Genomic DNA, 56,518 nt, shown 5'->3' with positions numbered 1-56,518 from the left:
TGGCGATTGGCGATCGCGTCAACAAGGTCAGCGAGAACGAATTTCTCCTGGTCCAGTCAGGTATCACCCTGACTCGCGAACCCGAGCCAACCGTAGCTTCATAACTGGCCGTTATGAGCAGAAGTCATATGCGCAGACTTGGGGTAGGATTCAGCCACTGACCCCACCTGCTGAACATGGACTTCACGCATGCGTTTACGTCATATCGAAGTGATTCAGGCGCTCTTGCAGACCGGTCACCTGGGCACCGCCGCCGAATGGCTGCAGTTGCCGGTGGCCGAGGTCGAAGAGCGTTTGCGCGATGCCGAGAGTCAGTTGGGGTTCATGCTGTTCGCCAGCGTGCGCGGACGCCTGCAATCGACGCCCGAAGCACGGGCGTTGCAGGTCGAAATCGCGCATGTCTATGAAGCGCTAGAGCCAGTGCAACGCCTGGCCAGCAGCCTCAAGCAATACCTCGCCCCGCCCTTGCGCATCATCGGCACCCCGCCGCTGGCGCAACAATTACTGCCACAAAGCCTCGCCGCCCTGCGCCGACGTCTGCCGGATGCGCCGTGCAGCCTGCTCAGCGCACCGACCCGCGAGATCGTCCGCAGCCTGTTGCTGCGCGAAAGTGATCTCGGTCTAAGCCTGCACGACCCCGAACATCCCGATATTGATTGCCAGCCACTGGCCCAGGGCAAGCTGCAATTGCTCGCGCCCCACGGCTGGCTGCAACCCAAACAGAAATACATTTCCCTGCAGGATCTCGCAGGTCAGGCCATGGTCGGCCTCGAAGGCCAGGACCCACTGAGCCCGGCGCTGGAAAACAAGCTCCAGGCCCTGCGCCCGGCACCGAGCATCCAGACCCGGGTGCAAACCCATCAGATGATGCGCAGCATGGTCGAGGCCGGCGAAGGCCTGGCCATCGTCGACCCGTTCACTGCACTGGGCGCGCGCGCCGCCGGGCTGGATGTTTGCCCGCTGTCACCGGCCGTGCCGATCAGCCTCTACGCTCTGACTTTCAAGCACGCTGCACCGGCATCGGCGATTCAGACGCTACTGGCGATCGTCACGGAACAAGCCGAGGCGATGCTGGCGAGCTGAGCGGGTTTTCCAGCGGGTTATCGAACAATCGATACCAGAACAACGCCACTTCGGCGGTGTTCGGATCAATGCCGCGATAGCGCAACTGGTCCACGCCACCAATCACGTAGCCGCAGCGCTCATACAACCGACAGGCGCCGAGGTTGTTGTTCTGGGTTTCGAGCATGATCCCCGGCAGCTTTTTCTTGCGGCTCCAGAACTGCGCGACATCGAGCAACGCCTTGGCCACACCATGCCGACGCGCCGGCGCATGCACCGCCAGCTCATCAATGTGCGCGAAGCCATTCCAGTTGGTGCTGATCACCAGATGGCCGACCGGCTCATCGTCGAGATAGGCCATGAAAATCGCGCTGTCCGGCGCGTTGTGAAAGGCGCTGAACTCCTCCGGATCGATGCCGTAGCACTTGCGATAAGGCACGATCGGCGTCACCCGCCACTGCTCAACGGGCTGGCCAATCACGGCGGCACCATAGGCGGCGACTTCGAAGCTGAAGTCGCTGCCCCAGATATACGGCGCAAAGCCTTCATCGGCGACACGCACCGACAGCCCTGGGTATTTCGGATTCATGACCGGTTGCATACTGGGAAAAGTCCTCATTCCTTGACGCAATCGACGGTGTATTGCCGTCCATTGCCTTCGTCTTCGTGCTGCAATCCATGCACATCCGCGACAAAACCGGGGAAGCTGCTATCGAACGTGCGAGCAAATTTCAGGTAATCGATGATCGAGCGGGTCGATTCGGCAAAGCGTTCGCCGGGCATGATCAGAGGAATGCCCGGCGGGTACGGCACCAACATCACCGCTGCAATGCGCCCTTCCAGCTCATCGATCGGCACCGCCTCGACTTCGCCGCGCACCAGATGATCGTAGGCGTGGGCCGGTTTCATGGCAATTTCCGGTAGCACGGTGTACATGCGCTTGAGGTGTTTGGCCGTGGCATTGCTGCGGTAGCAGGCGTGCAATTGATCGCACAAATCACGCAGGCCCATGCCGCGATAACGCGCGGTGTCTTGCTGGGCCACGCACGGCAGGCAGGTGTCGAGGCGCACGTTGGCATCGTAACTGCGCTTGAACTCCAGCAGTTCGGTGAGCAGCGTGCTCCACTTGCCTTTGGTGATGCCCATGGAGAACAGCACCAGGAACGAATACAGTCCGGTCTTCTCCACCACCAGGCCGCGCTCCCAGAGGAATTTGCTGACCACCGCCGCCGGGATGCCCTTCTCGCTGAGCGCGCCACCGGCATTGAGCCCCGGCATTACCAGCGTGACCTTGATCGGATCGAGCAAGACGTAATCGTCACTGACTTCACCAAAACCATGCCAGTCGGCATTCGGTTGCAGTAGCCAGTCCTCCGTCTGTACACGGTCAATGCCTTCGACACCCGGCGGCTGCCAAATCGAAAACCACCAGTCATCGGCGGCAATGTGCTGACGCAGATTGGCCAGCGCGCGACGAAAGCTCAGGGCTTCGTCGAAGGTTTCCTGCAACAGCGACCGCCCGGCCGGGCCTTCCATCATCGCCGAGGCCACGTCTAGCGAGGCGATGATGCTGTATTGCGGCGAGGTCGAGATGTGCATCATGAACGCTTCGTTGAAACGGTCACGATCGAGTTGCCGCGCGCCGCCGTCCTGCACATGAATCATCGACGCCTGACTGAACGCCGCGAGCAGCTTGTGCGTGGAATGCGTGGTGAACACCAGCGGACTGTCGTCACTGCGCGAAGTGGCCATGCCGTAGCGCCCGGCGAAAAATTCGTGAAACGCCGCATAGGCGTACCAGGCCTCATCGAAATGCAGCACTTCGACACTGTTGCCGAGGCTTTGCTTGATCAGCTCGGCGTTGTAGCAGAGGCCGTCGTAGGTCGAATTGGTGACCACAGCGAGTTTGACTTTCGGCGCACGGCCCTTGGTCAACGGACTGGCGTCGATCTTCGCTTGAATCGATTCGCGGCTGAATTCGCTCAGCGGAATCGGCCCGATGATCCCCAGCTCGTTACGCTCCGGGCACAGGTACAACGGGATCGCGCCGGTCATGATGATCGCGTGCAACACCGACTTGTGGCAGTTGCGATCGACCAGCACCAGATCGTCGCGCGCGACCATCGAATGCCAGACAATCTTGTTGGCGGTCGAGGTGCCATTGATCACGAAAAAGGTGTGATCGGCGCCGAAATTGCGCGCTGCACGCGCTTCCGCTTCAGCGAGCGGACCGGTGTGATCGAGCAGCGAGCCAAGCTCCGGCACGGACACCGACAAGTCCGAACGCAAGGTGTTTTCGCCAAAGAACTGGTGAAACGCCTGCCCCACCGGACTCTTGTGATAGGCCACGCCGCCGCCATGACCGGGGGTGTGCCAGGAATAATTGGAATCGGCGGTGTGCTGCACCAGTGCCTTGAAAAACGGCGGCAGCAAGCCATCCAGATACTTGCGCGCCACCCGCGCCACTTGCCGGGCGAGGAACGGCACGGTGTCTTCGAACAGATAGAGAATGCCGCGCAGTTGATTGAGCTCGGCCATGGCATCGGCCGGGGCATTTTCCAGGGTGACTTGCTCGCCGAGGGCGAAGATCGGCAGATCCGGCGCACGCACCCGCGCCAGCCCGATCAGTTCGGCCATGTTCTGCAACAGATGCGAGTTCGTACTGGCGTCCTCGGCGGCAATCAGCATGCACGCGAGGCCATGGTGGGTCGACGCGACCAACCGCCCTTCGGTGTAGTCGATGGCCGAAACGATATTGAACCCTTCCTGCTCCAACTCCCGGGCGATGCCACGGATACGATCACCGGCGACCGTGTCGGCCTTGATATCGCGATGGACGATCAACACCGGAAACTTCAAATCTTTGTACATGGGGCTCAGTGTCCTGAGGCGGCGGCGCAATGTCTGCCAATGCACTCAGGGTAGAGGGTTGCAGCGAAAGTGGCGAGGGTGGCCAGTTGGCTTCATGCCGCCAAAAGCAAAGATCGCAGCCTGGGCTGCGATCTTTTGGTCTCTCAAGCCTGTGCGTCGGCTTCGGCGATCTGTGTCCACAGCGCCGGGCCACCGGCAGACTTGGCAATAATTTCCAGCCGCACCAGATGCGCCGCCAGCTCCTCCTCCGTCGCACGAATGATCCGCGCTGGCTGACGATCCGCCAGCAAACGACGAATCTCGGTCGCCGAGTTGTCCGCACCATCGCCCGTGCCATTACCGTCAGACGCGTTGCCCGCCAGCGACAGACTGGTCTGGCCGCCGGTCATGGTCAGGTAGACGTCGGCAAGAATCTCCGAGTCGAGCAAGGCGCCGTGCAGTTCACGGCCGGAGTTGTCGACGCCATAACGTTTGCACAACGCATCGAGGCTGTTGCGCTGCCCCGGGTGACGTTCCCGGGCCATCATCAGGGTGTCGAGGATCGAGCAGTGCTGGGTGATGTCAGCGCGATCCTGCTGGCCCATCAAGGCGAATTCGTTGTTGATGAAGCCAACGTCGAACGCCGCGTTGTGGATGATCAGCTGTGCGCCCTTGATGAATTCGAAGAACTCATCGGCCACTTCGGCAAAGCGCGGCTTGCCGACCAGGAACTCGTTGGTGATGCCGTGAACGCCGATGGCGCCTTCATCACTCTCGCGATCCGGTTGCAGGTAAACGTGAAAATGCCGGCCCGTGAGGCGTCGGCCGATCAGTTCAACACAACCGATTTCAATGATCCGGTGACCATCGGTCACCGGCATGCCGGTGGTTTCGGTATCGAGTACAACGGATCTGGTGGCCATCAGTGTTCAGCTCTCAACGGGTCGATCTTGCAAAAAACGCGGATGTTAGCACGCTCGGCGAGGTGTTTCAGGTGGACCGTGGCGTCCCATTCGCGAGCAGGCTCGCTCCCACATTGGAATGCATTCCAATTCAGGAAGGTACATCAGGTCTGGAATGCATTTCCCTGTGGGAGCGAGCCTGCTCGCGAATGGCCGCACCTCGGTGCATCAGAGAGAATCAGGTCTGCTTGTAACCGCGAACCTCATCCACCCCACGGTTAGCCAACTGGTCCGCCCGCTCGTTACCGTGATGGCCAATGTGCCCACGCACCCATTTCCAGGTGACCTTGTGGCGGTTGACCTGTTCATCCAGCTCTTTCCACAGATCAGCGTTTTTCACCGGCTCTTTGGCCGCGGTTTTCCAGCCACGCTTCTTCCAGTTGGCCATCCACTCATTGATGCCCTTCATCACGTATTGCGAGTCGGTCACCAGCAGCACTTCACACGGCCGCTTCAAGGCTTCGAGGCCACGAATCGCGCCGAGCAGTTCCATGCGGTTATTGGTGGTGTTGGCTTCGCCGCCCCACAGTTCCTTTTCAACGCCCTTGCACACCAGCAAGGCGCCCCAGCCGCCCGGGCCGGGGTTGCCCTTGCAGGCGCCGTCAGTGAACAGTTCTACGGTGTCGACGCTTTCAACGCTTTCGCTCATGCCACTCTATCCAGAAAAAATGCCTGCCTCGCCAATCACGGATCGACGATGGCCACGGCCGGAACAAGTCCGGCCGCAAATAAAAGAAGGTTTACGGTTCAATGCGACGGCGGTTGACCTTGGCCATCGGCAGCGGAATGAGCTTGCCCATCGGCTCGCGCCGTTCCTGACGCAAGGGTCGCAGCCCGACCACAATCTTGCGCGCAACCAGTAAATAGAAGCCGCCGCCCGACAGTTGCCAGTCACCGGCCTTGCGTTCCCAGCCGGCCAGGCGGGCCTGCCACTTGGGCGACGCGAGCGGCGGACGATAGCACCCGAAGCGACGTTTCTCCAGCGCGAAGCCGAGCAGATTGAGCCAGTCGCCAACCCGTGACGGCGAGATGCAGCGCGCCTGGCGCAAGGCGTCATGGGCGAATACATGGCGCAGGCCCCAGGTGCTCCAGGGGTTGATGCCGATGATCAGCAAATGCCCGCCGGGGCGCACACTGCTCGCCGCTTCACGCAGCAAACCATGGGGCGACAGGCAGAAATCCAGACCGTGCTGCATCACTACCACATCGGCGGCATGCTCGCTCAGCGGCCAGGCCTGCTCTTCGCAGACAATCTCGACGCCCGGCAACGGCGCGCCAAGACGCACATTGCGCTGCACTTGCGGCGCCGCCGGCGGGGTTTCGGCCGAAGGCCCGTAATGCACCAGATAACCGCCAAAGAATCGGCCCAACTCGTCTTCGAGCATGCGCCGCTCTTCATAAAGCAGAAATTGCCCGAGCGGGCCGGACAGCCATTCACGGGCTGCACCGATCAGGGCCAGCCAGTCAGGATCAGCCTGTGCGAACGCTTTATCACTCATCGCATTCTCCAAAGCGCCAGGAACTACTAAGATGCGCCAATGTTTTCCGCTTGGCGAATTCCGACGATGATACAGATCAGTGCCCTGCCCGCGTTCACCGACAACTACATCTGGTTGTTACAGGATCACCGTACCCAGCGCTGTGCGGTGGTCGATCCGGGCGATGCCGCGCCAGTGCAGGCATGGCTCGAAGCGCATCCAGGCTGGGTGTTGAGCGATATCCTGATCACCCACCACCATCATGATCACGTCGGCGGCGTCGAACGCCTGAAAGCCGCGAGCGGCGCGACCGTTTACGGCCCGGCCAGCGAAAACATCCCGGGGCGCGACGTGGCGCTCAAGGACAACGACACAGTCAGCGTGCTCGGCTGGGACTTCGACGTCTATGCGGTGCCCGGTCACACCCTGGGACACATTGCCTATTACCACCACGGCCTGCTGTTCTGCGGCGACACGCTGTTCGCTGCCGGTTGCGGCCGTTTGTTCGAAGGCACGCCGGAGCAAATGCACCACTCGCTCAGCCGCCTCGCCGCATTACCGGAAGATACGCTGGTCTACTGCACCCATGAATACACCCTGAGCAATCTGAAGTTTGCCGCTGCCGTCGAGCCGAGCAACCCGGACATTGCCGCCCGTCTGGAAAAAGTCACCCAACAACGGCAAAACGGCGTGATGACCCTGCCCTCGACCCTCGCCCTGGAAAAGCTCACAAACCCGTTTTTGCGCACCGCTGAAACATTGGTTACACAAAAAGTGGACGAACGGGCAGGCGCTCAAAACCGGGCGCCGAGTGAGGTATTTGCGGCTCTGCGGGCCTGGAAAGATAAGTTCTAAGTGCCCCGCCACTTGGTACAAAAATTCTGAATGGTTGACCGCAGGGGGTGCGCTTTCTAGAATCGCCCGACATTTTTGCCCGGAACTTACTTCCAGCCAATGTCGTCATCCATACGTAAGTCCGTCAATTCAGACGCATTGACCCGCCTGGCGCAAGCCATCGCGGTGGCTGTGTCCGCCACGCTGGCGGGCTGTTCCAGCCATGCTCCGCAGACTGAAGCGACCCATACGCCGAACATTGCTGCGCGAGCCAAGCAGAAGCCGATCTGGCTGACCGAAAAGCCCAGCCCACAGGTTCCCCAGGATATCTGGGAACGCATGCGCCAGGGCTTTCAGCTGCAGGAAGGCCTCGGCGTAAACCCGCGCATCGAGCAACAGCGCCTGTGGTTCGCCAGCAATCCCTCTTTCCTCGAGAACGCCGGCGAACGCGGCAGTCTCTATATTCACTACATCGTCGAACGCCTAGAAGAACGCAACATGCCGCTGGAACTGGCCCTGCTGCCAGTGATTGAAAGCGCCTACAACCCGATGGCCTACTCGCGGGCCGATGCAGTCGGTTTGTGGCAGTTCATTCCGTCCACCGGGCGTTACTTCAACCTGCGTCAGACCCGCTTCTATGATGGCCGCCGCGATATCACCGCCTCGACCACGGCAGCGATGGACTACCTGACCCGCCTGCACGACATGTTCAACGGCGACTGGTTGCTGGCCCTGGCGGCGTATAACGCCGGTGAAGGCACGGTCAGCCGCGCGATCGAACGCAACGAAAAGCTTGGCCTGCCAACCGACTACTGGAACCTGCCGCTGCCGGCGGAAACCCAGGCGTACGTGCCGAAGTTGCTGGCGCTGTCGCAAGTGGTGCTGGCGCCGGAAGCTTACGGGGTCAACCTCAACCCGATCGCCAACGAACCGTACTTCCAGGTCGTCGAAATCAACCAGCGCATGGACCTGTCGAAGGTTGCTGCGGTGGCCAACATCGACGAAGACGAACTGTTCCAGCTCAACCCGGCGTTCAAGCAACGCACCACCATCGATGGCCCTCAGCATTTGCTGGTGCCAACATCGAAGGCGCAACTGCTCACCGCCAGTTTGCAGACCATGCGACCTGACGAGCTGATCAGCCCGCGTTCGCTCAAGCCAGTATTCGAAGGCGCCGATCCGTCGGAAGTGGCGCAGCTCAAGCGTGCTTACCGCGTGAAGCGTGGCGATAACCTCGGTTCCATTGCCAAGGCCAACAAGGTCGAAGTCAAGGACCTGCAACGCTGGAACAAGCTGACCGGCAAGAACCTCAAGGTTGGTCAGACCCTGGTGATGCAAGACACCACCAAGCGTGCGCCGGCGCGCAAATCCGGCCGGGTCAACACGGTGATTGCGTCCAACAGCAAGACCAAGAGCAAGGACGACAGCGCGCAGCAGACCCAGTACAAGGTCAAGCGCGGCGACACGCTGTACGTGGTGGCCAAGCGCTTCAACGTTGAGATGCAGCATCTCAAGCGCTGGAATCCGGGTGCGGGCAAGGCTTTGAAGCCGGGGCAGATGCTCACGGTTTATCAGCCGCACTGATGAAGAGCCCCTGAGTTTTCAGGGGCTTTTTTTTGATCACGTTTTTGTGGTGTGCTTTAGATCCATCCCCCTCACCCCAGCCCTCTCCCCCACGGGGGGCGAGGGGGAAAGGGAGCCGATCTCCGTGCTGTTCAACATCCGAGTTCGGCTCGGTATTGCACGTCGGCGTAGCTCTCGCAAACACCACAGTCAGTCCCCTCTCCTTCCGGGAGAGGGTTAGGGTGAGGGGCTTCTCAAAACGTGAGTTCGGCTCGGTATCGCACGTCGGTGCAGCTCTCGCAAACACCACGGCCAGTCCCCTCTCCCTCCGGGAGAGGGCTAGGGTGAGGGGCTCTTCAAAACGTGAGTTCGGCTCGGTATTTTCAGGTCGGCGCAGCTCTCGCAAACACCACGGTCAGTCCCCTCTCCCTCCGGGAGAGGGTTAGGGTGAGGGGCTTCTCAAAACGTGAGTTCGGCTCGGTATCGCACGTCGGTGCAGCTCTCGCAAACACCACGGCCAGTCCCCTCTCCCCCTGGGAGAGGGTTAGGGTGAGGGGCTCTTCGCGCAAACGATTAACCGCGCATTAACCCGCATCTTTTTCCTGTCCAGACAAGCTGTTACTGTACGGCCCACAAAGCCCAAGCCGCCTGGATCGGATCTGACTTGAAGCGTCCCCTCCTCCTGCTCCTGATCAGCCTGGCCTTGAGCTCAACCGCAAGCGCGACGATTACCGAAAGTCACGGTTATGCGCAGTTCGGCACGCTCAAGTACCCGGCCAGATTTACCCACTTCGACTGGGTCAACCCGCAAGCGCCCAAGGGCGGTACGTTGCGGGTGATGGCGTTCGGCACCTTCGATACGGTCAACCCGTACACCTTCAAGGGCACGAGTCCCGTCACCACAGCGAATTTCCTCCAGTACGGCATCAACGAGCTGAACGAGCCGCTGATGGTCGGCACCGGCCAGTATTCGCCATCCGGCGACGAGCCGGCGTCGAGTTACGGCTTGATCGCGCAATCGGTGGAGTACAGCGAAGATCGCAGCTGGGTGGTGTTCAATCTGCGCCCGGAAGCGCGTTTTCAAGATGGCACACCGATCACCGCTTATGACGTAGCGTTCTCCTATAGAACGCTGCTCAAGGACGGTCATCCGCTGTACCGCACTGCCCTACAAGAAGTACTGCGGGTCGACATTCTCAACAAACAGCGCATCCGCTTCGTGCTCAAGCGCTCGGGCAATCCACTGCTGATCCTGCGCCTCGGCGAATTGCCGGTGCTGCCGCAGCATTACTGGAAAGACCGCGACTTCAAAGCCACCACTTTCGAACCGCCACTGGGCAGCGGCCCCTATCGCATCACTTCGGTGACGCCGGGTCGGCAGTTGATCTTCGAACGGGTCAAGGATTACTGGGGCAAGGACCTGGCGGTCAATCGCGGCAAGTACAATTTCGATCGCATGGAAGTCGAGTTCTACCGCGACAGCGATGTCGCCTTCGAAGCGTTCAAGGCTGGCGAGTTCGACATCTACATCGAGCATCAGGCGAAGAACTGGGCCAATGGCTACAACTTCCCCGCGATACGCCGTGGCGACGTGATCAAGGCGCAGATCCCGCATCAGATCCCGACCCAGAGTCAGGGTCTGTTCATGAACACCCGCCGCGCGACGTTCTCGGACGTAAAGACCCGCGAAGCGCTGGGCCTGATGTTCGACTTCGAGTGGACCAACCGCGCGCTGTTCAGCGACGCCTACAAACGCACCAGCAGTTACTACCCCAACAGTGAATTCACAACCTCCGGCCTGCCGGTCGGGGGGGAATGGCTGATGCTCAAGCCGTATAAGGAACAACTGCCGGCCAAGCTGTTCACCGAGCCGTTCACCCTGCCAAAAACCGACGGTCGCGGCATTCCCCGGGAAACCATGCGCAAGGCATTGGCGTTGCTCGCCGAGGCCGGCTGGAAACTCAACGGTCAGCGCCTGCAAAACGCTGACGGCCAACCGCTGCGCTTCGAGCTGTTGCTGGTCAATCCGAACCTCGAGCGCCTGTACCAGCCCTACATCGAGAACCTCAACAGCATCGGCATCGACGCGCGCCTGCGCACGGTCGATCGCGCCCAATACAAACAGCGCCTCGATCAATTTGATTTCGACATGATCTCGATGACGCTCAACCAGACCTTAAGCCCGGGCCTTGAGCAGTGGCAGTACTTCCACTCCAGTCAGGTGAACGTCAAGGGCAGCAAGAATTACGCGGGCATCGCCAATCCGGTGGTCGATCACCTGCTCGAACAATTGCTCGCCGCGCGCACCCGCGACGAACAGGTCGCCGCCGGCAAGGCGCTCGACCGCGTGCTGCTCTGGCAGCACTACAGCATTCCCAACTGGTACCTCAATTATCACCGTCTGGCCTACCGCAACCGGTTGGCCTTCGTCACCACGCCGCCCTACACCCTGGGCCTGAGCGCGTGGTGGCTGAAGTCTTCGGAGAAAGATCAATGAAACCGATCCGCGCCCTGCTCGTCCAGGCCAGCGGCTTGCTGTTCGCCGGGCTGGCTTTTGCCGCCCCGCAACACGCCGTGACCCTGTACAACGAGCCGCCGAAATACCCGGCCGATTTCAAGCAGTTCGATTACGTGAATCCCGATGCGCCCAAGGGCGGCGTGTTCCGTCAGGCCGGTTTCGGCGGCTTCGACAGCCTCAACCCGTTTATCAGCAAAGGCGTGCCGGCCGATGACATCGGGCAGATCTACGACACCCTGACCAAACACAGCCTCGACGAGCCGTTCACCGAATACGGCCTGATCGCCGGCAAAATCGAAAAAGCCCCGGACAACAGCTGGGTGCGTTTCTACCTGCGCCCCGAAGCACGTTTCCATGACGGCCACCCGGTGCGCGCCGACGACGTGGTGTTCAGCTTCAATACGCTGACCAAGGAAGGCTCGCCGCTGTTTCGCGGTTACTACAGCGACGTATCCGAAGTGATCGCCGAAGATCCGCTGAAAGTGCTGTTCAAGTTCAAGCACAGCAACAACCGCGAGTTGCCGCTGATCCTCGGCCAGTTGCCGGTGCTGCCAAAACACTGGTGGGCTGATCGCGACTTCAGCAAAGGCAATCTGGAAATCCCGCTCGGTAGCGGCCCGTACAAGGTCGCCGAAGTAAAGGCCGGGCGTTCGGTGCGCTACGAGCGGGTCAAGGATTACTGGGGCAAGGACCTGCCGGTCAATCGTGGCTTCTACAATTTCGACACCATGACCACCGATTACTACCGCGACAACACCGTCGCCCTCGAAGCACTGAAGGCCGGGCAGTTCGATTACTGGCTGGAAATGACCGCGAAGAACTGGGCCAACGCTTACAACATTCCGGCGGTCACCGAAGGTCGCTTGATCAAGGAACAGATCGCCAACAGCAACCCGACCGGCATGCAGGGTTTCGTCTTCAACTTGCGCCGCCCGCTGTTCCAGGACGCGCGCGTGCGTCAGGCGCTGGGTCTGCTGTTCGATTTCGAGTGGACCAACAAGCAGCTGTTCAACGGTGCCTACTTCCGCACTCGCAGCTATTTCGAAAACTCGGAAATGGCCGCCACTGGCCTCCCCGATGCCGATCAACGGGCGATCCTCGAGCCGTTCCGCAGCAAACTGCCGGCGCAGGTGTTCAGTGAAGCCTTCGAAAACCCGAAGACCGACGCCAGCGGCATGATCCGCGCCCAGCAGCGCGAGGCCTATCAACTGCTGCAGGAAGCCGGCTGGAAGATCGTCGACGACAAAATGGTCGACGCCACCGGCAAACCGGTAGTGATCGAGTTCCTGCTCGCACAGACCGAATTCGAACGCGTACTGCTGCCGTTCAAGCGCAACCTCAGCGACCTCGGTATTGATCTGGTAATCCGCCGCGTCGACGTTTCGCAGTACATCAACCGCGTGCGTTCGCGTGATTTCGACTTGATGGTCGGCAGCTTCCCGCAGTCCAACTCGCCGGGCAACGAACAGCGCGAATACTGGATGAGCGCCGCCGCCGACAAACCGAGCAGCCGCAACACCATGGGCTTGAAGGATCCGATCGTCGATCAACTGGTCGAGAACCTGATCAACGCCGACTCGCGCAAAAGCCTGGTGGCCCACGCCCGTGCGCTGGACCGCGTGCTGCAATGGGGTTACTACGTGATCCCCAACTGGCACATCAAGACCTGGCGCGTGGCGTACTGGAATCACATCGGTCACCCGAAAGTCTCGCCCAAGTACGACATCGGGATTAACACCTGGTGGGTCAAGCCGAACGCAAAACCGGCGATAGAAGTCGAAACCAAACTGCAAGCCGACCCTGCGGGCACGGAGTAATCAGATGCTGGCGTATATTTTTCGGCGACTGCTGCTGATCATCCCGACGCTGTTCGGCATTCTGCTGATCAACTTCGTGATCATCCAGGCCGCGCCCGGTGGCCCGGTGGAACAGATGATCGCCAAGCTCGAAGGCTTCGAGGGCGCTACCAGCCGGATTGCCGGCGGCGGTGCCGAGGTGTCGGTGGCCGGTTCGTCCTATCGCGGCGCGCAAGGGCTGGACCCGGCGCTGATCAAGGAAATCGAGCACATGTACGGGTTCGACAAATCGGCCCCGGAACGCCTGTGGATCATGGTCAAGAACTATGCGCAGCTGGATTTCGGCGACAGTTTTTTCCGCGACGCCAAGGTCATCGACCTGATCAAGGAAAAGATGCCAGTGTCGATCTCGCTGGGGCTGTGGAGCACGCTGATCATGTACCTGGTGTCGATCCCGCTGGGGATCGCCAAGGCTACGCGACACGGCAGCCACTTCGACGTGTGGACCAGTTCGGCGATCATCGTCGGCTATGCGATCCCGGCGTTCCTCTTTGCGATCCTGCTGATCGTGGTGTTTGCCGGCGGCAGTTATCTCGACTGGTTTCCGTTACGCGGGCTGACCTCGAACAACTTCGATGAACTGAGTTTTGGCGGCAAGATCCTCGATTACTTCTGGCACCTGGCATTGCCAGTGACGGCGCTGGTGATCGGCAACTTTGCGACCATGACCCTGTTGACCAAAAACAGCTTTCTCGACGAGATCAACAAACAGTACGTGGTCACCGCCAAGGCCAAAGGCCTGACCCGCCATCGCGTGCTCTACGGCCACGTGTTCCGCAACGCCATGCTGCTGGTGATTGCCGGGTTCCCGTCGGCGTTCATCGGCATCTTCTTCACCGGCTCGTTGCTGGTGGAAGTGATCTTCTCCCTCGACGGCCTCGGTCTGATGAGTTTCGAAGCGGCGATCAACCGCGACTACCCGGTGGTGTTCGGCACCCTGTTCATCTTCACCCTGCTGGGGCTGGTGGTGAAACTGATCGGCGACCTCACCTACACCCTGGTCGATCCGCGCATCGACTTCGAAAGCCGGGAGCATTGAGATGAACCTGTCCCCTCTCAACCGCCGCCGCTTCGAACTGTTCAAAGCCAACAAGCGTGGCTGGTGGTCGCTGTGGCTGTTTCTGATCCTGTTCGGCCTGAGCCTCGGCGCCGAGCTGATCGCCAACGACAAGCCGTTGGTGGTGCATTACGACAACAACTGGTACTTCCCGGCGATCAAGCGCTACCCGGAAACCGCCTTCGGCGGCGAATTCCCGCTGGAGGCCAACTACAAGAGTCCGTACATCCGCGAACTGCTCAAGGCCAAGGATGCGTGGGTGTTGTGGGCGCCGATTCCCTACAGCTACCAAAGCATCAATTACGACCTGAAAGTCCCGGCGCCAGCGCCACCCTCAGCGGACAATCTGCTCGGTACCGACGATCAGGGTCGCGATGTGCTGGCGCGGGTGATTTACGGTTTCCGCATCTCGGTGCTGTTTGCGCTGACGCTGACCGTATTGAGCTCGATCATCGGCGTGATTGCCGGTGCTTTGCAGGGCTTTTATGGCGGCTGGGTCGATCTGGCCGGGCAGCGTTTTCTGGAGATCTGGTCGGGGCTGCCGGTGCTGTATCTGCTGATCATTCTCGCCAGTTTCGTCCAGCCGAATTTCTGGTGGCTGCTGGGGATCATGCTGCTGTTCTCGTGGATGAGCCTGGTCGACGTGGTGCGCGCCGAGTTCCTCCGTGGCCGCAACCTCGAATACGTGCGCGCGGCGCGGGCGCTGGGTATGCAGAATGGCGCGATCATGTTCCGCCACATTCTGCCCAACGCAATGGTCTCGACCATGACGTTTATGCCGTTCATCCTCACCGGCGCCATCGGCACCCTCACCGCGCTGGACTTCCTCGGTTTCGGCTTGCCGGCCGGCAGTCCGTCGCTGGGTGAGCTGGTCGCCCAGGGTAAATCCAACCTGCAAGCGCCGTGGCTGGGCATGAGCGCGTTTGCCGTGCTGGCGCTGATGTTGAGTTTGCTGGTGTTTATCGGCGAGTCCGCTCGCGATGCCTTCGACCCGAGGAAGTGAAATGAATCAGGACAATCTGATCGAAGTGCGCGACCTCGCCGTCGAATTCGGTTTCGGTGAGCGCATACACCGCGTCGTCGAGGGCGTGAGTTTTGACATCAAGCGTGGCGAAACCCTCGCGCTGGTGGGCGAATCCGGCTCGGGCAAATCGGTGACCGCGCACTCGATCCTGCGCCTGCTGCCCTACCCGATGGCCCGACATCCGGCCGGCAGCATCAAATATGCCGGGCAAAACCTGCTGGGGCTCAGTGAGAAAACCATCCGGCACATTCGCGGCAACCGCATCGCGATGATCTTTCAGGAGCCGATGACCTCGCTGAACCCGCTGCACTCGATCGAGAAGCAGATCAACGAAGTGCTCGGCATCCACAAGGGCCTGACCGGCAAAGTTGCGACCAAGCGCACGCTGGAGCTGCTGGAGATGGTCGGCATCCCCGAGCCGCACAAGCGCCTCAAAGCCCTGCCCCACGAACTCTCTGGCGGTCAGCGCCAACGGGTGATGATCGCCATGGCCTTGGCCAACGAGCCGGAATTGTTGATTGCCGATGAGCCGACCACCGCTTTGGACGTGACCGTTCAGCTGAAAATCCTCGATTTGCTCAAGGAATTACAGACCAGATTGGGCATGTCGCTGTTACTGATCAGTCACGATTTGAACCTGGTGCGAAGAATTGCGCATCGCGTATGTGTCATGCAGCGCGGTTGCATCGTCGAACAGGCATCGTGCGCAGAGCTGTTCCGTTCGCCGCAGCATCCGTACACTCGGGAATTGCTCGGCGCGGAGCCCAGCGGAGGCCCGGCGAGCAATAAAATCGGCGCGCCGCTGCTTGAAGTCGAGGACCTGAAAGTCTGGTTCCCGATCAAGAAAGGCCTGCTCAAGCGCACGGTGGATCACGTCAAGGCAGTGGACGGCATCAATTTCAGCCTGCCTCAGGGTCAGACTCTGGGGATTGTCGGGGAAAGCGGTTCCGGTAAATCCACCCTGGGTCTGGCGATTTTGCGGCTGATCGGCAGCAAAGGCGCGATCCGTTTTCAAGGCAAGCAGCTAGACTGCCTGACGCAGAACGAGGTTCGCCCGTTGCGTCGGCAGATGCAGGTGGTGTTTCAGGACCCGTTTGGCAGCCTGAGCCCGCGCATGTGTGTCAGCGACATCGTTGGCGAAGGCCTGCGGATTCACAAGATGGGCACCGCCGAGGAACAAGAAGCGGCGATTATTGCGGCATTGAAGGAGGTAGGTCTGGATCCGGAAACCCGGCACCGCTACCCCCACGAATTTTCCGGTGGGCAACGGCAACGAATCGCCATTGCCCGGGCTTTGGTGCTGAAACCGGCGCTGATCCTGCTGGACGAGCCGACTTCGGCGCTCGACCGGACGGTGCAGCGGCAAGTGGTGGAGCTGTTGCGTTCACTGCAAGCCAAGTACAACCTGACGTATTTGTTTATCAGCCATGATTTGGCTGTCGTCAAAGCGCTGAGCCACCAGTTGATGGTGGTCAAGCATGGCCAAGTGGTCGAACAGGGAGACGCGCAAAGTATTTTTGCCGCCCCCCAACATCCGTATACACAGCAGTTGCTGGAAGCCGCTTTTTTGGCACCAGCCACTGCGCAATAACCTGAAAGAGGAGCAACACATGGGTTTTCTCGCCGGTAAGCGCGTACTGATCGTCGGTGTCGCCAGCAAGCTGTCCATCGCATCCGGCATCGCTGCCGCCATGCATCGCGAGGGCGCTGAGCTTGCCTTCACTTATCAGAACGACAAACTGAAAGGTCGTGTTGAAGAATTCGCCCAAGGCTGGGGTTCGAGTCCTGAGCTGTGCTTCCCGTGCGACGTGGCCAGCGATGAAGAAATCGCCAAGGTCTTCGAAGCACTGAGCAAGAAGTGGGACGGTCTGGACTGCATCGTTCACTCCGTTGGTTTCGCCCCGGGCGACCAACTGGACGGCGACTTCACCGAAGCCACCACCCGTGACGGTTTCCGCATCGCTCACGACATCAGCGCCTACAGCTTCGTGGCCCTGGCCAAAGCTGGCCGCGAAATGATGAAAGGCCGCAACGGCAGCCTGCTGACCCTGTCGTACCTGGGCGCCGAGCGCACCATGCCTAACTACAACGTAATGGGCATGGCCAAGGCTTCGCTGGAAGCTGGCGTACGTTACCTGGCCGGTTCCCTGGGCCCGGACGGCACCCGCGTCAACTGCGTATCGGCTGGCCCGATCCGTACCCTGGCAGCCTCGGGCATCAAGAACTTCCGCAAAATGCTGGCCGCCAACGAAGCGCAAACCCCGCTGCGTCGCAACGTCACGATCGACGAAGTCGGCAACGCCGGCGCCTTCCTGTGCTCCGACCTGGCGTCGGGCATCAGCGGCGAAATCATGTACGTCGACGGCGGCTTCAACACCACCGCCATGGGCAACATCGAAGAGTGATCTTCGCTTAGCCAATAAAAAACCCGCCGATCTGGCGGGTTTTTTTATGCCTGCAACACTGTCCCCTGTGGGAGCGAGCCTGCTCGCGAAGGCGTCCATTCAGTCACCTGTTCATTGCCTGACCCAGCGCCTTCGCGAGCAAGCTCGCTCCCACAGGGATTTGTGGTGAACCGGGATTTTGTGAACACAGAAGGATCTGTGGGAGTGAGCCTGCTCACGAAGAGACCGGCACCTTCAGCAGAGATGTTGCCTGACCGAACGCCTTCGCGAGCAGGCTCGCTCCCACATGGATTTGTGGTGAACCGGGATGTTGTGAACACCGAAGGACCAGTGGGAGTGAGCCTGCTCGCGAAGAGGCCGGCATATCAACAGAGATGTTGCCTGACCGAACGCCTTCGCGAGCAGGCTCGCTCCCACATGGATTTGTGGTGAACCGGGATTTTGAGATCACCCGACACCTCTGTAGGAGTGAGCCTGCTCGCGATAGCGGTAGGTCAGCCGATGAAGATGTTGAATGGCCGGACGCTATCGCGAGCAGGCTCGCTCCTACAGGGGATCTGCGGTGCATTCACTAACAACCCTTCAACGCCTGCTTATGCGCATACATCGCGCCATCGGCATCCGCCAGCAAGCGATCCACGGTTTCATGGCGTTTCGAATCATATTCAATCTGGCCCACGCTGAAGCGAATCGCATACCCGCGATGCAGTGTGGCGTTGCGCTCTTCAAGGATTTCCTTGAGCCGCGCCATGATCGCCGTGGTTTCGACATGGCTGGAGCCGGTCAGCAACGCGACAAACTCATCCCCACCCAAACGCCCGACCACATCGCTCTCGCGAAAGGCAATGCGCAGCACATCAGCAAAGGTCTTCAGCGCACTGTCACCCTCGGCATGCCCATACAGATCGTTGATCTGCTTGAAGTCATTGAGGTCGAAAAACAGCAAGGTCGCCGGGCGCTCCAGCCGTGCACAGGCGTCCAGCGCATGCTGGGCCAGTTGCTTGAAGCCGCGTCGGTTGGACAGCAGCGTCAGCTCGTCCATGCTCGCCATCTGCACGGCGGTCAGCTCTTGCTCGGCCATCTCGGCCAGATCACGCAACAACGCGCGCTCTTCGTCGTCGAGGTCACGGGGTTTGGTGTCGATCAGGCACAGCGTGCCCATTTTATTGCCGTTGGGCACGGTCAAGGGGTAACCGGCGTAGAAGCGGATATTTGGTGCGCCGGTGACCAGCGGGTTGTCATGGAAACGCACATCCTCACGGGCGTCGGGCACCAACAGCAGATCGTTCTGCAAAATCGCGTGTCCGCAGAATGAAACATCCCTCGGCGTTTCAGTGGCATCCAGGCCCACACAGGACTTGAACCACTGCCGATTGGTGTCGACCAGCGTCACCAGTGCAATCGGCACATTGAACAGGCGTTTCGCCAATCGTGTCAGTCGGTCGAAACGCTCTTCAGGGGCGGAATCGAGCAGTTCGAGACCGTGCAGCGCTTGAACTCGCGCCGTTTCATTCGCAGGTTTTCCTGGAACCAGCATTAGCACACTCCATTGGCAACAATGCTTTTAAGCGTAGCGCTAATTTGGCAATGGCTCACATTTGCGCCACCGGACAAGGCCCGCCCGCATCGGCCCACAGCTTGAATTGCGCGACAAAAATATCGTGCGGCACCGGCACCGGCGCGCGCCCTGCCCCGGGATTCCAGCCCCACAGCACCAATTTATCTTCGCTGACGTGTTTGATCAGCGCAGCGAAGTCGCGATCACCATTGCTCGAGCGATCCTTGATCATCGCGCAGAGCTTGTCCGGCGGCAGGCCGATCCAGGCCATTTTGTGCGCCGCCGGCGGCAGGCTCCAGTGCGGCGCGCCCGGCGGCGCATGCGGGCCGTAACTGGCCGGCGGATTGTTTTCCGCGTGACAGGTTGCACAGGGCAAACCGGCAGCGCCCTTGCCATCCATGCCGCGCACTACATTCATCGCATGGGGAATGCCGGCGTCAAACTGCAATGGCGAGTCACCGGGAATGTGACAGTTCTGACAGCGCGGGCTCTGAAAGACTTTCTGCACCGTGGTGAAGGCTTTCAGCGCTTCCTGATCATCGGCAAACAGGTCAGAGGCATAACCGCCCAGCCCCAGCAAAATCACCGTGCCCAACACTAGATGTCGTTTCATCTCACACCCCCGACAGTTGCAGCGGCAACTCGCGCAGGCGCTGCCCGGTCAGGGCAAACACCGCGTTGGCCACGGCTGGCGCGGTCGGCGGCACACCGGCCTCGCCGATGCCGCCGGGTTTGTCGCTGCTGGGCACGATGTGCACTTCCACCACCGGCATCTCGTTGAGCCGCAGCACCTGATAATCGTGATAGTTGGACTGCACGACCGCGCCATCCTTGAGTGTCAGTTTGCTGTGCAGCGCCATGCCCAGACCGAAAGTGATACACGATTCCATCTGCGCCGCGATGCTCTGCGGATTCACGGCAATCCCGCAGTCCACCGCACAAACCACGCGGTGCACGCGAATCGTCAGATTGTCTTGCGACACCTCGGCAACCTGCGCCACATAACTGCCGAACGACTCGTGCACCGCCACCCCCAGCGCATGACCGTCCGGCAACGGGGCTTTCCAGTTGGCTTTTTCCACCGCCAGATTGAGCACGCCCAAATGCCGAGGATGGTCCTTGAGCAAGGTTCGTCGGTACTCGACCGGATCCTTGCCCGCCGCCGTGGCCATTTCATCGATCAGCGATTCCATGACGAAACCGGTGTGGCTATGGCCCACCGAGCGCAGCCACAGCACATTGATGCCGGTTTGCGGCGAATGCAGATCGACCTGATGATTGGCCAGGCCTTTGACGTAAGGGCTGTCGGAAACGCCTTCGACCGAGGTCGGGTCGATGCCGTTTTTGACCATCGTCGCCTCCATCAGCGTGCCGGTCATGATCGACTGCCCGACCAACACATGTTGCCAACTCGACGGCAAACCATCGGCGCCCAAGCCGATCTTCGCCTGATGCAGGAACATCGAACGGTAATAACCGCCGCGAATATCGTCTTCACGTGACCACACGGTTTTCACCGGCATGGCGGCGGCTTTCGCCACTTGCACGGCTTCGGCGACAAAGTCTGACGTTGGGTTGGCCCGGCGCCCGAAACCGCCACCGAGGAACTCGGTGTGAATCTCGACCTGCTCCGGTTTCAGCCCGGTGATCTTGCCGGCGACCATTTGATCAAGCGTCTGAAATTGCGTGCCGGTCCAGATCTCGCATTTCTCGGCGCTGATCTTCACCGTGCAATTGAGCGGCTCCATCGGCGCGTGAGCCAGATAAGGCACGCTGTATTCGACGTCGATCTTCTTCGCCGCTTTACCAAAACTGTCCTTGGCATCCCCGGCCTGACTCGCCGACGTGCCTTGCGTTGCAGCAAGTTTGCGGAAGCTCGTCAGCAGTTTTTCGCTGCTCAGGTCCGCATTCGGCCCCAGGTCCCAATCGATCTTCAGCGCATCGCGACCCAGTTTCGCCGCCCAGTAATGATCAGCAATCACCGCAACACCGGTCGGCACTTGCAGCACTTTGTGCACGCCCGGCACCGCCAGCGCTTCAGCGCCTTCAAAGGATTTAACGCTGGCACCGAATACCGGAGCGCGCGCGACCATCGCCGTCATCAAACCTTCAAACTGCACATCCATGCCGAACTTGGCGCGACCAGTGATTTTCTCCGGCGTGTCGAGGCGCTTGGTCGGTTTGCCGATGACCTTCCAGTCCTTGGCCTCCTTGAAAGTGATCGACTTCGGATCCGGCACCGGCAGTTGCCCGGCGGCGTCCGCTAACTCACCATAAGTCGCACGTTTGTCGCCGGCGATCACCACGCCCGACTCGGTGCGAATCGCCGATGGCGCCACCTCAAAGCGTTTCGCCGCCGCCTCGACCAGCATCTGCCGTGCGGTCGCGCCTGCCAGCCGATAACGGTCGAACTCCATCCACGTCGACGTCGAGCCGCCGGTAATCTGCATGCCGCCAAACCCCGGCATGCCGTAATCCGCCGCCGACGCTGGCGAATGCTCGACGCGGATCTTCGACCAATCGGCGTCCAGCTCTTCGGCAATCAACATCGTCAGGCCGGTCCAGATGCCCTGGCCCATCTCTGAATGCCCGAGCAGCACGGTGACGCTGTTGTCCGCCGCAATACGCAAGAAGGCATTCGGCGCAAAGACCTTGCCTTCATTCTCGGCCGCATAGGCAAATTTGTGGCCGCCGGGAACGACAAACGCCACCACCAGCCCGCCGCCCAACACGGCACTGCCTTTGAGAAACCCCCGACGCGATACAGGACTGTTCATCGCCTATCTCCCACAAAAGCCATCAGCCGATTTCCGACGCACGTTTTACAGCCGCGCGGATTCTGGGATAGGTGCCGCAGCGGCAGATGTTGCCGGAGAGCGCCTGATCGATATCGCTGTCGGTAGGTTTGGGGATTTTCGCCAGCAAGGCTGCGGCAGACATGATCTGCCCCGACTGGCAGTAACCGCACTGCACCACGTCGAGTTCGGCCCAGGCTTGTTGCACCGGGTGTGAACCGTCGGTGGACAGACCTTCGATGGTGAGGATTTTCTGGCCGTGGGCCACCGCTGTTGCGGGGGTGATGCAGGCGCGCAATGGCGCGCCGTCAACGTGCACGGTGCAGGCTCCGCACTGGGCCATGCCGCAGCCGAATTTGGTACCGGTCAGGTGCGCGACATCGCGCAGGACCCAGAGCAACGGCATGTCCGCGGGGACATCGAGCTCCTGATCCTTGCCATTGATATTCAAGGTCAGCATCGGGGAAATTCCTCAGACTCACGGTGTTCTGAAGGGGCGTCGCTGTGGCCATCAATGCCTACGCACGCCTCGGCTTATCCCTTTCAGCAAAGCCTAATTTGCGCACGAAGCCAGACGTTGCGACCACCGGTCATGCAGATGTCGACATTAATCCTACAGTTGATAACGGCTCGCACTGAGCCATCGCAGTGGAAAACTCGTCATGAGCGAAACCGGTCCGCGCTGACCGCGCGGGTTATCCATCAGATTGGTCTGGAGTTGCGAACATGGGATTTGTCACCACGAAAGACGGCGTCGAGATTTTCTACAAGGACTGGGGTCCGAAAGACGCGCCGGTGATCCACTTCCACCACGGCTGGCCGCTCAGTTCCGACGATTGGGATGCGCAGATGCTGTTTTTCCTCGGCAAAGGCTTCCGGGTGGTTGCCCATGATCGCCGTGGGCATGGGCGTTCGAGTCAGGTCTGGGATGGCCACGATATGGATCATTACGCCGACGATACGCTGGCGGTGGTCAATCATCTGGGTCTGAAGAACGTCGTGCATGTTGGCCATTCGACCGGTGGCGGTGAGGTGATCCATTACATCGCCCGGCATGGTCAGGCCAACGTCGCCAAAGGTGTGCTGATCAGTGCGGTACCACCGTTGATGGTGCAGACCGAGAGCAATCCGGGTGGCTTGCCGAAGTCGGTGTTCGATGACTTTCAGGCGCAACTGGCGGCGAATCGCGCGCAGTTTTATCGCGACATTCCGACCGGGCCTTTTTATGGCTACAACCGGCCGGGCGCCACGCCATCGGAAGGGATTATTGCCAACTGGTGGCGGCAAGGGATGATTGGCGGGGCGAAGGCGCATTACGACGGGATCGTCGCGTTTTCGCAGACCGATTTCACCGAGGACTTGAAGAAGGTCACGGTGCCGGTGCTGGTGATGCATGGCGAGGATGATCAGATTGTGCCGTATGCGAACTCGGGGCCTTTGTCGGCGAAGTTGCTGCCCAATGGCACGCTGAAGTCGTATCCGGGGTTCCCGCACGGGATGCCGACGACGGAGGCCGAAACGATTAACGCGGATCTGCTGGCGTTTATTCGCGGCTGAGATCATTGGCAGCCATACACTTCCCCCCTGTGGGAGCGAGCCTGCTCGCGAAAGCAATCTGTCAGTTGAACTTGAGCTGAGTGACCCACCGCTTTCGCGAGCAGGCTCGCTCCCACAAGGGGGATGTGATGGGGCTCACGTCCATTATTCTTCTGTGCGACTTGTACTCTCGCGATCACGCTCGTAGTGGTGGGCCAGTGGAAGCGCCGGTAGCCACGACTCGCGGCGGATGGTCCAGAGTTCGTAGGTGGGTTTGAACTGATTAGGCTCATCGAGCGATCCGACGTTGACCTCTACTTCATCTGCCGAACGCGTGAACACCGGAGAGCTGCAGCGCGGGCAGAAAAAGCGCCCGTTGTAGTCGCGGGTTTCGCCGGTGACCTTCAACGCATCCTCGGGAAATATGGCCGAGGTGCCGAACAGCGCGCCATGGCGTTTGCGGCAGTCGAGGCAGTGGCAGATGCCGACGCGGTAAGGCTGCCCTGTCACTTCGAAACGGACATCGCCGCACAGGCAACCGCCAGTCAATCGATTCATGTCACACCTCCTCTGCTCGACTGCAAATTACAGATCGTCCAAATCGGGAAAGGCAATCCTGCCCAGCGTCCAAGGCTCAACAATCTGGCAATGCACATTGCGCAGAAATGAGCTCCACTCGCTTCGGTTATGGGCATCCGGGCCGGTGACCGTCAGTAACAGATATTCATCCCGAAACGCGTCATAGGCATAGATCAGCCAAAAGTCATTATCAGCGTCGTCAACCAATACAGTGCGGTAATACTGACGATTTATTTTTGCCCATCGAGCTTGCAGTGACGAAGTACTGGCAAGGTGGATATGGTGCATATCGGTCAGATCGAGTCGTTCGTCACGCCCGAAAATCCCGGGTAATTCACCGCACACCTTGTAGTTATAAAAATGTGCAGCGAAGTTTTGCCAGTTAGTGATTTTTTCAAAAAGCGCAGAAATCTTGATGGCTGGCATTCAGGCCTACTTTGTAATAGGTAACCTGCCAGTGATCACAAATTTATCGAACACTTTCTGCCCATCACGCGCGGCTTGCCGAACATCAAGGAATGTCAGCTCATCACGAACTTCCTTTTTGTTAGGTTTGTCGGTCTTTCTGGTGGTGGCCATCGGAGCCTCCGAAGGTTGTGTATTCATGCTGACCAGCTTAAGTGATTAAGTTTTGACCGGCAAACGATAGGATCTTGTTTCAAGGCAGACAAGTCGGCGGATTCTTGCAGATCTGTAGGTCATTACACCCAAAATTGTAGTCCGTAAAACTCCTGAATTTAGATCTCATTGCTCGGTAATGCCCATTGGTAAACGTCATCCGGTTATCGCGTTTAAAGCACACAAACCGTTACGCCATCCTCCCTACAACACCTTGCGTCGTTACCTACGCGTACGCCAGAATCCGCCGGCTTACACGGCTATGGGCCGGGCTATATCGTTTGCCTGTCACTGCAGAACAGTGATCGGGTTTGGTAGCCCGCTTTAAATTGTCGTTGTTGCGACACCGTCGATGCTGTCTCCTTTTTTTGAGGTATGGCTTTGTATGGTGGGCATGCGTGGGGCTCATCCGTGAGCGCCGGGTTACCCAATTTGACCGGTCTACCAACCCGCGCATGGCCGCCACCCGCCGTTTGGTAGCGAGGGTGATGGCTCCCATTTTTTCAAATTGGAGCTTTATCTATGTTCAAGATCACGCCAAATCCACCGCCCACCGATCCAATCCCTCACGATCCCGCGCTTAACCCGCAAAAGGTCAAAGAAGCCACCGACCGCGCCCTCGACTACTACCTGCGACCCGAAGCCCTGGGCGCTCCACCAGGCTCGCCCCCGTTTCGCCCGGTCTATCTGGTCGACCCCACACTGGATGAAGAAACCCTGTTGGTCGAAGCTTGCGAATCACTTTCATACGCCCACTCCATGGCCGGTAACATCGCCAACTCAATAGGCGGCCCGGAGCGCAAACCGCTGCTGGCGCTGCAACAGGTGATCATGCTGAACGAGCTGTTGGTCAATCGACTGCTGGACAAGCTGCGCGTACCGCAATAATCACCAGACCGAATGAGTGAGGGGTTACCTGCCCCTCACTTTCGCTTCGCCCCTCCGTCGCTTGATGAGCAAAACCCATCAAGCCATCGTGCTGATCCGCACAGTCACCTTCTTTACTATCCAAATCGCCGTGAGCATTCGTCACTGTTTAGGGTTGCGATTGGTGCGCGTAAGGCTCGCCTGGCGATCAACGTCCATACTGTGGTTTTCGATACAGTGGACACCGTCATGCCCTCCCCCGAATCCAGCCTTTTGCAGAGCTGGCACGACAACGCTGAGGCCTGGATCGAAGTGATCCGCAGCGGCGCCATCGAAAGCCGTCAGCAGGTTACCGATCAGGCAATTCTGCTGGCGATCATGAGCCGGCAGCCGCAGCGTGTGCTGGATCTGGGTTGCGGCGAAGGCTGGTTGTTGCGGGCGCTGGCGGATCGCGGGATTGATGCGGTCGGTGTGGATGGCGATGCGCGGCTTATTGAAGCGGCGCGTCTGGCGGGGACGGCGCAGGTGCATGTCGCTTCTTATGAAATCCTGGTCGATGGCAAGATCGACATCGGTCGCGACTATGACCTGATTTGCGCCAATTTTTCATTGCTGCATCAGGACATCATCCCGTTGCTTTGCGCGATGAATGCGCTGCTGGGCGCCGGTGGGTGTTTGGTCATTCAGACCTTGCATCCATGGGCTGTGGCGGCTAGGGATTACCAGGATGGCTGGCGCGAAGAAACCTTCGCCGGGTTCAAGGGCCAGTGGCAGCCGATGCCCTGGTATTTCCGCACACTGTCGAGCTGGCTTAATGCGCTGGACATGGCCGGGTTCCAACTGGCCAGCCTGCAAGAGCCACAACACCCGCAAAGCCGAGTACCACAGTCATTGCTGATGATGGCTGAGCGCCGCTGAGCTTGCAGAATTTCCACCATCCATTGTAGGAGTGAGCCTGCTCGCGATAGCGGTATGTCAGGCAATACAGATTCCGACTGTGCCGACGTCTTCGCGAGCAAGCTCGCTCCCACAGGGTTTTGCGTTGACCACATATCCAGGGAACGCTCGCTCCCACACGAATCAAGCAAGGTGGCGGATCACTGGTCATTACGACTACGCCAAGCCAGAAACCAAAAACCCTCCACCTAAAAGCAAACCAATATCATTTGCGCACTCCCCGTCCTTTTGCTTTAATCGCGACCCATTCCTATTTAGACCGGTAACGGTCGCCCTGGACGCTTGCGCTGATGACCGTCGCCGATGCCTCGCTCGTGCAAAATCTCTACCTCAGCCACCATCGCTGGCTGCACGAGCTATTGCGTCGACGCCTGAGCAATGCGATGGATGCCGCCGACCTCGCCCACGACACCTTCGTGCGCGTGCTCAAGCGCCCGCAAGCCTTCAATGGCGAAGTCCATGAGCGCTCCCATCTGGCGACCATCGCCCGGGGATTGTGCGTCGATCACTGGCGCCGTCGGCAACTCGAGCAGACCTGGCTCGACACCCTCGCCAGCCGCCCGCCAGCCTTGCAGCCCTCCCCCGAGCAACAGGCAATCATCGTCGAAACCCTGCACGAAGTGGACGCCATGCTCCAGCGCCTGCCGCAACGGGTCAGCGCGGCATTCATCCTCGCCCAACTGCACGGCATGCCGTACAAACTGATCGCCGCACAGATCGGCGTCAGCGAGCGGATGATCAAGAAGTATCTGGCGCAGGCGATGATGCATTGCGCGATCCTCGAAGCTGAACTCGACGGGTTGCTGATTGAGTAATCCGGTGAATACGCTCAGCCACGCCAGCCTTGAGCAGGCGGCCAACTGGTACGTGCAATTGCATCACGAGCAGGTTGCCGAGCCTGAGCGTCTGCGTTGGCAGGCGTGGCTGGCGCAAAGTCCCGAGCATCAGGCGGCGTGGCGCTATGTCGAACGGGTTGGCCAGCGGTTTGCGCCATTGCAGAGCGAAAGCGAAGCCGTCAGCCACACCCTGCGCAACAGCGCGCGCACTTCGATCAGCCGCCGTCAGTCGCTTAAAGGCTTGCTGATCCTCGCGGCCACCGGGCTGGCGGGCTGGGCGGTCGGGCGCAACACACCGCTGCTGGACTCGGTTGATCGCTTGAACGCCGATCTCTCCACCGGCACCGGGGAAAGCCGCGAAGCCACGCTAAGCGACGGCAGTCGAATCTGGCTCAACGCCTTGAGCGCGTTGAATGTGCGTTTCGATGCCCGCCAGCGTTTGCTGCAACTGCGCGCCGGCGAAGTGCTGATCGACACCGCGAAAGACCTTGGTCGCGCCTTTTGGGTCGAGACCGAGCAGGGCCGGATGCGTGCGCTGGGTACGCGTTTCAGCGTGCGTCAGACGGATCGCAACACGCTGCTGAATGTCTACGAGGGCGCGGTTGAAGCCACTAACCACCAAGGCGCAAGCCAAGTGGTGCAGGCTGGTCAGCAACTGGTGTTCAGCGCAGGCCGCTTGAACACCCGGACCGTGGCGGATCCATCCCGCGAAGCTTGGCGGCGCGGCGTGTTGCTGGCCGATAACTTGCCGCTGGGCGAGCTGATCGAAGAACTCAGTCGCTATCGCCCGGGGCATCTGCATTGTGATCCGACGGTGGCGAACTTGCCGGTGATGGGTTCGTTCCCGCTCAAGGACACCGATCAGGCCTTGCGTCTGCTGGAAGCTGCACTGCCGATCCGCATCAGTAAAACCTTCAACTGGTGGGTCAGCGTCGGACCCACAGCCTGAGGATTTCTCCCATCACGGTTCCCTTTTTGCGGGTTCATTCGGTTAACCCTCAGCAGCCCTCATTTCGTTGATTGCCCCCGGAAATTCCATGTTGCGCGCCACCCTCGCCCGCTGTCGTTTTGCTCTGGCCATGGCATCTGCCGTGCCGGGGTTGTGCGTGTCGATGGCGCTGGCAGATGTGCAGAAGCAGCATTACGCAGTGGCGCCCGGCTCTTTGGTCACAGTGCTCAACCATTTCGCCGAGCAGAGCGGCGTGTTTATCGCCGGGCACAATGATCTGGCGGCAGACAAACGCAGCGCCGGTCTGAGCGGTGATTACACCCCGCAACAGGCCTTGCAAATCCTCCTCAAGGGCAGCGGCCTGCAAGCGCAGCGCCTGAGCGGCGGCGGTTATGTCCTGCGCAGCACAGCCACTGCGGATCCGCTGCAACTGGACGCCACCACCATCAGCGGCAAAACCCTCGGCGCCATCACCGAAGACACTCACGCCTACACCACCGGCCTCAGCGCCTCCGCCACCGGCCTGCCGCTGTCCCTGCGCGAGACCCCGCAATCGGTCACGGTGATCACCCGTCAGCAACTCGACGATCAGGGCGCCAACGGTATCGCCGACGTGTTGCGCCGCGCGCCGGGCATCAGCGTGCAGAACTACGACAGCGAGCGTTGGGAATTTTCCAGCCGTGGTGCACCGATCACCAATTTCCAGTACGACGGCGTCAACACCGATTACGACGGCGTCTACGATTACGGCACCACCAGCACCGATATGGCGATCTTCGACCGCGTCGAAATCATCAAGGGTGCCACGGGCCTGATGACCGGCTCGGGCGACCCGTCGGCCACGGTCAACCTGATCCGCAAACGGCCGACGCCCACCGTCAAAGCCGCACTCAGCGCCAGCGTCGGTTCGTGGGACAACTATCGCAGCGAATTCGACATCGCAGGGCCGCTGAACGACAACCTGCGCGCACGCTTCGTCGGCGTCCATCAGGAACGCAGCGCTTACGCCGATCACTACCAGAACAGCAAGGACATCGCCTACGCCATCGTCGAAGCCGACCTGACCCCGGACACTCTGCTGACGCTGGGTTTCGACCAACAGAACACCCGCTCACGCGGTGCCACCTGGACCGGTTTTCCGATGTTCTACAGCGACGGTTCACGGACGAATTTCTCGCGCTCGTTCAACCCCGCCACCGATTGGAGCCGCCGCGATTTCATCAACCAGACGCTGTTCGCCGCCCTCACCCGGCAACTGCAGAATGACTGGGTTTTGAAGCTCAGCTACGACCGCAAACACCGCGAGCACGACACCCTGCTCGGCTCCGCCAGCGGCGGCAATCCGGACCCGCTGAGCGGCGATGGCATGTTTCTGTACATGGGTAAATTCAAGGGCGACGAGGTGCAAGACAATGTCGATCTCAACCTCGGCGGGCCGTTCAGCCTGTTCGGTCGCGAGCATCAATTACTTGTCGGTTTCATGGCGATGAACACCCGTCAAAACAACCCGGTCTACGGCTCGGTGTACCCGCCGCTCAACGGTAGTATTTTCGACTGGCATGGCGAGTACGCCAAACCCGATATCCCGCAGATCGGCACGGACGCCATCCGCCAGCGTCAGACCGGCGCTTACGTCTCGACGCGCTTCATGGCCAGCGACAATCTGGCGCTGATCCTCGGCGTACGGGTCAGCGATTTCAGCGCCAGCGATCATCTCGATTACAGCGACCCGAATACGGCCAATGTCCGCGACGGCTACCGCCAGACCGGGGTGGTCACACCTTATGCGGGTGCGGTCTACGACCTCGATGACATGTACTCGCTCTACACCAGCTACACGCGCATTTATCAACCGCAACTGAGCAAGGACGCCACGGGCCAGATACTCGACCCGGTGCAAGGCGACAGCTACGAAGCGGGGATCAAAGCCGAGTACTTCGACGGACGGCTCAACGCCAGTTTCGCCGTGTTCCGCATCGAGCAGGACAACGTCGCCGAACAGGTCAGCGGCTTCGACAATCAGGCGGTGTACCGCGCCGTGCAAGGCGCGACGACCAAGGGTTTCGAGTTCGAACTGGCCGGTGAAATCGCCGACGGCTGGAATCTCTCCGCCGGCTACGCCTACAACCACACCCGCGATGCCAAAGGTGATCCGGTGTACGCCTCGATTCTACAAACCACCGCGCCCGAGCAATTGGTGCGGGTATTCAGCAGCTATCGCCTCCCCGGCGTCTGGCAAAACCTGACGCTGGGCGGCGGTGTCAGTTGGCAGAGCGAATTCTTCGGCGACGTATTCCAGCCCGGCGCCAACCAGAACGTGCGCATCACGCAGGACAGTTACTACCTGGTCGATGCGATGGCCCGCTATCGCTTCAACGAGCACCTGAGCACTTCGCTCAACATCAAGAACCTCTTCGACAAGAGCTACTACACGGGCCTTGGCAACTTCGGCACCGGTTTCTACGGCGAACCGCGCAACCTGCAACTGACGGCGCGCTGGGATTTCTGACACACGGCAACTTGTCGATCTACGGCACCGGCAATCGACCAAGGACTGACTACGCTGTTAATCCAGCGTGTCTAACCTGCCGAGGATGACTGCCATGCAACGCTTTCAGAAACTCACGCCCTGCCTGTGGTTCGACGATCAGGCCGAAGCGGCCGCGAAGTTTTACTGCTCGATCTTCGATCACTCGAAAGTCACCGGCCTGACCCACTACAGCAAGGTCGGCCAGGAATTTCACGGCAAGCCGGAAGGTGCGGTGATGACCGTCAGTTTCGAACTCGACGGCCAGACCTTCACCGGGCTCAACGGTGGGCCGATGTTCAAATTCAGCGAGGCGATCTCGTTTCAGGTCAACTGCCAGAATCAGGAAGAAGTCGACCATTTCTGGGGCAATCTGTCCGAGGGTGGCCCTGTCGAAGCCCAGCAATGCGGCTGGCTCAAGGACAAGTTTGGCGTTTCGTGGCAGATCGTCCCGGTGGCGTTCATGCAGATGATGCTGGATGCCGACACCAGCAAATCGCAGCGCGCCATGCAGGCCATGTTCACGATGAAAAAACTCGACATTGCCGAACTCGAACGGGCCTTTGCCGGCCAGAGCTAATACACTGGCGCACTGGCCTGCCGGGAATAACAACGATGAAACACGCTGCCGCCAAAAACCCTGAAAAAGCCCCGCGCTTCTGGCGTGACGCGGCGCTGCCATTCATTGAAGCGCGGGCTATCGCCGATGGCCGCGAGGTCTGCTATGCGCGGCATTCCCACGCGCATTTCTCCATCGGTGCGATCACCGCCGGGCGCAGCAGCTATGTGCATGAGCAGACGCAGTTCGAGGTCGCGGCGGGCACGGTGGTGCTGATGAATCCCGGCGATGTGCATGCGTGCAATCCGATCGATGACCAGCCTTGGTCGTACGTGATGCTCTACGTCGAGACGCCCTGGCTGACGGATTTGCAGCATCAGTTGGGCTTCGCCAGTGATCTTGAGTTTCGGCGTTTTTCCACCACTCACCTTGATGACACTGAGCTGTTCAACGAACTGAACGGGCTGTATCAAACGTTAATCGACCCGCAACAGGATGTGCTGCGCAAGCAAAGCGCGGCGGTGGAGTTTTTCAGCGACCTGCAACTGCGCCTCAACCCTGCCGGACCGTCGTTGCGCGAGCCGAATTTCAAACTGGAACGCGCGGCTGACTTCATCCGCGAGCACTGCACCGAAGTGCTGAACCTCGACGACATCTGCGCCGCGGCACAGCTGTCACCGTCCTACCTGATCCGCGCTTTCAAACAGCATTACGGCATGACGCCCCACGCGTTTCTGGTCAACCAGCGCATCCAGTTCGCCCGCGAGCGTTTGCGCAGCGGCCAGTTGATTGCGGATGTGGCGCTTGAGGCCGGGTTTGCCGATCAGGCGCATTTTCAGCGAGCGTTCAAGCAACATCTGGCGGCGACACCCGGCCAATATCGCGGCTGACACGTCATCTGAAACTCAACACCTCCCCTGTGGGAGCGAGCCTGCTCGCGAATGCGTTGGTTCAGTTAACTCATTCATCGACTGATACACCGCTTTCGCGAGCAGGCTCGCTCCCACAGGGTCAGAGTGATTGCCTGATCGGTTTCACATTCAGATATTGACATATCGGTAAATTCCGATATCTTCGCGGCATGGAACTACTCGAAATCTTCAAAGCCCTCTCGAACCGTACACGCCTGGAAATCCTCAAAGGCTTGAAGGATCCCGAAAAACACTTTCCTCCCCAGGATGAGGGTGACGTGCACACCGTAGGCGTTTGCGTCAGCAGTATTCAGGAAGGCGTCGGGCTGTCGCAGTCGACGGTGTCCGATTATCTGGCGACGCTGCAACGCGCCGGCCTGGTCGAAGTCAGGCGCATCGGCCAATGGACCTATTACAAACGCAACGAAGCAGCGATCAGCGCACTGGCCGAGATCATCGGCAGCGAGCTGTAATTTTTTACCGCATGATATCGATAATTCCCGATATCCCTTTTTACCGAAACGAGGCAATGCAATGAAAGCGATGATCCTTACATCATTCGGCGGCGCGCAATCGTTCGAACTGTGCGACGTGCCCAAACCAAGGCCACAAGCCGGCGAAGTGCTGGTGCGGGTGCACGCCACTTCCATTAACCCGCTGGATTATCAGGTGCGCCGCGGCGATTACGCTGACCTGGTGCCCCTCCCCGCCATTACCGGCCACGACGTTTCTGGCGTTGTCGAAGCCGTCGGACCGGGGGTGACGGCTTTCGCGCCGGGTGACGAGGTCTGGTACACCCCGCAGATTTTCGGCGGGCCGGGCAGTTACGCCGAGTACCACGTCGCGGCGGAAAATATTATCGCCAGGAAGCCGCCCGCACTGAGCCATCTTGAAGCGGCGAGCCTGAGCCTGGTCGGCGGCACGGCGTGGGAAGCGCTGGTCGTGCGGGCGGCGCTCAGAGTCGGTGAAAGCATTCTGATCCACGGCGGCGCGGGTGGCGTCGGTCATATCGCAATCCAGCTGGCCAAAGCCATCGGCGCGAAGGTCTTCACCACCGTGCGTGAAGGCAATTTCGAGTTCGTCAGGCAGATGGGCGCCGATGTGCTGATCGACTACGAAAAGGAAGATTACGTCGACGCGATCCTGCGCGAGACCGAGGGCCGCGGCGTCGATGTGGTGTTCGATACCATCGGCGGCAACACCTTGGCGCGCAGTCCCGATGCCCTCGCACAGCTTGGCCGCGTGGTGTCGATCGTCGACCTTGCCCAGCCACAGAACCTGATTCAGGCCTGGGGCAAGAACGCCAGCTACCACTTCGTTTTCACCCGACAGAACCGCGGCAAACTCGATGAGTTGAGCGCATTGATCGCGAACGGTCAGTTGCGTCCGCACGTTGGCGCGGTCTATTCGCTGGCTGACATCGGCCTGGCCCATGCCCGGCTGGAGACGCCCAACAACGGCGTCCAAGGGAAGATCGCGATTGCTGTCGTGCCGTCGTCCGAACTCGCCAATCGCTGAACTCAGTGCAAGGAGAACACCATGATTTATGAGATCGCTTTACTGCCCGTTCACAAAGAACAAACTGCGGCGTTTCGGCGTGCGTTTGCCGAGGTCGAGCCGTTGCTCAAACGCGCCAAGGGTTACGGCGGACATCTGCTCGCACAAGGCATCGAAACGCCCGAGGTGTTCAATCTGATCGTGCGCTGGCAATCCCTTGAGGATCACACGCCGGGGTTTGAAGCGAGTGAGGACCACCGGCTGTTCATGCTGGGTCTGGAGGAGTATTTTTCGGACGAGCCGAAGGTTTATCACATTGAGGGAGGCGCTTTTCAGCAGCCGTTCAACTAGCTCCGGAAAGTGACGAACAATCTCTCGGCTACCCGCGATCCATTGTAGGAGTGAGCCTGCTCGCGATAGCGGCGTATCAGTCGACATCTATATTGACTGATACGCCGCTATCGCGAGCAGGCTCACTCCTACAGGGTTTACGGTAACAGCAGGTATATCGCACTGACGGCCAACAATGCTGCCATCACCCGATTGAACCAACGCATCCCCGCCGCATTACTCAAATACCCACGCAAAAACGTCCCGGCATACGCCCAGCAGCCCACCGACAGATAACAGATCACCAGATACACCGCCGCAAACTGCCAGACCAGCCGCGCCTCGCCATCGGCGACAAACGCGCCCATCCCGGCCACACACGCCAGCCAGGCTTTCGGGTTGAGCCATTGCATCACCGCGCCATACAGCATCGACGGCGCCCGCCCGGAATCCCCGGCACTCAGTTGCCCGTCATCCATGGCCAATTTCCACGCCATGAACAACAGAAACGCCACGCCGGCCAGTTGCACCACGCGGGTCATGAATGGCCAGAGTTTCAGCACCTCGTGCAAACCCAGGCCCATCAACACCAACAGCAACACAAACCCTAACGTGGCCCCGGCGACATGCCGCTGACTGGCGCGAAAACCGAACTGCGCCCCGGAACTCAACGCGACAATGTTCACCGGCCCCGGCGTGATCGACGCCGCCAACGCAAACGCCGCCATCGAAACAATCAGACTCATCGCACACCTGCTTCAAATCGAGGAACAAGGTGCACACCCTAGCCAGCGCCCGTTCCCCGGTATTGAAGAAAATGCCCCTGACGACACAAATCCCCTGTGGGAGCGAGCCTGCTCGCGAAAGCGGTGGATCATTCAATGCTGCATTGACAGAACAATCCCATTCGCGAGCAGGCTCGCTCCCACATGAAAATCTGCGCTCAGTCCAGGCGTGGCACGGTGAAGCGGAATTCGCTGCCCTGCCCCGGCTCGCTCTCGGCGAAGATCCGCCCGCCGTGGGCTTCGACGATGCCTTGGGTGATGTACAAACCGAGGCCCGTACCGGTCGGGTTGCCTTCTTTCACCGTCCAGTAGCGGTCGAACACGTGCGGCAGATGCTCCTTGGGAATGCCTTCGCCGCTGTCACGCACGGTGAAGACAATGTCATCGCCTACCGACGTGGCATGCACGCCAACCCTGCCCAGACGCGGGGTGAATTTGATCGCGTTGCCGACCAGATTCGACAGCACCTGAAACAGCCGCTCCGGGTCGGCGTGAATGCGCAGGTCAGGATCGGCGTCGAAGGAAATGCTGATGTCCTTGTCCAGCGCCAGCGGCGCGAGCAGCGCCTGCGCTTCCTCGAACATCTGCCCGACGTCAAGTTTCTGCGGGGTGATGGAGTAGCGTCCGGCATCGATTTTCGAGGTATCGAGCAAGTCCTCCAGCAGCGTATTCATGCGTCCGGCAGCCTGTTGCATGGTGTCGATGGCCGTGGAAATGCGCCGCGAAGTGTGCGGGCCGTCCGAGCTGAAGGCCTTCTGCATCATGCCGCAAAGCATCGAAATCACCGTCATCGGGTTGCGCAGATCGTGCGACACCACCGCCACCAACTCATCGCGGGCGCGCACCGCTTCCTGCTCGCGGCGCACTTGCCGCGCCAGATCATTTTCCAGTGCCGAACGCCGTAGATCGTTGGCGGCGAACAGATCACCGTGGCTCCACTTGGTGGAGATCCCGGCCATCTCGACCTTCCAGATTTCAAACGAGGTGCGCGGGCGCAAACGCAGGCCGGCGTCGGAGTTTTCCAGGTCCAGCGGCTTGCGCGGATCGCCGCTCCAATTGATGTTTTCCTTGACCTCGGGGCGGAACCAGAACACACCGTTGTCCACCGGTTTCGGCAAGCTCATGGCGAGCACGCCGCTGGCCACCTGCTGATACTGCGCGGCCGGCGGGTAGACACTGGCCAGGTGATGACTGGCAAACACCGCTTCGCCGCTGTCCTGCAGCCACTTGTGCAACGCGCGGATTTCTTCCGGCTCCGGGCAATTGCCGTAGCGGTGCAGCTGCTTGTCTTCGATGATTGCAATACCGCCGGCATTGGTCAGCGCCATCAAGGTCTGCGGCTGGTTGGCCAGACCGTCGAAGACGTTCTGCGGCGAGTCGATCATCGCTTGATTGAGTAACGCCAAGGCCTCGACTTTCTCTTCACGCTGGCGGCTGATTTCCAGTGCTTCCATGGCGCTGATCTGTAGCGACAGTACCTGGCCGATGGTCTGGCACGCCGCGCGCAATTCGTGCGGCACGTGCAGTGGCTGGCGATTGCCGCAACTGATCAGGCCCCAGAGCTTGTCGCCCTTGAGCAGGGAAATGCTCATCGACGACAGCACGCCCATGTTCTTCATGTACTGACAATGGATCGGCGAAACGCTGCGCAGCGTGGCAAAACTCAGATCCAGCGGCGTGTCAGTGTCCGGGCGCAGCTTTGGCAGCAGCGGCACCGGTTGGTAGTCGGCATTGGGGATGATCCGCAGCCAGTTAGTGCGATACAGCTCGCGCGCCTGTTCGGGAATATCCGATGCCGGGAAAAACAGGCCATTGAACACTTCCATCGACGGGTCGGAGGCTTCGGCGATGACCTGACCGTGGCCCTCCTCCTCGAAACGATAGATCAGCACCCGATCGTAACCGGTCATGGCCTGGATTTCCTTGACGCTGATGTCGTACAGCGCCTGCAACGTGGTGGCCGCTTGCAGACGCTGGAGCATGCGCCCCAGATGCGTCTGGTTGCCGGCGACGTTGCGTGGCTGGAAGTTCTCGACGTGGATTTCCAGCTCCAGAATCAGCACGCCCTGATGCCGATGCAGCAGACCCTCGAACGCGGTGCCGTTGAGCTTGAAGCGCAGCGGCTGCAAGTCGGACAGCGACGGTTGCAGCAAGGCTTCGCGCACTTGCGCCGCTTCGGCATCGCCGATCAGGCTTTCCAGCGGCTGGCCGATCAGGCTTTGCGGCTCCCGGGCCAGCAGGGTTTCGACGTTGGCGCTGACCTGAATGATCGCCAGTTCAGGCTCGCTCAGGGTCAGCAGCAAACCATGGGGCTGGATCGCACCGGGGAAACGAATCGGCTCGTCGGCACAGTTGGCCAGCAGTTCTTCAAAGTCTTGTTTGTCTTGCGGGTTCATGCCAGTACCTCCCGGCTTTCGAGCCAGTGCTCGAAACAGCTGAATGTGGTTTGTGCTGCCGTGACGACAGCGGCGCGCTCGGCGGCGCTCATTCGCCGACTGCCGAGGTATTCGATGAAGTCGCGCCAGCGCCGGCCCGTGGCGGCGCCGTAGATATCGAGAAAGGCCGCGCCGTTATCGGCTTCCAGGCCTAATCGTGAAGAGATTTCCCGGCGCAGGATTTGCCCGCCGAGCGTCGCACCTTCGAGCACGTAGAGCACGCCCAGGCAGGCAGCGCTTGAGTCGATGATCGGCAATTGCTGGCAGCGCGGCAGGCTTTGCAACGCAGTGGCGGATACGCCAAGCGCCTGCAAATCGGTGAATAGTGTTTGTGCTTTAAGACGGGGCACCAGATCAAAATCGGCCGGGACTGCATTGCTCTGTTGCAGCGCGTTTTCCAGCGGTGAATAGAAGCCGTGATAGGCCTGCATCAACCGCACAAAAGCCTGGGTATCGAGGGTATCGGAGAAAAAAGGAAGGCGTTTTTCCAGCGCGATGTGCAGCTCGGCAGTGCCGGCCCGCAGATCTTGCAGCACCGGTGGCACATAAACTTCACGGGCCTTTGCTTGCATGTAGATCGCTCTTGATGGGGCCGCCTGGGGCCAAACGGGGGTGGGTACAACGTCGGCGAAATTTTACACGGCTATCGCCGTTTCTGACCGGATGGATAGTTTTTTCTGACGAAACCATCACCCTATGACTGATACAGAGTGAAGGCATCTGCAAAAAGTTCGACCGCGCTGCCCAACAGCGCCGGGCGCTGTACCGCGACAGCGCTGTGTGACTGTATGGGTCTGGGCGCCTGGGGGCTGTGATAAAAATATGGTTCTCGTTACTGGAGTGCCGTCATGGATCTCGCCACCCTCACCCTGTTTCTTCCGGCCTGTTTCGCCCTGAACATGGCCCCCGGGCCAAACAATCTGCTGTCGGTCAGCAACGCCACGCGTTATGGCTTTCGCCGCGCCTGCACGGCGGGTATCGGGCGGATTCTGGCGTTCGCCGGGATGATTGCGCTGGCCGGTGCGGGCCTGTCGGTGGTGCTGCAAACCTCGGAATGGCTGTTCCATGCGATCAAGATCATTGGCGCGGCGTATCTGCTGTATCTGGCCTGGCAGTTGTGGCGGGCCAATCCGGAGGCCGAGCAGCAGGTAACGGGCGCGACCGTTGGTTTCTTTGCGTTGGCGCGGCAGGAGTTTCTGGTGGCGGCGGGCAATCCGAAGGCGATCCTGTTGTTTACCGCGTTTCTGCCGCAGTTCGTCGACCCGACGCGCCCGGTGCCGGCGCAATTTGCCGTACTGGGCGTGCTGTTTCTGTTGCTGGAGTGGATCGCCATCAGCGCCTACGCGTGGATGGGCCTGCACATGCGCCGCTGGTTCGCCGAGCCGCGCGGCAAGCGGATATTCAATCGTTGCTGCGCGGGTTTGCTGTCGGCGGCGGCTTCGGTGTTGTTGATGGCCAAACGCGCTTAAGCATCCGACGGGCCTTTGAGTTCGACCTGATTGCCATCCGGGTCGAAGCAATACAGTGACAAGCCGTAGCCCTCGGCACCGAAGCGGCGGGCGGCTTTTTCGACGCTCAGTCCGTGTGATTGCAAGTGTGTAATGAGCGCCGCTTCATCAAACGGTTCGATGCGCAGGCAGAAATGATCGACGTTACGCCGCTCGGCCCCGGCCGCCCCGCCGCCCTTGCGACCGAGTTCGCCTTGCAGGTCGACAAGGTCGATCATCGAAGTGCCGGCGCGCAGGTGGATCAGGCCCAGCGGTTCGTTGCGTTTGACCACTTCGGCGCCGAAGACCTGGTTGTAGAAGTCGATGCTGCGTTGCAGATCGGCGACGCGCAGGACGATGTGATCAATGTGTTGGATGGAAAACGGATGCATCGGGCACACCTCAACGAACGGTAGGAGCTGCCGCAGGCTGCGATCTTTTGATCTTGTTTTTGAGGATCAACGTCAAAAGATCGCAGCCTGCGGCAGCTCCTACACGGTAGTTCAGGGGATTTGAAAATTCACTGTCGATTTTTCGGTGGAGCCATCGACAAACTGGTTTTACTCTCAGCCCATGAACATACAAACCGCTGTCCTGCCACCCCACGCCGAGATGGTTCGCGCCATGCTCGAACGCGACACTGCCTATGAAGGCGTGTTCTTCACGGCTGTGAAAACCACCGGGATCTTCTGCCGCCCCAGCTGCACGGCGCGCAAACCGAAACCGGAGAACGTCGAGTTCTTCGCCCATGCTGACGAATGCATGTCGGCCGGCTATCGCGCCTGCCTGCGTTGCAAGCCGCTGGACGCCGCGGCCATCGCGCCGGACTGGGTGCAGCGTTTGCTTAAAGCCGTGGAGGCCGATTCCGAGGTGCGCTGGAGCGATGCGCAGTTGCTCGCTGAAGGTATCGAGCCGCTAAAGCTGCGACGCTGGTTCAAACAGCATTTCGGCATGACTTTTCACGCGTGGCTGCGTACGCGCCGATTGGGCATGGCGCTGGGCGGAATCAAGCAAGGTGCGTCGATTGATCATGCCGCGTTTGATTCGGGCTATGAGTCGCTGAGTGGTTTTCGCGATGCCTTTCAGAAGTCGTTCCACATCACCCCGGGCCGCGTCGCCCAGAGTGAGCCACTGCTGTTCACCCGGCTGACCACGCCGCTGGGGCCGATGATCGCCATGGCCGAACGCCGTGGACTGGTGTTACTGGAGTTTCTCGATCGCCCGGCGCTGACCCGCGAAGTCGAGGAGCTGCAAAATCGCTATGGCTACGCAGTCGCGCCGGGGCACAACGCGCATTTGCAGCAGATCGAGCATCAACTGGCGCAGTATTTCGCCGGCAAGCTGAACACCTTTACTGTGCCGTTGCACTTGCCCGGCAGCGAGTTTGCCCGGCAGGTCTGGTCAGCGTTACTGCAAATCCCCTACGGCCACACTAGTACATACGGCGCCATCGCCGCCGGTTTGGGTAAACCCGGCGCCAGTCGCGCGGTCGGTCTGGCCAACGGGCACAATCGGCTGTCGATCGTGGTGCCCTGCCATCGGGTGATCGGCGCGGATGGCTCGCTGACCGGCTATGGTGGTGGGCAGCCGCGCAAGGCGTTTCTGCTGCGGCTGGAAAACGCCGCCGTGCAGCTCACCCAACAAATGGCATTCTGACCAACCCCATCAACTGACAAGAAGGATTTTTGATGAACGCGCTCGCTACGCAGTTTCACCAGTTGCACCAGCAAGGCCTGTTGATCCTGACCAACGTCGCCGATGCCACCGGTGCGCGACTGGTCGAACATCTGGGCGGTAAAGCGGTGGCCACCAGCAGCGCCGCGGTGGCCTGGGCCCACGGTTATCCGGACGGCAACACCCTGCCCCTCGAACGTCTGGTGTCGACGGTGGAATCGATCGCGCGGGTCATCAGTATTCCATTGACCGTGGATGTCGAGGCCGGCTATTCCGATGACCTCGGGCGCGTGGCGGAAGTGCTGGATGCGGTGATCGCAGCGGGTGCCGTCGGAATCAATATCGAGGACGGTTCTACCGATCCTGAGCTGCTCGCGCGCAAGATCGAAGTGGCGCGACAGGTTGCCAACAAACGCAATGTGCAGCTGTTCATCAATGCGCGCACCGACGTGTATCTGAAAAGCCTTGTGCCGGCCGAGGATCGCGTCGCCGAAACCCTGCACCGCGCGGCGCTGTATCAAGCGGCCGGAGCGGATGGGTTATTCGCGGCGGGCGTGACGTCGGCCTATGAAATCGAGGCCATCTGCAAGGGCTCTGCGCTGCCAGTCAATGTCCTTGGCTTTGCTTGCCTGCCTTCACCGGAAGAACTGCAAACGCTGGGCGTGCGCCGCTTGAGCGCAGGTTCCGGCATCGCCGAATTCCTCTATGGCGCGATGGGCGGGCTGGTGAAAAGCTTTCTCGCCAGCGGCAAACTCGACACCCATGACCTCAAGGCGTTCAGCTACGGCGAAGTCAACGGTTTGCTGAAATAACATGCCTGATGCCTATCAAGCGGCCAGCGCCTTTCTGGCCGCGCTCGATCCGGAGTGGCAGCGACATATTGCGGCGGTCGGCCCGTGCCTGCATCAACCGCATCCGGCGCGTGATCCGTATGAGTCGCTGGTGCGGGCGATTGCTTATCAGCAACTGCATGCCAAGGCTGGCGATGCGATTGTCGGGCGGTTGGTGGGGTTGTTTCCTGGGCAGTCGTTTCCGCGGCCCGAGGAGATCCTTGCGACGGATTTCGAGCGAATGCGCAGTTGCGGGTTTTCGGCGGGCAAGATTGCGACGATTCAGGGGATTGCTCAGGCGACGCTGGATGGCGTGGTACCGGATTACGCCACGGCGCTGGCGATGGATGACGAGGCGTTGATCGAACGTTTGGTCGGTTTGCGCGGGGTCGGTCGCTGGACGGTGGAGATGTTGCTGATCTACAGCCTGGAGCGCATGGATATTCTGCCGGCCGATGACTTTGGTGTGCGCGAGGGTTATCGGCGGTTGAAGGGGTTGGAGGTGCAGCCGACGCGCAGGCAGATGGTTGAGATCGGGTTGGCTTGGAGTCCTTATCGGACGGTGGCGGCCTGGTATTTGTGGCGGGTGCCGAAACCGTTGCCCTCACCCTAGCCCTCTCCCAAAGGTAGAGGGGACCGATTGGGGGAGATTGGAGATTTACGCCGACGTGGAATAGCGTCTGTGAATCCATGATTGCCAAGACTTTTGAAACCCATAATCGACCGCCCTCACCCTAGCCCTCTCCCAGAGGTAGAGGGGACTGATTGGGGGATATTGGAGATTTACGTCGACCTGAAATAACGTCTCTGAATCCATGAACGCCAAGACTTCTCAATTCCATAATCGACCGCCCTCACCCTAACCCTCTCCCCGAGGGAGAGGGGGCTGATTGGGGGAGATTGGAGATTTACGTCGACCTGAAATAGCGCCTTTGAATCCATGAACGCCAAGACTTTTCAAACCCATAATCTACCGCCCTCACCCTAGCCCTCCCGAAACGTCGGACCGCCCGTAGGTAGAGGGACTGATTGGGGGATATTGGAGATTTGCGCCGACTTGAAATAGCGTCTGTGAATCCATGATTGCCAAGACTTAAATCCATAATCGACTCGGTTTTTCAGGTCGATGTTTAACGCAAGACACCTCGGTCGGCTCCCTCTCCCTCTGGGAGAGGGCTGGGGTGAGGGTCGGCTTTTCACAACCCGGACTTCAATCGGCTGAACGCCCGAATCAAAGCCCGATTGAACGCCTTGCCATTGTCATTCTTGCTGTACAGCGTGGCCCTGACGTCGGCCGAGGGATACGTCCCCGGATCATTACGAATCGCTGCATCGACCAAACCATCCGCCGCCGTGATCGCATTGGCGTAATGAATGGTGTCAGTAATCGGCGCAATCACCTGCGGCGTCATCAAATAATCCATCAGCGCCAACCCGGCCTGGGGATGCGGCGCGTCCTTGGGCACGACCATGGCATCAAACCAGATCAACGTGCCCTCTTTCGGAATCCGGTAACTCAACTTGAACGGCTTCTTCGCCGCTTCCGCCTGCCCCGCCGCGATCGCCACATTACCGTTCCACGACATCGCCACGCACGTATTACCGTTGGCCAGATCGCTGATGTTCAGGTCGTTGTCGAAGTAACGAATGTACGGATGGATCTTCGCCAGTTGCTGTTCAGCAAGCTTCAAGTCATCGAGGTTCTGCCGGTTGATGTCCAGCCCCATGTACTTCATGACGGCGGCAAATACCTCGTTGGGATCGTTGAGCAGACTCACTCCGCAATCAGCGAATTTCGCCACCACCGCCGGATCGAACAACATCGCCCAACTGTCCGTCGGCGCATCCGGCAAACGTTGCTTGATCGCTTCCTCCTGATAGCCGACACCAGTGGTGCCCCAAGCGTAAATCCCCGCGTAGCGATTGCCCGGATCGAACACCGCCATGTGCTGGCGGAACTCCTCGCCAACCCCGGCAAAGTGCGGCACCCGGGCCTTGTCCAGCGGCTGGATCGCGCCGCTTTCGATGGCCCGCGACAGATGCTGGCCGGCGGTCAGCACCAGGTCGTAGCCACTGCGCCCGGTAAGTAGTTTGGTCTCGACTGTTTCCAGTGAATCGAAGTGATCGGCGACCACATGAATGCCGGTTTTCGCCTCGAAATTCTTCAGCGTATCCGGCGCCAGATACTCGCCCCAGATGTACAGATTAACTACCGGTTTCGCGCTGTCGGCGGCCTGCACACACAAGGGTGCAAGCACCAGCAATAACGCTTGAGTCAGTTTGTGCAGGCCCATGGTCAGGCTCCTTTTTTCAGGCCGGCGTATTGCGGCATGGTGATGCACGCGACGTTGCCGCCGCCGAGGAGGATTTCCCGGGAGTTTTCGATGCCGACGATCTTGTGCTGCGGGAACAGTTCGGCCAACGTCGCCATGGCAACCTTGTCATTGCGATCACCAAACAACGGCACCACGATCGAACTATTACCGGCGTAGTAGTTGATGTACGACGCGCAGATTTTCGTGCCGGTCTGACGGGTGTGGGTGCTGTCCTGCTGATCGAGGCCGTCGGCTTCTTCGGCGGTCCACTCGAGCACGTCCGGTTGCGGCAGCTTGTGCACGATCAACTCGCGGCCACGGCTGTCGCGGGTGCTGCGCAGGATGTCGTAGGCCTCTTGGTAAATCTCCCACTGCGGATCGTCGCGGTTTTCGGTCCATTGCAGCACCACTTCACCGGGGCGCACGAAACAGGCGAGGTCGTCGACATGGCCGTCGGTTTCGTCGAACTTGCAGCCGCGTGGCAGCCAGATCACTTGCTCGGCACCGAGGTAATCGGTCAGGCGTCGGGTGACTTCGTCCTTGCCCAGATGCTGGTTGCGATTGCGGTTGAGCAGACACTGTTCGGTGGTGAGGATGCTGCCCTGGCCGTCGCTCTGGATGCCGCCCAGCTCGGCAATCAGCGGCGCGCGGTAGCGATCGAAACGCTCGATCTCGAGGATCTTGCTGGCGATCTGATCGTCCTTGTCCCACGGGTAATAAAGTCCCCCGTCGAGCCCGCCATAAGCATTGAATTCGAAGTCGACGCCACGCACTTCGCCGCTCTGATCGTTGACCACAAAGCATGGGCCGCTATCGCGGAACCAGGTGTCGTTGCAGCTCATCTCGACCACGCGCACTTGCGGCGGCAACTGCCGACGCGCCGTGGCGAATTGCGCGGCGGAGGCACACACGGTGACCGGTTCGCTGTGGGAGATGGCGGTGACGATCTGCACCCAGACTTTCTGCGCCGGTTTCGCGCCGTTGCGCCAGACATCGGTGCGCTCCGGCCAGCCGAGCCAGCAGCCGGACTTGGCTTCGAATTCGCCGGGCAGACGGAAGCCATCGTGCTTGGGGGTGGAGTCGAGCAAACGTGCCATGGTCAAACCTCGTCTTCGCGATGGGATTGGAATGACCACAGGCTAAAGGCGCAGGCCGCATACCCGCCAACGAGGAATATTGCGGAACAGTTGAATTCAACTCATCAATCGACCAGTTGATCGTTGAACCATTCGAGCATCTGCGCCACCGCCGGGCGCTCCAGCCGCAGCCGTTCGCAGACCAGTGCGTATTGGCCGAGGGCGGTCATGCTCGAGGCGAAGGGCCGCACCAGCCGACCACTTTGCAGATCTTCCTGCGCGGTGAGGTTGTCGCCCATGGCCACGCCCTGCCCCTGCGCCGCCGCTTCCAGCGCCAGACCGGCGTGGGCGAAATACAGCTGACGCTGCGGGCGCAGATCACCGGCGTGACTGGTCAGCCATGCGGTCCAGGTCTTGCCGTCCTGATCGTCGTGCAGCAGGCAGTGGCGAGCCAGATCCTTCGGCGTTTTCAAGGTGCCCTGGTTGAACAGCCCGGGGCTGCACACCGGGAAAAACTGCAGAGCGGGCAACGGGCGGACGAAGTAGGCGCTGCTGTCCACCGGACCGGTGCCGTAGGTGATCGCCAGATCGATGTCTTCGCCGGGCGCTGTGGCGTCGATCGGTTGTTCATAGAGGTGCAAGGTGATGTGCGGATAACGCGCGTAGAAATCGGTGAGTCGACTCATCAGCCACTTCTGCGCGAGTTCGGCGGTGACGGCCAGCCTGAGCACTGCCAGTGACGATGGATCGCGCAGCTCATCGCAGGCCTCGCCGATCAGTTCGAAGGCCTGTTGCAGGCTTTGCATCAAGCGGCCGGCGGCGATGGTCGGGCGGATTTGCCGACCTTCGCGGATGAACAGTGAGACGCCGAGTTGTTCTTCGAGCTGGCGGATCTGATGGCTGACGGCGCTGTCGGTGACACAGAGTTCGGCGGCTGCACGGCCGAAATGCGCGTGGCGGGCGGCGCATTCGAAGGTGCGCAGAGCGGCCAGTGAGGGAAGTCTTCGCATGGAGGTGGTCCGTTTTTTTGGCCATGCTGACTGCGCTTTGGGGGCGCGTCCAGCCTTGTCACCCTCACCCCAGCCCTCTCCCGGAGGGAGAGGGCTGGGGTGAGGTGTCTGGCGTGATACATCGACCTGAAAGACTGAGTCGATTATGGATTCAGAAGAAAACTCTCACGTCGGCGTACCTCTTCAATATCCCACGGTCAGTCCCCTCTCCCTCTGGGCGGTCCGACGTTTCGGGAGGGTTAGGGTGAGGGGCTTTTGACTGTATCGCACTGTATACCCCGAAGCCGCAGACACACCAAAAGCACAATCTGCCACCCCGCCGACACATCCCCGATACACCCCGACGCTGAAATACCCCGGTCGATCCAACTTGCCCAACCCACCGGAGCTGCATCATGACCACCACCCTTTCCACCACCGTCAAACACCTGCACCTGAACCTCGACCGCGCCGGCACCTGGCTCGCCCCTCTGACCCTGCGCCTGTTCATCACCTGGGAATTCTTCGAGTCCGGACTGGAGAAATTCAACGGGCAGAATTGGTTCGAAGACATCCAGGACAAATTCCCCTTCCCCTTCGATCACCTGCCGGCATCGCTGAACTGGGAGCTGTCGATGTGGGCCGAAGTGATCTGCGCGCTGGCGATTCTGGTCGGCTTCGGCACGCGTATTTCGGCGATCTCGCTGATCGTAGTGACCGTAGTCGCCACCGCTGCCGTGCACTGGCCGGCCGACTGGTCGTCATTGAGCGAGTTGGCGCAGGGTTATGCGATCACCAACAAAGGCTTCGGCAACTTCAAGCTGCCGGCGATTTACCTGGCCGCGCTGCTGCCGCTGGTGTTCGCCGGGGCGGGCAAGTTGAGTGTCGATGCGTGGCTGGCGCGGGTGTTCTGGAACAGAAGCACCCGCTAAGGCTCAGTGCGCCCGGTCAAGCCCGACGAGCAAGGCGCTGTCACGGCTGTAGATGTCCGGCGCGTAACGCACGTTTCCGCTGCTGTCGACCTGCGCTGTCCAGTAAGTCATCAGGATCGGCACCGGCGCCGACAGACGAAATTCGTGGGTGGTTCCGGTGGCCAGCAGGGTTTCGGTGCGGGCCTTTTCCGCCGGGGTGAGCAGCAGATCGCGCAGTTGCATCGGATGCTCGACCCGGACGCAGCCGGAACTGAAAGCACGCGGGCCTTTTTCGAACAGCGCCTTGCTCGGCGTGTCGTGCAGGTACACCGAGAACGGGTTCGGAAAGCGGATGACCATTTGCCCCAACGGATTACGCGGCCCGGCGTCCTGACGCAGCATGATGTTGCCGGGGTTGTCCCAGTCGATATCCGCGGCCGCCAGCGGCTGACCGTTGGCGTCGAGCACTTGCAGGTTCTGCCGGCTGAGGAAGGTCTGGTCCTTGCGGATTGCCGGCAGCTTGTCTTCCTTCCAGATGGTCGGCGGCACTGTCCAGGTCGGGTTCAGGGTCAGGCGCGTGACCCGCGATTTGAGCAACGGCGTCTGGCGTTCCGCGCGACCGACCTGGGTGCGGGTCTGCCACACCGGCACGCCGCCCTGATACAGCGTCAACTCAGCGGCGGCGACGTTGACCAGCAGGCCATTGGGTTCCATGTCCTGAGCCATCCAGCGGAAGCGCTCAAGGTTGACGCGCAATTGTTCACGGCGAATCAGCGGGCTGATGTTAAGTTCGGCAATCGTTCCTGGCCCGACCACGCCGTCGGCCTGTAACGAATGATTGGCCTGAAAACTCTTTACGGCGTCGACCAGCGCGCCGTCATAAGCATTACCCGGTGTGCCGATGGCATGGGCCAGGTAGCCCTCGCTGTACAAGCGCCGGGCCAGTTCCGGCACGCGTTTGTCTTCCATGGCAGGGCGCAACAGCGGTCCGCTGCCCACCGATTGCCATTGCGGCAAGGCTTTGAGCCGTTGCGCCGCGTACAGCTGACGCAGGTCCTGATATTGCGCCAGACGCGGACGGGCCAGATCAAACGCGGCGGGAATGTCGTGCATGCCCGGTACGGCGATCGCCAACAACTCCGCCTGACGGTCACGCGGGCTGGCGTCGGCATGCCACAGCGGTTCGAAGTGTGATTGCAGCAGGCTTCCGTAATGCAGATCCTGCAGGGCCTGGAGGTAGTTGCGGCTGATGTCGATGTCGGCACACAACTCGCCATCCTGCGGCGCCGTGGTCGCGACCGGATAGCGCTTTGGATTGAGACCATCATCGGCCAACAGCTGCAATTGCGCGCGCAACACCGGCAATCGTGCCGACTCACTGGCCCACACGGGCATCCAGTCCTGCTGCTGGTAGAACGCCTGCAATTGCGTCAGCGCCGGGCCGTTGAGCTGTGCGGCAATCGCCGGGCACGACTGCGGCAGATTGATCATTACAGCCTGCAACGGACTTTGCGGCTCGACCGGCATCTCGGCCGGTGGCGTTGGCAGTGTCTCCAGCGGCGGCAACGGCTCATCGGCACAAGCGACAAACGGCGCAGCGAGCAAACAAATGCTCAAGTAGCATGCGTACTTTTTGAACAACTGCTTTACTCCAATCCATGGCCGTCCAGATGATGGCCAACCTTACATCAGGTGCGCTTGAGAGTCAGGCTCGATCAACGGGCTTGCGGGTATTGACTGGGAGTCAGGAGCCAAAGTGCCAAATAAGTAGCAAGTGAGGACACTTTATAAAATGTTGACGTTTTTGCGCCGACTTCTGTTGACCACCGCGACCCTTGTCGTGGTGTCCAGTCCCGTTTTTGCTGCCGGCAAACCATCGCCGGTTCTCTACACCAGCCTCGCGCACGCCGCGCCAGAACTCAATCCCCAAGCGCTGAAAGGTGCGTTGAACGCCATGCAATGCGCGGTCAACAACGGTGCGAAACCGTCCCGCCACCTGGCGATCATCGACTATTCGCAGCCGTCCACCGAACGCCGTCTGTGGATCTTCGATCTCAGCAAAAAGAAATTGGTACTGCGTGATCTGGTTGCCCATGGTTCCAATTCCGGGGAAAACTTCGCCACGCAGTTTTCCAATGTCGAAGGCAGCTACCAGTCCAGTCTTGGCCTGTTCCGCACCCAGGAAAGCTACAGCGGCACCCACGGTTATTCGCTGCGCATGGACGGTCTGGAGCCGGGCTTCAATGACATGGCTCGCGATCGCGCCATCGTCATTCACGCCGCCAGTTATGTGAACCCGTTGTGGAGCAAGAAACAGGGGCGCATCGGCCGCAGCCAGGGTTGCCCGGCGGTGCGGCCGCAGATCGCCAAGCAGGTGATCGACCGGTTGAAGAATGGCCAGTTCATGTTTTCGTGGTACCCGGATCAGCGCTGGTTGAAGTCTTCGCCGTACCTCAACTGCCAGCCGCAGCAGGTGGCAAGCATTCTCAATACCCACGCGAGCTGACAGAGCACCCCAATTCCCCTGTGGGAGCGAGCCTGCTCGCGAATGCGCTGGGTCAGACACTTTAAATGTGTGCTGACATACCGCATTCGCGAGCAGGCTCGCTCCCACAGGGATAGTGTTCTTTCAGTTAAACCGTCCTCGCCGTTTCATTACAACTTTGTCATTCAGCTGTCGGTTTGCCGTGCGGATCGCTCGGTAGCCTGAAGTTGTCCCGGCGCCAATGCCGATCAACTTTGACCACTGAGTGACTGACCATGAAAAGCCTCCTGCTCGCCTTCACCGCCCTCCTCGCCACCGGCAGCGTGTTCGCCGCGAACATGCCCGACACCGCCGTGATTCATGACAAATCCGGCTTCTACGTCAATCTCGATGTCGACAAAGTCCTGTCCAGCACCGATATTTCACAAGCGTGTGGCGTGGTCCCGGCGCAATTGAATTACCTCGACCATCAGGGCCGCGAACATGTGCTGGACTATCAGGTACAAGGCAGCGGCTGCATCAATGACCATTGAGACTGATCGATGAATATTCTGGTTGTCGAAGACGAACCCAAGGCGGGCAACTACCTGCTCAACGGTTTGCAGGAACTGGGTTACAGCGTCAGCCTCGCCCGCGACGGTGCCGACGGGCTGCACCTGGCGCTGGAACACAGTTTCGATGTGATCGTGCTCGATGTGATGATGCCGAAAATGGATGGCTGGGAAGTCCTGCGCCGGTTGCGCAAGGAGGCCGACACGCCGGTATTGTTCCTCACCGCCCGCGACGATATCGCTGACCGCGTCAAAGGCCTGGAACTGGGCGCCGACGATTACCTGATCAAGCCGTTTTCCTTCGCCGAACTGGTGGCGCGTCTGCGCACCCTGACCCGGCGCGGGCCGATCCATGAAGACGAACAACTGCAAGTGGCCGACCTGCAGATCGACGTGCTCAAGCGCCGCGTGACGCGCGCCGGGGTGCGCATCACCCTGACCAACAAGGAGTTTGCGTTGTTGCAATTGTTCGCCACGCATACCGGGCAGGTGCTGGCGCGTTCGCTGATCGCCTCACGGGTGTGGGACATGAATTTCGACAGCGACACCAACGTCGTCGATGTCGCCGTGCGCCGCTTGCGGGCGAAGATCGATGACCCGTTCCAGCTCAAGCTGATCCACAGCGTGCGTGGCATCGGCTATCGCTTCGATACGCAGCCATGAGCAGCCGACGCGCGTATTCGCTGACCCTGCGCCTGGCGCTGGTGTTCGCCCTGCTCGCCTTCGCTTCGCTGGCGGGCCTCGGTGCCGCGCTGTACAACGAACTGGAGCAACAGTTGATCCGCCGTGATGACACCGCGCTGGTCAGTCGCGTCGATCAATTGCGCACGTTCCTTAATGACAGCAATACCCTGGAGTTGATCAAGAACAAACCGGCGCTGTTCCAGAACATGCTCGGCAACCGCGAAGCACTGCTGACCATCGGCGCGCCGGGGCAACCGCCGCTGCTGGTGGTCAATCCGGGCAATCTGAGGCCGCCGATGCTGCCGGCGGTGCCCATCGACCAGGCGATGACGCTAAAGGACGTGCAGCATCTGCCAAGTGTCGACGGCGTACCGTTTTCGGCGGTGGCAGCGAGTATCGATTCCGGTGAGCTGGGCAGTTTGCAAGTCACCACTGGGCGCCTGATGAGCGAGCGCACGGCGATGCTCGCCAATTACCGTTTGAGTGTTTATGGCCTGGCCTCGCTGGCGGCGCTGTTACTGGCGGTGGTGGGTTGTCTGCTGGTGTATCGCGGGTTGCTGCCGTTGCGGCGACTGGCAAAACACGCCCACGGTATTGGCGTCGGCAACCTCGGCGAACGCCTCGACAGTCACGGCGCCCCACGGGAATTGCTGCCGATGATCGAGGCGTTCAATGCCATGCTCGACCGGCTCGCCAAGGGCTTTGCGCAGTTGAGTCAGGTGTCCACCGACATGGCCCATGAGTTACGCACGCCGATCAACAATCTGCTCGGCGAAACTCAGGTCGCGCTGCAGCAGCACCGCAGCATCGAGGCCTACCAGCAGTTGCTAGCCTCCAACGTCGAAGAACTGGAACGCCTGACGCGGATGCTCGACAACATGCTGTTTCTGGCGCGCACCGATCCGGCCAGTGCCTTGAGTCAGCGCCAGGAACTGGATGCGGCGGATGAGATGCAGCGTATTGCCGATTATTTTGAAGGCCTCGCGGCGGATGTCGGCGTGTGCATCGAGGCGCGCGGCAGCGGTGTGATCTGGGCCGAGCCGATGCTGTTGCGCCGCGCGTTGGCCAACCTGTGTGCCAATGCGATCAAGTACGGCGCGGCGGATTCGACGGTGCAGGTGGAAGCGATTGCCGAGCCGGACGGCAGTTATTTGCGGGTGCGCAACCACGGCGCAACCATTGCACCGGAACATCTGGCGCGGCTGTTCGAACGCTTCTACCGCGTTGATCAGTCCCGTGAGCGCTCGGCGCAATCCAACGGTTTGGGCCTGTCGATCGTCGCGACCATCATGCAATTGCATCAAGGCCGCTACAGCGCCAGCAGTGCCGATGGCATCACCTGCTTCGAACTGTTTTTCCCCGCCCGGCAATCTCGGGACTGAACATCACCACTTTTCCCCTGTGGGAGCGAGCCTGCTCGCGAAAGCGGTGTATCAATCACTGGAGATGTTGCCTGTGCCGACCTCTTCGCGAGCAAGCTCGCTCCCACACTTGATCTCGGTTCGGCCGAAGATCTACTGATCAACCCGATCCCCTGTGGGAGCGAGCTTGCTCGCGAAAGCGGAGTGTCAGTCACCGGAGATGCTGGTATTGCCGGCCTCTTCGCGAGCAGGCTCGCTCCCACATTTGATCTCGGTTCGGCTGAAGATCTACTGATCAACCCGATTCACTGTGGGAGCGAGCCTGCTCGCGAAAGCGGAGTGTTAGTCACCGGAGATGTTACCTCTGCCGGCCTCTTCGCGAGCAGGCTCGCTCCCACATTTGATCGCGGTTCGGCTGAAGATCTACCGATCAAATCGATCCCCTGTGGGAGCGAGCCTGCTCGCGAAAGCGCTGTTTCAGTCACCGGAGATGTTGCCTGTGCCGACCCCTTCGCGAGCAGGCTCGCTCCCATATTTGATCTCGGTTCGGCCGAAGATCTACTGATCAACCCGATCCCCTGTGGGAGCGAGCCTGCTCGCGAAAGCGCTGTTTCAGTCACCGGAGATGTTGCCTGTGCCGACCCCTTCGCGAGCAGGCTTGCTCCCACATTTGATCTCGGTTCGGTCGAAGTTCTGCTGATTAACCCGATCCCCTGTGGGAGCGAGCTTGCTCGCGAAAGCGGAGTGTCAGCCACCGGAGATGTTGGCTGTGCCGGCCTCTTCGCGAGCGGGCTCGCTCCCACATTTGATCTCGGTTCGGCCGAAGATCTACTGATCAACTCGACCCCTGTGGGAGCAAGCCTGCTCGCGAAAGCGCTGGGTCAGTCACCGGAGATGTTGGCTGTGCCGGCCTCTTCGCGAGCAGGCTCGCTCCCACATTTGATCTCGGTTCGGCCGAAGATCTACTGATCAACTCGACCCCTGTGGGAGCAAGCCTGCTCGCGAAAGCGCTGGGTCAGTCACCGGAGATGTTGGCTGTGCCGGCCTCTTCGCGAGCAGGCTCGCTCCCACATTTGATCTCGGTTCGATCGAAGTTCTGCTGATTAACCCGATCCCCTGTGGGAGCGAGCTTGCTCGCGAAAGCGGAGTGTCAGCCACCGGAGATGTTGGCTGTGCCGGCCTCTTCGCGAGCGGGCTCGCTCCCACATTTGATCTCGGTTCGGCCGAAGATCTACTGATCAACTCGACCCCTGTGGGAGCAAGCCTGCTCGCGAAAGCGGAGTGTCAGCCACCGGAGATGTTGGCTGTGCCGGCCTCTTCGCGAGCGGGCTCGCTCCCACATTTGATCTCGGTTCGGCCGAAGATCTACTGATCAACTCGACCCCTGTGGGAGCAAGCCTGCTCGCGAAAGCGCTGGGTCAGTCACCGGAGATGTTGGCTGTGCCGGCCTCTTCGCGAGCAGGCTCGCTCCCACATTTGATCTCGGTTCGACCGAAGTTCTGCTGATCAACCCGATCCCCTGTGGGAGCGAGCCTGCTCGCGAAAGCGGTGTATCAGTCACAGGAGATGTTACCTGTGCCGGCCTCTTCGCGAGCAGGCTCACTCCCACCGTTGAACTGTGCTCGGCTGATGATCAACGCCATGAGCATCAACGCCACCGCTACGCCAAAAGTGATGTGCAAGCCGCTGGCAATGGCCGTAGCCGGAGCTTGTGTCGGATCGCCCGCCGCCAGTGCAAACACCGCGCCCATCACCGCTGCCCCGGTGATCAAGCCGAGGTTGCGCGCCAGCCCGAGCATCGCGGAAACCACACCGCGCTGCTCCTGACGGACGCCGGCCATCAACCCGGTGTTGTTCGCCGCCTGAAACAGCGCATAGCCGACGGCGACCACTGCAATCGGCAGCAAATAGGCGGGCAACCCCAGACTCATCGGCAACAGCGCCAACGAGCCACAACCGCAGGCCATGGCGAGCAACGCGCCCGGCACGATGCGCCGAGCGCCGAAGCGGTCCACCAGACGCCCGGCCGGCACACCGCCAAACGCAGACAACAACGGCCCGACCGATAACGCCAAGCCGACCACGGCACTGCTGAGGCCCAATCCGCGACTCAGGTAAAACGGCCCCACCACCAGCGTGGTCATCATCACGGTCGTCACCACAAAGGTCAGCGCCAGGCTGCTGCTCAATCGCCGGTCAGCGAACAGTGACAAGCGTATCAGCGGCGCCTTGGCCTTCTTCTCGATCATGAAGAACAACCCCGCGCCGCACAGGCTGGCCAACAGCAACGGCACGGTGAAACCTTCAAGCGTCATCGCCAGCGCATAGGCCGCCAGCGTCAACACCAGCACCGCGCTGCCTGAATAATCGAACGCGACACGCGGCCTTGGCCCTGCGGCCCGATCCGCTGGCAAAAAGCGGTACACCAGCCAAATATTGAGTAAACCCAACGGCACGTTGAGCAGAAAAATCGCCTGCCAGCCGACATGCGTCATCAATAGCCCACCCAGCGACGGCCCAAGACTGGTGCCCGCCGCCGACATCGTCGCCAGCAAGCCCATCGCACTGCCCGCCCGCGCCTTCGGCACCGCATCGGCCACCAACGCCACCGTCAAGGCAAACATGATCGCCGCACCAACACCTTGCACCGCCCGTGCGCCGATCAGCCAACCCAGTCCCGGAGCCAACGCGCAAGCCAACGAAGCGCTGGTGAAAATGCCGATCCCGATCAGCAGCAATCGCCGCCGTCCAAAACCATCGCCCAGACGCCCGACACTGACAATCAATGTAGTGATCGCGAGCAGATAAGCCAGCACGATCCATTGCACCTGTTGAAACGTCGCCTCAAACGCCGTCGCCAAGATCGGCAACCCGGCGTTGGCAATGCTGGTGTCCAGCGACGGCATCAACATCGACAGGGCCAGACTGGTCAGCGCCCAACGGGCGGGAGTGCTCAGGGATTCTCGGGGCATGGACGGCTCGCAACGCATAGGTGATGCGTCATAGCCTGAGCCTCGACAACACACGGCGCAAGACGCATGCTTTGCACTCAATACCTGCATGGAACGCCATGTCATGACTGCGCCGGACCTGAACCTGCTGATCACCCTCGACGTATTACTGCGTGAAGGCAGCGTCGCCCGCGCCGCCAAATGCCTGCGGTTGAGCCCGTCGGCCATGAGTCGCGCCCTCGCCCGTCTGCGCGAAACCACCGGCGATCCGCTGTTGGTGCGCGCGGGTCGAGGCCTGGTGCCGACGCCCCGCGCATTGGAATTGCGCGAACGAGTCAGTCATTTGGTGCAGGACGCCGAGGCGGTTTTACGGCCCGCCGAAGTGCTCGACCCCGGCCGCTTGCAACGCACCTTCACGCTGCGCAACACCGACGGCTTTGTCGAAACCTTCGCCGCCGCCCTGCTCGCGCGCATCGCTGAAGAAGCACCCGGCGTACGCCTGCGCTTTGTGCAGAAAGCCGACAAGGACAGCACGCCGCTGCGCGAAGGCCGCGTCGATCTGGAAACCGGCGTGGTCGACGACAGCACCGACCCGACGCTGCACAGCCGCATCCTGTTTCAGGATCAATGGATCGGTGTGGTGCGTGAGGGGCATCCGTTGAGCGCGGGGAAAATCACCAGCAAGCGCTTTGCCGACGGCGAGCACATTCTCATTTCACGGCGCGGACGCAGCAGCGGGCCGGTCGACGAAGCCTTACTCGCGCTCGGCCTGACGCGGGACATCGTCACTTCATTCGGTGGATTCTCGGCGGCGCTGACGCTGGTGCGTGAATCCGACCTGATCGCCACTGTCCCACAACGTCACACCAGCAAACTGCGCACCGGCCTGCACAGTTTCGCCCTGCCCTTCGCGATGCCGGACATCAGCGTGTCGATGCTCTGGCATCCGCGCATGGACGCCGACCCGGCGCATCGCTGGTTGCGCGAATGTGTGCGGCAAGTCTGCGCTTAACGCGCGTCGCCGCCGGCTGGTTTGTAGAAGAGAAATTTTTTCGTTTCAGCGGTTCTGCGGTATTCCTTGGCCCAGCTCGGATGAACATTACGGTCATGGAAATACAGCGCGCCGTTAGTGCGATCCTTGAGCTGGCGGTTCAGCGCTTTGCGGGCTATATCCTTGGCCAGCGTGTATTCGGCATCTTCCTTGACCTGATCCGGACGCCCGTCGCACCACCAGGAAAACTGGCAGCTCTTGCTTTCCGAGCCTTGTTTGACGACGGCACACACCGTGTCAGGAAAGCCTTCATGGCCGAGGCGATTCATCACCACACTGGCCACGGCTTCCATTTCCGGCGTGTCTTTGCCTTTGGCTTCCCAGTAGATACTGCGCGCCAGACAGGTGATCGGATCATCCAGCGGTGCCGCGCCGGCCGGATCGACCGCCTGCACTTCGGTCGGGGTGATGGCTTCGGCTTTCGGTGCCGGTGCGGCGCTGACTTTGTCCGCCGCTTTCTCTTCCAGCACTTGGGCTTTTTCTTCAGCCTTCGCTTTGATCGGGGCCTGATCGGTGGCCCATGCAGAGCCTGCCAACAGGGTGAATACGAGACAACCCGCCCAGCCTTTCAATCCCATGTCTGTTCTTCCGGCAGCGCCCGAGTCGGGCAAGGTGTTACGTCGGGAGACACCCGTATCCCGGGGTCTTCGGTGAGTGTAGACGGCAAACCCAGAGACAAAGTTGCGCAGAAAAAACCGCTGAATGAAGAAAAAAGACATTGCACTCACCGGGGGCGTTTCGCGCATCATGGGCGCATTCAGCTCAAGGGAGATTTCCATGCGCTTCATGCCATCCGTTTGCGTCT

Annotated in this window: 53 protein-coding genes (1 of these 53 cut by a window edge); 31 read left to right on the top strand and 22 right to left on the bottom strand. The window is 60.3% G+C overall.

Annotated elements, in window-relative coordinates; genetic code table 11:
- Both KBP52_RS00265 and KBP52_RS00260 read left to right on the top strand, forming a co-directional pair.
- Positions 1–104, top strand: partial view of a hypothetical protein gene (locus KBP52_RS00265; protein WP_007910567.1) — the 3' portion only. 127 nt of this gene lie to the left of the window's left edge; the window shows 104 of its 231 coding nt (coding positions 128–231); the start codon falls outside the window, past its left edge; its stop codon occupies positions 102–104.
- 85 nt (positions 105–189) lie between these two features.
- The gene (locus KBP52_RS00260; protein WP_212621691.1) at positions 190–1,083 is read left to right on the top strand and encodes a LysR family transcriptional regulator; all 894 of its coding nucleotides are present in this window, start codon (positions 190–192) and stop codon (positions 1,081–1,083) included.
- Here the strand turns inward: KBP52_RS00260 and KBP52_RS00255 are convergent.
- The 5 genes from KBP52_RS00255 to KBP52_RS00235 form a co-directional block, all read right to left on the bottom strand.
- On the bottom strand, positions 1,049–1,663 hold the full coding sequence (locus KBP52_RS00255; RefSeq protein WP_077572390.1) for a GNAT family N-acetyltransferase: 615 nt from the start codon (positions 1,661–1,663) through the stop codon (positions 1,049–1,051). The genes KBP52_RS00260 and KBP52_RS00255 overlap by 35 nt on opposite strands.
- 14 nt (positions 1,664–1,677) lie before the next feature.
- Complete coding sequence (locus KBP52_RS00250) at positions 1,678–3,933, bottom strand: Orn/Lys/Arg decarboxylase N-terminal domain-containing protein (RefSeq protein WP_212621690.1); 2,256 nt, start codon at positions 3,931–3,933, stop codon at positions 1,678–1,680.
- Between the two features lie 143 nt (positions 3,934–4,076).
- Positions 4,077–4,835 (bottom strand): DNA polymerase III subunit epsilon, encoded by a 759-nt coding sequence (gene dnaQ / locus KBP52_RS00245; protein ID WP_212621689.1) that lies wholly within the window; start codon positions 4,833–4,835, stop codon positions 4,077–4,079.
- 217 nt (positions 4,836–5,052) lie between these two features.
- Positions 5,053–5,523 carry a ribonuclease HI gene (gene rnhA, locus KBP52_RS00240; RefSeq protein ID WP_064390484.1) on the bottom strand — a complete coding sequence of 157 codons (471 nt, stop codon included), beginning with the start codon at positions 5,521–5,523 and terminating at the stop codon, positions 5,053–5,055.
- A 91-nt stretch (positions 5,524–5,614) separates the two neighbouring features.
- Positions 5,615–6,373, bottom strand: coding sequence for a methyltransferase domain-containing protein (locus KBP52_RS00235; RefSeq protein WP_212621688.1), 759 nt, complete (start codon positions 6,371–6,373; stop codon positions 5,615–5,617).
- 66 nt (positions 6,374–6,439) lie between these two features.
- On the opposite strand from KBP52_RS00235, the gene gloB reads away from it, so the two are divergent.
- The 8 genes from gloB (at position 6,440) to fabI (ending at position 17,609) form a co-directional block, all read left to right on the top strand.
- Entirely contained in the window at positions 6,440–7,207 is a 768-nt protein-coding gene (gene gloB, locus KBP52_RS00230; RefSeq protein WP_212621687.1) for a hydroxyacylglutathione hydrolase, read from the top strand.
- Between the two features lie 99 nt (positions 7,208–7,306).
- Positions 7,307–8,770, top strand: coding sequence for a transglycosylase SLT domain-containing protein (locus KBP52_RS00225; RefSeq protein ID WP_123594323.1), 1,464 nt, complete (start codon positions 7,307–7,309; stop codon positions 8,768–8,770).
- A 643-nt stretch (positions 8,771–9,413) separates the two neighbouring features.
- On the top strand, positions 9,414–11,246 hold the full coding sequence (locus tag KBP52_RS00220; protein WP_212621686.1) for an extracellular solute-binding protein: 1,833 nt from the start codon (positions 9,414–9,416) through the stop codon (positions 11,244–11,246).
- The gene (locus KBP52_RS00215; RefSeq protein WP_212621685.1) at positions 11,243–13,084 is read left to right on the top strand and encodes an extracellular solute-binding protein; all 1,842 of its coding nucleotides are present in this window, start codon (positions 11,243–11,245) and stop codon (positions 13,082–13,084) included. The genes KBP52_RS00220 and KBP52_RS00215 overlap by 4 nt, the downstream gene beginning before the upstream one ends.
- 4 nt (positions 13,085–13,088) lie before the next feature.
- Entirely contained in the window at positions 13,089–14,162 is a 1,074-nt protein-coding gene (locus KBP52_RS00210; RefSeq protein ID WP_007910584.1) for a microcin C ABC transporter permease YejB, read from the top strand.
- 1 nt (position 14,163) lies between these two features.
- Positions 14,164–15,183, top strand: a complete 1,020-nt coding sequence (locus tag KBP52_RS00205) for an ABC transporter permease (RefSeq protein WP_007910587.1) — start codon at positions 14,164–14,166, stop codon at positions 15,181–15,183.
- A 1-nt stretch (position 15,184) separates the two neighbouring features.
- The gene (locus tag KBP52_RS00200) at positions 15,185–16,795 is read left to right on the top strand and encodes an ABC transporter ATP-binding protein (RefSeq protein ID WP_212621684.1); all 1,611 of its coding nucleotides are present in this window, start codon (positions 15,185–15,187) and stop codon (positions 16,793–16,795) included.
- Positions 16,796–16,814: 19 nt separating this feature from the next.
- Positions 16,815–17,609, top strand: coding sequence for an enoyl-ACP reductase FabI (gene fabI / locus KBP52_RS00195; RefSeq protein WP_007910591.1), 795 nt, complete (start codon positions 16,815–16,817; stop codon positions 17,607–17,609).
- Between the two features lie 571 nt (positions 17,610–18,180).
- Here fabI and KBP52_RS00190 read toward each other — a convergent pair.
- The 4 genes from KBP52_RS00190 to KBP52_RS00175 are packed head-to-tail and all read right to left on the bottom strand — an operon-like array spanning position 18,181 to position 22,422.
- Positions 18,181–19,146: a sensor domain-containing diguanylate cyclase gene (locus tag KBP52_RS00190; protein WP_116029618.1), complete on the bottom strand. Its 966-nt coding sequence runs from the start codon at positions 19,144–19,146 to the stop codon at positions 18,181–18,183.
- 55 nt (positions 19,147–19,201) lie between these two features.
- Positions 19,202–19,780, bottom strand: coding sequence for a hypothetical protein (locus KBP52_RS00185; protein WP_212621683.1), 579 nt, complete (start codon positions 19,778–19,780; stop codon positions 19,202–19,204).
- A gap of 1 nt (position 19,781) precedes the next feature.
- On the bottom strand, positions 19,782–21,944 hold the full coding sequence (locus KBP52_RS00180; RefSeq protein WP_212621682.1) for a xanthine dehydrogenase family protein molybdopterin-binding subunit: 2,163 nt from the start codon (positions 21,942–21,944) through the stop codon (positions 19,782–19,784).
- A 22-nt stretch (positions 21,945–21,966) separates the two neighbouring features.
- Complete coding sequence (locus KBP52_RS00175) at positions 21,967–22,422, bottom strand: (2Fe-2S)-binding protein (protein WP_003224136.1); 456 nt, start codon at positions 22,420–22,422, stop codon at positions 21,967–21,969.
- 266 nt (positions 22,423–22,688) lie between these two features.
- Between KBP52_RS00175 and KBP52_RS00170 the strand changes: the two genes are divergently transcribed.
- Positions 22,689–23,519 carry an alpha/beta hydrolase gene (locus KBP52_RS00170; RefSeq protein ID WP_105709196.1) on the top strand — a complete coding sequence of 277 codons (831 nt, stop codon included), beginning with the start codon at positions 22,689–22,691 and terminating at the stop codon, positions 23,517–23,519.
- A 144-nt stretch (positions 23,520–23,663) separates the two neighbouring features.
- Here KBP52_RS00170 and KBP52_RS00165 read toward each other — a convergent pair whose 3' ends face one another.
- The 3 genes from KBP52_RS00165 to KBP52_RS00155 are packed head-to-tail and all read right to left on the bottom strand — an operon-like array spanning position 23,664 to position 24,656.
- A complete protein-coding gene (locus KBP52_RS00165; RefSeq protein WP_212621681.1) occupies positions 23,664–24,056 on the bottom strand; it encodes a GFA family protein in 393 nt (130 codons plus the stop codon).
- Positions 24,057–24,083: 27 nt separating this feature from the next.
- Positions 24,084–24,503: a type II toxin-antitoxin system YafO family toxin gene (locus KBP52_RS00160; protein WP_212621680.1), complete on the bottom strand. Its 420-nt coding sequence runs from the start codon at positions 24,501–24,503 to the stop codon at positions 24,084–24,086.
- Positions 24,504–24,509: 6 nt separating this feature from the next.
- Entirely contained in the window at positions 24,510–24,656 is a 147-nt protein-coding gene (locus tag KBP52_RS00155; RefSeq protein WP_163004822.1) for a hypothetical protein, read from the bottom strand.
- A 561-nt stretch (positions 24,657–25,217) separates the two neighbouring features.
- Here KBP52_RS00155 and KBP52_RS00150 point away from each other — a divergent pair.
- The 10 genes from KBP52_RS00150 (at position 25,218) to KBP52_RS00105 (ending at position 34,149) form a co-directional block, all read left to right on the top strand.
- Positions 25,218–25,583 (top strand): hypothetical protein, encoded by a 366-nt coding sequence (locus KBP52_RS00150; RefSeq protein WP_212621679.1) that lies wholly within the window; start codon positions 25,218–25,220, stop codon positions 25,581–25,583.
- A gap of 228 nt (positions 25,584–25,811) precedes the next feature.
- Positions 25,812–26,480: a class I SAM-dependent methyltransferase gene (locus tag KBP52_RS00145; RefSeq protein ID WP_212621678.1), complete on the top strand. Its 669-nt coding sequence runs from the start codon at positions 25,812–25,814 to the stop codon at positions 26,478–26,480.
- Positions 26,481–26,809: 329 nt separating this feature from the next.
- Entirely contained in the window at positions 26,810–27,334 is a 525-nt protein-coding gene (locus KBP52_RS00140; RefSeq protein WP_116029612.1) for a sigma-70 family RNA polymerase sigma factor, read from the top strand.
- 4 nt (positions 27,335–27,338) lie between these two features.
- The gene (locus tag KBP52_RS00135) at positions 27,339–28,304 is read left to right on the top strand and encodes a FecR domain-containing protein (RefSeq protein ID WP_212621677.1); all 966 of its coding nucleotides are present in this window, start codon (positions 27,339–27,341) and stop codon (positions 28,302–28,304) included.
- 88 nt (positions 28,305–28,392) lie between these two features.
- The gene (locus KBP52_RS00130; RefSeq protein WP_212621676.1) at positions 28,393–30,813 is read left to right on the top strand and encodes a TonB-dependent siderophore receptor; all 2,421 of its coding nucleotides are present in this window, start codon (positions 28,393–28,395) and stop codon (positions 30,811–30,813) included.
- Between the two features lie 94 nt (positions 30,814–30,907).
- The gene (locus KBP52_RS00125; RefSeq protein ID WP_116029609.1) at positions 30,908–31,411 is read left to right on the top strand and encodes a VOC family protein; all 504 of its coding nucleotides are present in this window, start codon (positions 30,908–30,910) and stop codon (positions 31,409–31,411) included.
- Between the two features lie 35 nt (positions 31,412–31,446).
- On the top strand, positions 31,447–32,280 hold the full coding sequence (locus tag KBP52_RS00120; RefSeq protein WP_212621675.1) for an AraC family transcriptional regulator: 834 nt from the start codon (positions 31,447–31,449) through the stop codon (positions 32,278–32,280).
- Positions 32,281–32,471: 191 nt separating this feature from the next.
- Positions 32,472–32,774 (top strand): metalloregulator ArsR/SmtB family transcription factor, encoded by a 303-nt coding sequence (locus tag KBP52_RS00115; protein WP_077572353.1) that lies wholly within the window; start codon positions 32,472–32,474, stop codon positions 32,772–32,774.
- Between the two features lie 61 nt (positions 32,775–32,835).
- Complete coding sequence (locus KBP52_RS00110; protein WP_212621674.1) at positions 32,836–33,819, top strand: zinc-dependent alcohol dehydrogenase family protein; 984 nt, start codon at positions 32,836–32,838, stop codon at positions 33,817–33,819.
- Between the two features lie 21 nt (positions 33,820–33,840).
- A complete protein-coding gene (locus KBP52_RS00105; protein WP_212621673.1) occupies positions 33,841–34,149 on the top strand; it encodes an antibiotic biosynthesis monooxygenase in 309 nt (102 codons plus the stop codon).
- Between the two features lie 137 nt (positions 34,150–34,286).
- Here the strand turns inward: KBP52_RS00105 and KBP52_RS00100 are convergent, their stop codons facing one another.
- From KBP52_RS00100 to KBP52_RS00090, 3 genes are all read right to left on the bottom strand, one after another.
- Complete coding sequence (locus tag KBP52_RS00100) at positions 34,287–34,874, bottom strand: LysE family translocator (RefSeq protein WP_077572347.1); 588 nt, start codon at positions 34,872–34,874, stop codon at positions 34,287–34,289.
- Between the two features lie 197 nt (positions 34,875–35,071).
- Entirely contained in the window at positions 35,072–37,309 is a 2,238-nt protein-coding gene (locus KBP52_RS00095) for an ATP-binding protein (RefSeq protein ID WP_212621672.1), read from the bottom strand.
- Positions 37,306–37,920: a biliverdin-producing heme oxygenase gene (locus KBP52_RS00090; protein WP_123594307.1), complete on the bottom strand. Its 615-nt coding sequence runs from the start codon at positions 37,918–37,920 to the stop codon at positions 37,306–37,308. The genes KBP52_RS00095 and KBP52_RS00090 overlap by 4 nt, the downstream gene beginning before the upstream one ends.
- A gap of 276 nt (positions 37,921–38,196) precedes the next feature.
- Here KBP52_RS00090 and KBP52_RS00085 point away from each other — a divergent pair, with 276 nt between their 5' ends.
- Entirely contained in the window at positions 38,197–38,817 is a 621-nt protein-coding gene (locus KBP52_RS00085; RefSeq protein WP_123594306.1) for a LysE family translocator, read from the top strand.
- Here the strand turns inward: KBP52_RS00085 and KBP52_RS00080 are convergent.
- Complete coding sequence (locus tag KBP52_RS00080) at positions 38,814–39,227, bottom strand: VOC family protein (RefSeq protein ID WP_212621671.1); 414 nt, start codon at positions 39,225–39,227, stop codon at positions 38,814–38,816. The genes KBP52_RS00085 and KBP52_RS00080 overlap by 4 nt on opposite strands.
- Before the next feature lie 181 nt (positions 39,228–39,408).
- On the opposite strand from KBP52_RS00080, the gene KBP52_RS00075 reads away from it, so the two are divergent.
- From KBP52_RS00075 to KBP52_RS00065, 3 genes are read left to right on the top strand one after another with little or no spacing between them, the layout of a single operon-like run.
- Positions 39,409–40,491 (top strand): bifunctional transcriptional activator/DNA repair protein Ada, encoded by a 1,083-nt coding sequence (locus KBP52_RS00075; protein WP_212621670.1) that lies wholly within the window; start codon positions 39,409–39,411, stop codon positions 40,489–40,491.
- Positions 40,492–40,523: 32 nt separating this feature from the next.
- Positions 40,524–41,321 (top strand): isocitrate lyase/phosphoenolpyruvate mutase family protein, encoded by a 798-nt coding sequence (locus KBP52_RS00070; RefSeq protein WP_212621669.1) that lies wholly within the window; start codon positions 40,524–40,526, stop codon positions 41,319–41,321.
- Between the two features lies 1 nt (position 41,322).
- Positions 41,323–41,952, top strand: a complete 630-nt coding sequence (locus KBP52_RS00065) for a DNA-3-methyladenine glycosylase (RefSeq protein ID WP_212621668.1) — start codon at positions 41,323–41,325, stop codon at positions 41,950–41,952.
- Positions 41,953–42,535: 583 nt separating this feature from the next.
- On the opposite strand, the gene KBP52_RS00060 is transcribed toward KBP52_RS00065, so the two are convergent.
- From KBP52_RS00060 to KBP52_RS00050, 3 genes are all read right to left on the bottom strand, one after another.
- Positions 42,536–43,633 carry an extracellular solute-binding protein gene (locus tag KBP52_RS00060; protein ID WP_212621667.1) on the bottom strand — a complete coding sequence of 366 codons (1,098 nt, stop codon included), beginning with the start codon at positions 43,631–43,633 and terminating at the stop codon, positions 42,536–42,538.
- A gap of 2 nt (positions 43,634–43,635) precedes the next feature.
- A complete protein-coding gene (aguA, locus tag KBP52_RS00055; protein ID WP_212621666.1) occupies positions 43,636–44,751 on the bottom strand; it encodes an agmatine deiminase in 1,116 nt (371 codons plus the stop codon).
- A gap of 104 nt (positions 44,752–44,855) precedes the next feature.
- Complete coding sequence (locus tag KBP52_RS00050) at positions 44,856–45,740, bottom strand: LysR substrate-binding domain-containing protein (protein ID WP_123594299.1); 885 nt, start codon at positions 45,738–45,740, stop codon at positions 44,856–44,858.
- A gap of 395 nt (positions 45,741–46,135) precedes the next feature.
- On the opposite strand from KBP52_RS00050, the gene KBP52_RS00045 reads away from it, so the two are divergent.
- Positions 46,136–46,651: a DoxX family protein gene (locus tag KBP52_RS00045; protein WP_212621665.1), complete on the top strand. Its 516-nt coding sequence runs from the start codon at positions 46,136–46,138 to the stop codon at positions 46,649–46,651.
- Positions 46,652–46,654: 3 nt separating this feature from the next.
- Here KBP52_RS00045 and KBP52_RS00040 read toward each other — a convergent pair whose 3' ends face one another.
- Positions 46,655–48,271, bottom strand: coding sequence for a L,D-transpeptidase family protein (locus KBP52_RS00040; RefSeq protein WP_212621664.1), 1,617 nt, complete (start codon positions 48,269–48,271; stop codon positions 46,655–46,657).
- Positions 48,272–48,422: 151 nt separating this feature from the next.
- Here KBP52_RS00040 and KBP52_RS00035 point away from each other — a divergent pair, with 151 nt between their 5' ends.
- The 4 genes from KBP52_RS00035 (at position 48,423) to KBP52_RS00020 (ending at position 51,732) form a co-directional block, all read left to right on the top strand.
- Positions 48,423–49,136, top strand: a complete 714-nt coding sequence (locus KBP52_RS00035) for a murein L,D-transpeptidase catalytic domain family protein (protein ID WP_137216504.1) — start codon at positions 48,423–48,425, stop codon at positions 49,134–49,136.
- A gap of 254 nt (positions 49,137–49,390) precedes the next feature.
- Positions 49,391–49,648: a DUF2790 domain-containing protein gene (locus KBP52_RS00030; RefSeq protein WP_116029591.1), complete on the top strand. Its 258-nt coding sequence runs from the start codon at positions 49,391–49,393 to the stop codon at positions 49,646–49,648.
- A 9-nt stretch (positions 49,649–49,657) separates the two neighbouring features.
- A complete protein-coding gene (locus KBP52_RS00025) occupies positions 49,658–50,329 on the top strand; it encodes a heavy metal response regulator transcription factor (RefSeq protein ID WP_016985270.1) in 672 nt (223 codons plus the stop codon).
- On the top strand, positions 50,326–51,732 hold the full coding sequence (locus KBP52_RS00020; RefSeq protein WP_212621663.1) for a heavy metal sensor histidine kinase: 1,407 nt from the start codon (positions 50,326–50,328) through the stop codon (positions 51,730–51,732). Before KBP52_RS00025 ends, KBP52_RS00020 begins: the two co-directional genes overlap by 4 nt.
- 1,532 nt (positions 51,733–53,264) lie before the next feature.
- On the opposite strand, the gene KBP52_RS00015 is transcribed toward KBP52_RS00020, so the two are convergent.
- Entirely contained in the window at positions 53,265–54,683 is a 1,419-nt protein-coding gene (locus tag KBP52_RS00015; RefSeq protein WP_212621662.1) for an MFS transporter, read from the bottom strand.
- A 103-nt stretch (positions 54,684–54,786) separates the two neighbouring features.
- On the opposite strand from KBP52_RS00015, the gene KBP52_RS00010 reads away from it, so the two are divergent.
- Positions 54,787–55,674, top strand: a complete 888-nt coding sequence (locus tag KBP52_RS00010) for a LysR family transcriptional regulator (protein ID WP_212621661.1) — start codon at positions 54,787–54,789, stop codon at positions 55,672–55,674.
- On the opposite strand, the gene KBP52_RS00005 is transcribed toward KBP52_RS00010, so the two are convergent.
- On the bottom strand, positions 55,671–56,291 hold the full coding sequence (locus KBP52_RS00005) for a cell wall hydrolase (protein WP_122600324.1): 621 nt from the start codon (positions 56,289–56,291) through the stop codon (positions 55,671–55,673). The two genes, KBP52_RS00010 and KBP52_RS00005, sit on opposite strands and share 4 nt — an antisense overlap.
- Positions 56,292–56,518 lie beyond the last annotated feature (227 nt).

It is taken from the genome of Pseudomonas sp. SCA2728.1_7 (assembly GCF_018138145.1).
Lineage (GTDB): Bacteria > Pseudomonadota > Gammaproteobacteria > Pseudomonadales > Pseudomonadaceae > Aquipseudomonas > Aquipseudomonas koreensis_A.
The sequence above is the reverse complement of the archived record's forward strand: the minus strand, read 5'-3'. Positions and strand labels throughout refer to the sequence as shown.

What these genes read in the sequence shown, in the direction of transcription:
- KBP52_RS00090 (WP_123594307.1), bottom strand. Translation starts at nt 37,920, where the DNA reads ATGCAAGCAAAGGCCCGTGAAGTTTATGTGCCACCGGTGCTGCAAGAT.
- KBP52_RS00010 (WP_212621661.1), top strand. Translation starts at nt 54,787, where the DNA reads ATGACTGCGCCGGACCTGAACCTGCTGATCACCCTCGACGTATTACTG.
- KBP52_RS00180 (WP_212621682.1), bottom strand. Translation starts at nt 21,944, where the DNA reads ATGAACAGTCCTGTATCGCGTCGGGGGTTTCTCAAAGGCAGTGCCGTG.
- KBP52_RS00025 (WP_016985270.1), top strand. Translation starts at nt 49,658, where the DNA reads ATGAATATTCTGGTTGTCGAAGACGAACCCAAGGCGGGCAACTACCTG.
- dnaQ (WP_212621689.1), bottom strand. Translation starts at nt 4,835, where the DNA reads ATGGCCACCAGATCCGTTGTACTCGATACCGAAACCACCGGCATGCCG.
- KBP52_RS00125 (WP_116029609.1), top strand. Translation starts at nt 30,908, where the DNA reads ATGCAACGCTTTCAGAAACTCACGCCCTGCCTGTGGTTCGACGATCAG.
- KBP52_RS00020 (WP_212621663.1), top strand. Translation starts at nt 50,326, where the DNA reads ATGAGCAGCCGACGCGCGTATTCGCTGACCCTGCGCCTGGCGCTGGTG.
- rnhA (WP_064390484.1), bottom strand. Translation starts at nt 5,523, where the DNA reads ATGAGCGAAAGCGTTGAAAGCGTCGACACCGTAGAACTGTTCACTGAC.
- fabI (WP_007910591.1), top strand. Translation starts at nt 16,815, where the DNA reads ATGGGTTTTCTCGCCGGTAAGCGCGTACTGATCGTCGGTGTCGCCAGC.
- KBP52_RS00200 (WP_212621684.1), top strand. Translation starts at nt 15,185, where the DNA reads ATGAATCAGGACAATCTGATCGAAGTGCGCGACCTCGCCGTCGAATTC.
- KBP52_RS00070 (WP_212621669.1), top strand. Translation starts at nt 40,524, where the DNA reads ATGAACGCGCTCGCTACGCAGTTTCACCAGTTGCACCAGCAAGGCCTG.
- KBP52_RS00060 (WP_212621667.1), bottom strand. Translation starts at nt 43,633, where the DNA reads ATGGGCCTGCACAAACTGACTCAAGCGTTATTGCTGGTGCTTGCACCC.
- KBP52_RS00235 (WP_212621688.1), bottom strand. Translation starts at nt 6,373, where the DNA reads ATGAGTGATAAAGCGTTCGCACAGGCTGATCCTGACTGGCTGGCCCTG.
- KBP52_RS00030 (WP_116029591.1), top strand. Translation starts at nt 49,391, where the DNA reads ATGAAAAGCCTCCTGCTCGCCTTCACCGCCCTCCTCGCCACCGGCAGC.
- KBP52_RS00120 (WP_212621675.1), top strand. Translation starts at nt 31,447, where the DNA reads ATGAAACACGCTGCCGCCAAAAACCCTGAAAAAGCCCCGCGCTTCTGG.
- KBP52_RS00140 (WP_116029612.1), top strand. Translation starts at nt 26,810, where the DNA reads ATGACCGTCGCCGATGCCTCGCTCGTGCAAAATCTCTACCTCAGCCAC.
- KBP52_RS00130 (WP_212621676.1), top strand. Translation starts at nt 28,393, where the DNA reads ATGTTGCGCGCCACCCTCGCCCGCTGTCGTTTTGCTCTGGCCATGGCA.
- KBP52_RS00015 (WP_212621662.1), bottom strand. Translation starts at nt 54,683, where the DNA reads ATGCCCCGAGAATCCCTGAGCACTCCCGCCCGTTGGGCGCTGACCAGT.
- KBP52_RS00050 (WP_123594299.1), bottom strand. Translation starts at nt 45,740, where the DNA reads ATGCGAAGACTTCCCTCACTGGCCGCTCTGCGCACCTTCGAATGCGCC.
- KBP52_RS00095 (WP_212621672.1), bottom strand. Translation starts at nt 37,309, where the DNA reads ATGAACCCGCAAGACAAACAAGACTTTGAAGAACTGCTGGCCAACTGT.
- KBP52_RS00160 (WP_212621680.1), bottom strand. Translation starts at nt 24,503, where the DNA reads ATGCCAGCCATCAAGATTTCTGCGCTTTTTGAAAAAATCACTAACTGG.
- KBP52_RS00225 (WP_123594323.1), top strand. Translation starts at nt 7,307, where the DNA reads ATGTCGTCATCCATACGTAAGTCCGTCAATTCAGACGCATTGACCCGC.
- KBP52_RS00255 (WP_077572390.1), bottom strand. Translation starts at nt 1,663, where the DNA reads ATGCAACCGGTCATGAATCCGAAATACCCAGGGCTGTCGGTGCGTGTC.
- KBP52_RS00190 (WP_116029618.1), bottom strand. Translation starts at nt 19,146, where the DNA reads ATGCTGGTTCCAGGAAAACCTGCGAATGAAACGGCGCGAGTTCAAGCG.
- KBP52_RS00075 (WP_212621670.1), top strand. Translation starts at nt 39,409, where the DNA reads ATGAACATACAAACCGCTGTCCTGCCACCCCACGCCGAGATGGTTCGC.
- KBP52_RS00170 (WP_105709196.1), top strand. Translation starts at nt 22,689, where the DNA reads ATGGGATTTGTCACCACGAAAGACGGCGTCGAGATTTTCTACAAGGAC.
- KBP52_RS00215 (WP_212621685.1), top strand. Translation starts at nt 11,243, where the DNA reads ATGAAACCGATCCGCGCCCTGCTCGTCCAGGCCAGCGGCTTGCTGTTC.
- KBP52_RS00260 (WP_212621691.1), top strand. Translation starts at nt 190, where the DNA reads ATGCGTTTACGTCATATCGAAGTGATTCAGGCGCTCTTGCAGACCGGT.
- gloB (WP_212621687.1), top strand. Translation starts at nt 6,440, where the DNA reads ATGATACAGATCAGTGCCCTGCCCGCGTTCACCGACAACTACATCTGG.
- KBP52_RS00165 (WP_212621681.1), bottom strand. Translation starts at nt 24,056, where the DNA reads ATGAATCGATTGACTGGCGGTTGCCTGTGCGGCGATGTCCGTTTCGAA.
- KBP52_RS00205 (WP_007910587.1), top strand. Translation starts at nt 14,164, where the DNA reads ATGAACCTGTCCCCTCTCAACCGCCGCCGCTTCGAACTGTTCAAAGCC.
- KBP52_RS00175 (WP_003224136.1), bottom strand. Translation starts at nt 22,422, where the DNA reads ATGCTGACCTTGAATATCAATGGCAAGGATCAGGAGCTCGATGTCCCC.
- KBP52_RS00145 (WP_212621678.1), top strand. Translation starts at nt 25,812, where the DNA reads ATGCCCTCCCCCGAATCCAGCCTTTTGCAGAGCTGGCACGACAACGCT.
- KBP52_RS00080 (WP_212621671.1), bottom strand. Translation starts at nt 39,227, where the DNA reads ATGCATCCGTTTTCCATCCAACACATTGATCACATCGTCCTGCGCGTC.
- KBP52_RS00035 (WP_137216504.1), top strand. Translation starts at nt 48,423, where the DNA reads ATGTTGACGTTTTTGCGCCGACTTCTGTTGACCACCGCGACCCTTGTC.
- KBP52_RS00185 (WP_212621683.1), bottom strand. Translation starts at nt 19,780, where the DNA reads ATGAAACGACATCTAGTGTTGGGCACGGTGATTTTGCTGGGGCTGGGC.
- KBP52_RS00210 (WP_007910584.1), top strand. Translation starts at nt 13,089, where the DNA reads ATGCTGGCGTATATTTTTCGGCGACTGCTGCTGATCATCCCGACGCTG.
- aguA (WP_212621666.1), bottom strand. Translation starts at nt 44,751, where the DNA reads ATGGCACGTTTGCTCGACTCCACCCCCAAGCACGATGGCTTCCGTCTG.
- KBP52_RS00005 (WP_122600324.1), bottom strand. Translation starts at nt 56,291, where the DNA reads ATGGGATTGAAAGGCTGGGCGGGTTGTCTCGTATTCACCCTGTTGGCA.
- KBP52_RS00150 (WP_212621679.1), top strand. Translation starts at nt 25,218, where the DNA reads ATGTTCAAGATCACGCCAAATCCACCGCCCACCGATCCAATCCCTCAC.
- KBP52_RS00100 (WP_077572347.1), bottom strand. Translation starts at nt 34,874, where the DNA reads ATGAGTCTGATTGTTTCGATGGCGGCGTTTGCGTTGGCGGCGTCGATC.
- KBP52_RS00110 (WP_212621674.1), top strand. Translation starts at nt 32,836, where the DNA reads ATGAAAGCGATGATCCTTACATCATTCGGCGGCGCGCAATCGTTCGAA.
- KBP52_RS00065 (WP_212621668.1), top strand. Translation starts at nt 41,323, where the DNA reads ATGCCTGATGCCTATCAAGCGGCCAGCGCCTTTCTGGCCGCGCTCGAT.
- KBP52_RS00250 (WP_212621690.1), bottom strand. Translation starts at nt 3,933, where the DNA reads ATGTACAAAGATTTGAAGTTTCCGGTGTTGATCGTCCATCGCGATATC.
- KBP52_RS00115 (WP_077572353.1), top strand. Translation starts at nt 32,472, where the DNA reads ATGGAACTACTCGAAATCTTCAAAGCCCTCTCGAACCGTACACGCCTG.
- KBP52_RS00105 (WP_212621673.1), top strand. Translation starts at nt 33,841, where the DNA reads ATGATTTATGAGATCGCTTTACTGCCCGTTCACAAAGAACAAACTGCG.
- KBP52_RS00085 (WP_123594306.1), top strand. Translation starts at nt 38,197, where the DNA reads ATGGATCTCGCCACCCTCACCCTGTTTCTTCCGGCCTGTTTCGCCCTG.
- KBP52_RS00045 (WP_212621665.1), top strand. Translation starts at nt 46,136, where the DNA reads ATGACCACCACCCTTTCCACCACCGTCAAACACCTGCACCTGAACCTC.
- KBP52_RS00155 (WP_163004822.1), bottom strand. Translation starts at nt 24,656, where the DNA reads ATGGCCACCACCAGAAAGACCGACAAACCTAACAAAAAGGAAGTTCGT.